Raw genomic sequence first — 46,785 nt, 5'->3', positions numbered from 1 at the left:
TTTATTGTGATAAATATAAGTTATTTAATTAAAAAGTATCCAATCACTTGTTTATACTTAAATATCTCTCATGTCAATCCAAGCTGTATGACTATAAACTTGATAAACGAATAAGCTCAGAAATTTATCTGTAAGAGCCTGATTCACTGATAAAGCATCTTTACCTCTGAGTTTCAGGATAATAGTATAACGCGATTTTCGGTCCACAAGTGTAGCTATATGAGAGTTTTTTGTGCCCGATACTAAATCGCCTTCCCAATGTCCCAGGGAGCGTCTGTTATCGATATGCCGAGAGCGTTCATGGATTGGCGTTCCGTTCACTATATTGATAGTGCCTCTTTCACCTTTGCGGGTATGCCGTCTGCCATGACGGAGGCTGTGTGATCGGCGTAAATGCTGTACATTCAGGTGGTATAATGCTTCACGACTACGAAAGTACAGTGTCTTATAAATTGTCTCAGGTGATATTCGCAGTGTTTTCTGACGTGGTTTGGTTCTCCTTAGCCATCCGGATATTTGCTCCGGAGACCACTTCATCTCTAGCTTTTCCAGAACAATATTTTGCAACGGTATATTCTGATCCAGTAAGCACGATTTTGGCCTTTTAGCCATCCTGTTAGCCCGGTTATTAGCATCAACGGCTTTGTAATAGCGCCTGCCACGATTACGCTGAATTTCACGTGATATCGTCGAAGGGCTACGGTTCAGTGCAGTAGCGATCGCACGAATGCTCATTTTGGCAGGCAGACCGGCCCGTATTTCCTCTCGTTCAGGCAGTGTCAGGTGAGCAACAGCCGGCTTGCGCTCATTAGGTTTTATGCCGCCAGTATCTCTTAACATTGTGAAGATAGTTCCTGGTTTTGAACCCAGAATATTAGCTATCTCACTGAAGCCTTTATCGTTCTTCCATAATTCAAAAACAGATGCTTTTTCCTCAGCCGTAAATGTCCGTCTCATTCAATAATCCTCCGCAACTACATGTTTTCACATAACTGTTGCATTGACCAATTGAATCTACAGTAGCCTTTTTTAGAATTTCGTTTTCCATTTCAAGGCGTTGTATTTTTTTATTCATCTCACGAAGTTCAATCTGCTCGGGTGTAAGCGGAAGTCCCGTCGGTGTTTTACCTTGTCGCTCTAATCGCAGTTTTTAAACCCATCGATTAAGTGCGGTAAGACTAACGCCCATTGCCTGTACGGCTTTAGCCATTGAGTAATGATGGTCAACTACCATTTTAGTGGCTTCGAGTTTAAACTCTGCTGAATATTGCTTAGCCATGTGCTCACCTGGATGTTATTGAGGTAAGAATATCACCTCTAGTCAGGTGGCCAAATTAACTATGCCACTTCATACAGTCCATGCCTTCTATTGTTAATAAGAGATAAAAAAAGCTACTAGCCAATATGGCTAGCTCTTAAGTTTAAGGCAATAGATAATCAGCCCATGCTTGCATCATAGGGCGTCGCAGATCTAATAAGTCTGTTCGGTGATAAGCTGCTTCCACTTTATTTTTCACTGTATGAGCGAGTGCTCTTTCAGCTAAATCCCGAGAATAGCCATGCTCAGAGCACCAATCCCGGAAAGTTGAACGAAAGCCGTGTGCTGTTGCAACGCGATTAGGATTATCGCTAGGTGCTTTCGTACGCCGTAAGAATGCAGTGAGTACCATGTCAGAAAGGACAACTTGTTTTCTGGGGGAAGGAAAAACCAATTCATCATGTAGCCCTTTTAAGCTATGGAGTAGCGATATAGCTTGATCCGATAAGGGAACTCGATGTTGTATACCGGCTTTCATTCTTTCGGCTGGAACAGTCCAAATACGTTGTTTAAAATCAATTTCTCCCCATCGCATGGCTCTAGCTTCTCCAGAACGTGAGGCTGTGAGTATTACAAATAAGAGTAAGGTTCGAGTGATATTGTATCGTTCATCAGTGGATACACAGGTTGCAATATAAAGAGGTAGCGATTTCCATGGCATTGCAGGTTGATGCTCTGTACGGACATTAATGCTGATTTGTTGTGGTAATAAATGAGCGACCACATCGACAGGGTTAGCAGAACAATAACTATGTGCCCATGCCCATTGCATAACCGCATGGATACGTTGTTTGACGCGAGAGGCGGTTTCGGAGCGAGTTAACCAGATAGGACGTAATGTGTCCGCTATATCAGCGGGTGCAATGGTATCTAATGTCATTGAGCCGATAAATGGAAATACATATTGTTCAAGTGTAGTAATCCATTGTTTACCGTGTTTTTCATTTTTCCAGCCAGGAAGTAATTCAGTATGAAGTTTACGAGCAGCATCTTCAAAAGAAGGGATTGATGGCTTCTCAGAAATTGATTTTTTGAACTCAAGGGGATCAATACCTTTGATTATTTGCTCTCTCATTGTTGAAGCAATATTTGATGCTTCTGAAATTGTGATTTCAGGGTAACTACCTAAACCCGCATTTCGACGTTTTTGTGTTACTGGGCTCATATAGCGAAGTACCCACTTTCCTCTTCCTTTTGTTGATGATGGATGTAGAGTGAGGCCCGTGATACCGCCATGAGGTAATGGTTTATCCCCAGGTTGTATATTCTTAGCTTTGGTATTGGTTAATAAAGCCATGGTGAATTTGTCCTAAAGTTTGGGTATGCCATCTGGTATGCCATTTTTGTTAGGCTTTGTATGGAATTCATTATACGGATTTGGATTTGTATTTAAATAATCTATTGATATAAAGACACTAATTGAATAACCTTGGATGGGGTTGGATTTATGTTTAGCGGACTCCTCCTCCGCCATCTTCACTTCCAATCAAGTCTACTAAAGTCTCCTAACCTCAGTTAAACCAAGCATTCCAGCAAAATCTCACTCTACCAAAGTCTACTAACATCTTTCTAAATCTCTACAATTTGTTGTATAGTTTTTTGTATAGAAATTCCCTCTACAATTTTCCTATACAATATTGGTGATTTATGAAGCTAACAGACATGGCAATCAAGCGTGCCAAGCCAAAAGAAAAATCATACACGCTGGCGGACGGTAACGGGCTATCTTTGTTAGTTGAAACTAACGGTTCCAAAGGCTGGAGTTATCGCTATCAATTCGCTGGTAAAACCAAAATGATACACGATGGGAAAAGGGGCAGTCTGGGAACCCATCAGGCAGGCTAAGTAAAGGCGCTGAGATAAGGCGTAATCTAATGGAAATGACCCCGCAAGCAATTAAATCAATTCTTGCCGGCATTGAAATCGGTGATGCTGCTTGTCTAAAGATATGGGCTGACCGTTGCTACCCAGTTTCTAAATCCACTATTCAACCTATCGAATTCCTTTGTGACACCACAGACCTATCAAGCGCAGCGTTGAGCGTTGTATCGGCTATCAGTCAAGGGCTGGTGCCGCCAGATGTAGGAACCGTGATTTTAAAAGGTATTTGCTGATGCTTCTAAGATTATCGAGGTTGAGAGCTTGCAGCGTGAAGTTGAGGCACTGAAAGAAGTTATGGAAGAGATTAAAAATGGCCATGCGTAATTCGATTAGAAAGCTAAAACGGCAGATTGAAACGGCAGCACCGAAGATTCGCAATATTATGGAGCCAATACCGTCAGATAGCAGGAAAGAACAGGAGAGCTAACTGATTGATTTTATCGATGCCGTCACTTTGGCTTATTACTAGTAATGCTGTAATAGCGGCATATCAAAGTTGTTCAAAATAGCTAAAAGCTTCCATTAACTCACTTTCATTTTTCGGCTCATTCAAGTCTATACCTGTCGCTTCCATTGTAATTTTAAATAATTCCTCTCGTGTTATACCAAGTCTAGCCGAAACATGATTAGCGCAGCTTCTAGCATGGGATGCTCTTTGGTTTAATGGTAGTTCAGAGTTAAGGGCTTTTGACCTTGAGCTATTGTGTGACATAAATTAACCCTAATAAATTCAACATTAGTTATTGTAGCATTAAGAGGCTCTGAAATCGGAGGTTCGTCACTGGCTGGCTAAATTTAAAAGAAAGAACGAATAAAAATGAAAACTAACAAAAAAATAATTGAATTAGGTGAAAAGCTCAAAGATAGGTTGCCACTAGAAAGGGTAAAGTTCGCAGTTGAATATATTAATTACAATGAAAGTCCTTTAGCTTTAGAAACATTGCGTGATTACATCGAGGAGTATGACGTGACAATTACACATGATGAACATGACCAACTCATTGAAATAGCAAAAGAGCTAAACATTCAGTTAGATACAAAAGACATAATTGTAAAATAAACGCGTTGTATAAAGTCTTTATAAGGCGCCTATAGATACGGGTTATCTCGTAGGTAGTTTTCGCATTGTAAGGTCATTTAATGATGGGGGTAGAGGCATAAAAAACCCCGAGAAGAATCGGGGGAGGAAATAGAGCCCAGAACAAACTTTTGCTATTATGTTATATCATTACGTATAGTTCAATGCATAAATGAATTATAAGGGAGAATTAACTTGTTATATTTTGGTGGCAATTTAGAATTATTTTCTAATAGAATTTATCATGAATAGTATGAAATTCTAATGAATGGGTATGCGTTGATGATATGAAGATGAATAAGCCAGAAGTGAGAAAAGAAAAATCAATCAGGATCACTACATCAGGAACGGTAATAAAAGCTCCTGAGCGAGTTAAAACAGCTACAGGTAAAGTTATGGTCACAATGACTATTCAGGCTGAGAGTGACAAGCGTAGCCCGTACCCATTAAAGGTAGTGGCATTCGATATTAACGCGCTGGAGTTTATGACCTGCCAGAAAGGAAACAAAGTAACTGCTACAGGTCGTTATGAATGGTTTAATGGTTATCAGCTAACAGGGGCGCAGATTATACCAACTTAGTAGGTTAAACAATCACAGTCATTTTATACTGCCTTAGTATAATCCCATGCAAAGAAACCAGCTTCCTGAAATGCAGAATCTTTCATCGATTGCTTTCTGGTTTTCATATAATTTGGAGGTGGGCAGAGTACATTTTTCATCCAATAGCCAATTTCGTATTCTTTGAAAATTTCAAATAATTTACTATTTTCTGTATTAATTAGTTCGGGTATCGAGTAATAAATGAATTCACCGATTGAATTTTCAATCCAACCTTCTACGGACTGGTTATCTTCCAAGGGAGAGCAATGCAAAGAGCTTTTGGCATTATTAACAAATTCATGAGTCTGAAGCATAGACCAACCACAAAACTCCAAATCCGCTTTTAAATAATAAATATCTGTCATGGCATTAATTGCTTCTTGAGGAATGTTTAAGGCGACATCAGGGAAATAATGTTCAAATCTTTCAAGTGCTAAAAATAAATATCCTGCAGCGAGCGATGGTAAATTATGAAGGACTAGTGCTGGATGCTCCCCTGAGCCACCACCAAGGACTAAGGTATCCGGAGCGCATGAAAAATCTGGCTCCCTCCATCCTTCAGCACTAACAATATCTAACGGGTGATAAATTGGTAACCCATTAAAATATCCAAGTAACTCGTGACGAAATGTATCGATGTAACTCATGAATCCCTAATCCCTCTTAGCTTAATGATCAAGTTTTATATCAATATAGGTGCTACATTGACTCAAAAGTTGTAAGCATAACATTGTTGGGTTTTCCAGCATTGTTATTATATTTTAACTAACCCTCTTAAAGATGACCAGTTCAACTAACCCGAAAATATCGGGGTAGCTCGAATAAGTTCACCAGCCTAACCATCCTATTTTGTTCAACTCATTCTTCTATTGGGAAACATTCTTTTACACACTCCATGAAAACCTTCATGGCTGGGCTTATTACTTTTTTTGAGTGATGAGCACATAATGCCGTTATTCTTAAAAATGGGTCGTTAAAGGGCAATTCTTTTAGTTCACCAGAGCGCAACTCGTTTTCAACAGTGAAATATGGCAAATATGAGATACCTAGATTACTAGATACGCAACGTTTAATACTCTCAATACTCCATAATTCTATAGTGTTTTCAAGGGTAATGTTACGCTGTCGCATTGTGGTTTCAAACAATTGTCGAAAAATACACTGGGGTTCATTGATAACAAAGCTAACAGGTAAATGCTGGTTAGGAGATATAAAATCCATTTCACCAAGATTGGGAGAAGCGACAAGAACTAAGCGGTGAGAGCCTAAATCTTCCATAGTTAAAGCGCTATCATTTCCGACACGGTAAAAAATACCCAAATCAGCCTCATCAGCCAACAAAGCATCACGGATAACATAGCAATTTAATGATTGTAAGGATAAGCGAACTTTCGGGGCTTGTTGTTTAAAGCGCTCTAAAATAACAGGCATTTTATATGCTAATAATGTTTCCCCTGTTACAACCCGTAAATCACCATTTGGCTCAGCATTATGTTGTGCTGTTTGGCGAATACAATCCATTACACGAATAAGTTCATACACATGAGGTAGTATATTTTTGCCTTCAGTGGTTAAGGTTACTTGTCGCCCAATTTTTTCAAACAGCTTGGTTGATAATTCTTGTTCAAGCTGTTGAATATGAAATGTAATAGTTGATTGAGTGCAAAAAAGTTTACGTGAGGCTCGAATAAAAGAACCTTCCTCAACGATAGTTTTAAATGTAATGAGTCGACGCAAGTCCATATCACCAGCCTAATATCAATCGAAAATATCGAATTCATAGTATCAAAACATTCAATTTTTTAAAGTTAATAAATGCGCTAGAGTCATTTTTTAGGAGAAAGTTGATGATAGCAATGCTTATAAGTTCATTTTTAACATACACATTAATAACAGCGTTTACACCAGGACCTAACAATATCCTTGCAATGAGTTCGGTTACTCAATATGGATTTCGTCGAAGTATTAGTGTTTTATCGGGAATGAGTTTGGGTTTTTTTGTAATTATGGTTTTATGCGCAGTTTTTACATTATCTTTAGTAACAGTTCTGCCAATCTTTATGGGGTGGCTAAAGTGGATTGGCGCTGCCTATATTTTATGGCTGGCATGGAAAATCGCTAAAAGCCAAACGTCAACATCTAAAGCAGAGGTTAAGCCTATCAGTTTTTGGATGAGTTTTTGGCTACAGTTTGTCAATGTGAAAATTATTTTGTATGGAATAACAGCAATTTCAACATTCGCATTACCATATTCTAATAATATATTGGTTATTTTTGGCATGAGTATTATTTTGTCTGTGATTGGCATCGCTGGAAATCTAGCATGGGCACTTGCAGGACATTACTTGCAAATTGTTTTTTCCAAGCATGGCAAAGTGATTAATTACATACTTAGTGTCTTGCTTGTTTATTGTGCAATTAAGATTGTAATTTAAAGGATAGTTTTTTATCGAATAAAAAATTTACAGGGATGTAGATTTTGAATTTTTCATTATTTGCAATAAGATCATCAATTGATGATATTTATGCAATTGAAATATTTCATTGAGCCAAGAAAAAAACAGGCATCAAAAACAGCCTAGCAATGATCTTAGTTGTATAGAAATTTGTATAGAATGAAAGTTGAAATTTAAATAATCATTTAATATCAATGTAGTGAATGCCATGTATGGTTCTCTCCCCCCTGTATCAATTCTGAACGTTGTTCAATTATAAGTAAATCTAAACTCAAAAAAATCAAAACCTAATCGATTTAGATAGTGTTAAGTTAAGGCTAGGCATGTGTTGATTTTATTGCCTATTATCTAGCTTTACTATCTTGCTTATAACAGCTGTAGTGACATTATTGGCATATTCTATTGTGCTGAGGTAGATAATATTATTTTTATCAAACCCTGTTTCATTAAATTGGTACTTTAGACCAGGGACACAAACGAGAAGATCTGCATTTTGGGAAATCAGTTTTTCTATATCTGACTCTGTGTCATCACAGTAAGCTTTCCAATCCAAATTTTTTACATCTATCTCTTTTTGTAACGCTGATAAATAGTTATCAACTGTATTACCTGAGAGATATCTGGCTACAATACTCGAGCCGTTTACCCATGGATACGTTACTCGTCCAAGAGTAGGACTTGGGTTATGAATTAGAAATATTTTTTTTCCCATTAAAGATCCTTAATGATTTTAGTTGTATATGTTAAAACGTAAAAATTTTTTTATTATCAATCAGATAGTGCTGTATTATGGCTTTAATTAAGATTAATTATTTTAATTATATCTCTTATAGTTTTTTAATCCCCAAAATATCGAAAAATAATGGGGGGTTAAAATAAAATGCTAATCTATCTTAATTTTTTGCCATCTATTTTTGTTTGAATAAATTTCTGATTTTTAGAAGAAAATTACTCGTATTTGTAATAAGCTAATACGATGATTATTAAAATAAATCACAGTATATGAGTTGTTTTGAGGTATGAAATTAAATGGGTAATCAATATTTATTGCCAATTATACAATTAACTATTTTTTTTATATCTTTTGAATCTTTGGCATTTCAAAAGCAAGAGTATAATCCTGTTGTCTTTAATATGGCACAACTATATGATTTTAATCCAGTTAAAGGGAATGTTAAAGAAGTTAAAGCTGTTGTTTATAATGAAGATAATTCGATTAACTATGAGTCATTATTAACTATTGGGCGTGATGGCTGTGTAGAGAGCTTTACCTTAAATCAAAAACAAGATGAGTATCTTAGTCGATTGAATAATCATCTTGTTGTTAAAAGAGTCAAGAATAAACTAGTTGGTACCGATACCTCTGGTCCTATCGAAATGACTATAGGTAATAACTGTATGATATTATCCAGAAAAGATATTAATGGTGAGTTGATTTATCAATATAATAAAGATGGGATTATCATTGGTTCAGTGCTTGCTGATACCAAGGAAAAGTTTAGCGAAAACAATTACAACGAGTTTAAACTGCCAACAACGATAAAATATTATAAAGATAATAAAGTCATTTCTGAAACCATAATGACTTATGGGAAAGATATGCAAAAACCATTTGATTTCTTTATGGAAATATTGGTTCTAGGGCAGGTTATTCTGCAAGTGGATTCTAAATGTAGCTATGATAATCAGAATATTGCGTATAAATGTAATTTTGTTTTAACCTTGAACTCAGAAGGTAAGAACATCAAATTGTTAAAAAATAGCACCACAGAAGCATTGTTTTATTAATAACATTGTTTCATTAATAATAAATACTGTTTTGAATTGATTATTGTTTATCTTAATGCATTGTAAAATAATGTTTTTTATTGATTTAGTAATCGAAGTCGTACGGTTTTGGTTACAGGATTATAGCCAAAACCATACTGATAAAGGTTTAAAATCATTTTTTATTTGAGGCGTGTCTAATGCGATTAGAAATGCCTAATGGGACACACTTGGAGTATGGATAACGCTTTCTTCCGGAGTCCCAATGAATAGTGGTTGGGAATCTGATTGCAAAGCAAGACAAGCTTGCTGCAAACTATTATCACAAGCTAATTGAAAATAATAGCGTATAGCATGTGGCGATGCATTTTTGATTTCACCTTTTAGCATTAACCAGCCAAGGTTATATTGTGCATAAGGATTACCTTGCTCCGCTGAAAGCATAAACCATTTTTGTGCTTGTTCTATTGAAATGGGGACATCATCACCTTGATAATAGATTAACCCAAGATTAAGTTGGGCATCGCTATCACCTAATTCAGCTGCTCGAATAAAGTAATTAAGTGCTTTTTCTTTATCTATTTTACCTGCCTTACCTTGCCAATAAAACCAACCTAAATTATTAAGTGCGTAAGCATTGTCTTGATCTGCCGAGGCTTGATACCATTTTAATGCTTCATTAAGTTCAGGTTGCCCGCTCGCTCCATTTTCATATAACCAACCAAGCATATTTTGTGCTGATGCATGGCCTTGTTCGGCTGCCATTTTAAACCATTTTATGGCAGATAGTTGCGAAGCTTGGTTGCTGTCACTTTCCTCCATATATAACCAACCTAACTGATGTTGGGCATCGGGCTCACCTTGTTCAGCAGCAAGACTGAGCCAGTGTAATGCTTGACTACGCGATTTTTCAACACCTTGGCCTTTTTCATAAATTAAGCCTAATTGGTACTGTGCAGGTAAATTTCCTCGCATTGCAGCTTTTTTGAACCAATAAATGGCTTTTTGCCATGATTGATTAACACCTAATCCTGATTCATATAATGCGGCTAAATAAAGTTGGGCTTCCATATTGTCTTGCTCTGCCGCTTTCTGAAAATATTCGGCCGCTTGTACATAATTAGGCGGATTTGCATTGTAATAGGATAATCCTGCGTCAAACTCTGTGGTGGCATTAATTGAGTTTGAAACTGTATTGGTTGTATGTGGTTTATTGTCATCTGAATTGTCGCCACAACTCGTGGTCATCAATATACTGACTATCGTTATGACTAATAGGGAAATTCTCATTATTGTTTCCTAATATTAAAGAGCAGGTGCTGGTTTTATATCTGCAATACGTAATGTGTACATAATTGATGCTCCTGGTGGTACTTTGGGTGGGTAGCCCTCATCGCCATAGGCTAATTCAGGCGGAACGATAAAGGTGATTTCGCCATGATTTTGCAAATGACTAATGGCAGATTGGAAAAGGGGAGGATAGTTATCTAATGGCAGTGTGAGCGATTTATCTTGTAAATCCATATCATTGACGATAGTTCCATCTAATAGTGATTCTTTAACGACAATACTGACCATATCGGTAGCTTGAATTTTTCCCTGCCCGGTATAGTTCACTTTGTAGGAATAGCCTAATGGATCTGACTCCACACCTTTTTGTTTCGACCAATTCGCCATAAATGCTTTTGTAATTGGTGCTTGTTGATCTTTTTTGGCATTACGATTTTTTGTTATAGCAGAATCAGCTGCAATTAATGCTGTATGCAATTCGGTGGGTGAAAGTAATGTACGGCCTTCAATTGCATCGGTGATACCGGCTAAATAGGCTTTTTTGTCCATATCTTGTCCAAAAGATTGATTCTCTTTGTGGATAGTCATTGCATCTTGTCCTATAGCGATACCTGCCGCATAAGCTTGTTTTAGGGCTTCATCACTTTTTAGTTGCTCAAGAGGCACTAACTGCTGCGTGGCTACAGCTTGTTCCAATGCTAATTTTTGTGCCTTCTCAGCATTTTCAATTCGTTGACTTAATAATTTGATATTGTTATTCAAATTAAGATTTTCATTTTTTGATTTATTTAATGATTCTTCTATTTGTGATTTTAAAGATTCTTGTTCTTTTAATTTTAATTGTACGCTTTGCTTGTTTAATAAAACTAATAAGTTGTCATTAACTCGATTTATTTTAGCTTGTAGAATTTCTTTTTCTTGTTGTTGGAAACGAGCCTTATACATTTTTTCATTGATAGTGAGTGCTTGAATTTGTTTATTTAGCATTTTCAATTTTACTTGTGGCAGTTGAATTCCACTTTGTTCTTCATTGTAAGGCTGATTTTTTTCTATTCCTTGCTTTAGTTTTTTTTGTTCATATTCATTAGCAAATTCTAATAATCCTGGAAGTTGATTCTCATTAGTAAATGATAATGATGGGAAGAGTAGTGTTGAAAATAATATTGAAGTATAAATTGAAGCTCTAATATTAGGGTGGTTAATTTTAGTCATAATGGAATCTCGAAAATTCGTTAGTGTTATTCATTTAATGATGTATTTTATTGAACAGTAGTTTAATGACGATAATGTTAGTAGTTAAAATATAACTGTATCAGGATATAAACTAAAAAATAAATATTCAATAAAAATAAAAATCTCATCTTATTTTATTCAAAATAATAACGGGGATTACAATAATATTAGAGTTATTACAAAATATTATATCTAAATATGAAGTAATGATTTGTTTGGAATTAATTATAACATAATGATTTTATTATGATTAATTGATTTTGAGTATGCGTTGTTGTTATGAATTTAATACGTACTATTACTTAATGTATTAAAAAGTATTAATTTAAGTATAAAATATCAACTTAGAGGTCATTTTATGATGTTATTGGGTTTTAATTCTAGTCATATTTGTATGTTCATAATGGGAGTCTTGAGGCTCCTGAATTAAAGTGATTTAATTTCATTAATTACTCGTGTTAAGGGTATTTTATTTTGATTAATAACTGCTTGATAGCTATTGCCTTGCTTGATTTTAATTAGAAGCTAACGTAAATTTCTTCCCAACAGAGCAATGCATAAAACATTTTCTTGCAGGCAGCCTTTAATGAAGAAGTTGGTTGTATCTGAAGTAAGGAGCCTAATATGATAGTAGAACAAGAAGTATCGAAAAGTATTTTTATGATAGCCGTAGGGAAAGAGATTTTCCGCTTAAGGAAGAAGCGCGGATTAAGTGGTAAACAATTAGCTGAAAGATTAAATATATCTCAACAACAAGTGTCTAGATATGAAAGAGGTGTCTGTAATATAAATGTAGATACACTCTTTGTTATATTACATGAGTTGGATTGTAGTTTGAGTGGTTTTTTTAGTTCAGTCTACCTTAATGTTAATAATGTAGAGAAAGAGATTGGTACTCATTGTATTAATTTATTCTTACCTCCAGTTCCGTATTATCATGGTGAGAATGCTTTTTCAGTAAAGATGAGTAAGTTAGTCGGTTGATTTTCTATTAATAGCTATTAATTTGTTTTAATTTTTTAACTGAGAATAAAGAAAATACTTTCTTTTCTCAGAAGGTATTCTATTTATTTTTATTTATTAAAAATAAATATTCATTAATTATTTAACCAAGTGGATTAATTAAAATCCACCCTATTTTAACGTTCATCGTAAGGCGTAACCAATATGAAAAAGATTATTTTAGCAACTTTGATTTCTGGCGCAATGAGTGCATCTGCTTTAGCTGCTGACGCAGGTACAGGTACAGTCACTTTTAACGGTTCAATCATTGAAGCTCCATGTTCAATCGCTCCAGGTGAAGAGAACCAAACTGTTGAATTAGGTCAAGTTTCTAACGTGACTTTAGAAAAAGGTGGCGAGTCTTCAGCTCAACCTTTCTCTATCCAATTAGAAGGCTGCAACCTAGAAAATAATAATCAAGTGACTATTACTTTTGCTGGTACTGAAGCAACTGATGGCCAAGCAGCAAAAACTGGCTTACTGCAAATCACAGGTGATGCATCTGGCGCAGCAGTGAAAATCATGAACTCTTCTAGCGCACAAATTGAAGTTAACGCTGGTAGCACTCAAAACTACGTTCAAGGTAGCAATGAACTGAAATTCCAAGCGGCACTTAAAGGTCTAGCGGGAGCTACAGTTGTTCCAGGTAACTTCTCAGCAGTCACTAACTTTACCTTAGCATACAACTAATTTTTAGATATTAGCGTATGTGTGTCATGAAGTGCTTAGGCACTTCATGACTGATTCAGTAATGGAGGTGACTGTGAAGCGAATTGGACAATTAAAGCTAGCATTATTATCAATCAGTGCACTGTGGCTAATGCCTGCACAAGCTGCTCCTGGCGAAATTTGGGGCAAAGTGAGTATGCAAGGAAGCATCGTTGATACCGCTTGTGCTATCGATACTGGTTCTTATGAGCAATCTATTGATATGGGTATTTTGCCAATTGGTTTGTTACGCCAAGTTGGACATGGACCAGTTCAACCTTTTTCGATCGCCTTAATTGGTTGCAAACTCACCCCACATGATGGCGACAATTGGCAAACCTTTTCGGTGACTTTTGATGGCCCAGCAAATGGCGAATGGTTCACCGTTTCTGGCGCGGCAAAAGGCGTCGCATTGTCATTACAAGATGCATCAGGACAAACAGTACAACCTGGATTGGCCACATCAAAACAAGATATCAAACCCGGAGACCATGTTCTTAATTATGGGTTAAGACTCGTTTCAGATGAAACCCCACTACGTCCAGGGGAATACCAAACAGCAATTCGTTTCAAGCTGGATTATTACTAATAAAAATGCTGATTTTTTCCTGATACTGACCTTTAGGGATGTTACTTATGTCTTTGTTTAATGCTTACTCACCAAAACCACGTTTACTCAGTGTGGTCATTGCGCTCACCTTTCATGGTGTAGCACTGCCTGTTTTTGCGGCAGAAGCAATTCAATTTAATACCGATGTATTAGATTTAGAAGACAAAAGTAACATTGATTTAAATCAGTTTGCGCGTGCAGGTCACATTATGCCGGGTACTTATTCATTAACGCTGAAAGTTAATGATGAGCAGCTACCTGAAATTAAGGTTCCTTTTTATGCTCCAGAAAATGATCCAGAAGGGAGCGCAGCTTGTTTATCGCCTGAATATATGAACCAGTTAGCGCTGACTTCATCCTCACTGAAAGATTTAACTTGGTGGCATGACGGGGAGTGTTTAAATCCTGAAAGCTTACCGGGGATGCAGATCCGTGGTGATTTAGCGACTTCATCTTTGTACGTCAGTATTCCACAAGCTTATATGGAATATACCGCACCTAACTGGGATCCACCGTCGCGTTGGGATGATGGTGTTCCAGCAATTCTGGCTGACTATAACATTAACGGAAATGTGAATAATTCATACCGTAAAGGTGGGAATGATAGCTACCAAGCGAATGGTAACGGTGTTGTGGGTGTGAACGCCGGAGCATGGCGCTTACGTGCTGATTGGCAAGGGCGTTTAAGTCACATGAATGGCATCAACGCGTCAACACAAAAAGATTTCCAGTGGAACCGTTTTTATGCTTACCGTGCGGTGCCAACATTGCGTGCCAAGTTAACGCTGGGTGAAGATTACCTCGAATCAAATATGTTCGACAGTTTCCGTTTTACGGGAGCAAGCTTGCGTTCGGATAATAATATGATGCCGCCAAGTTTACGAGGCTATGCGCCTGAAGTAACAGGTATTGCTAAAACGAATGCAACGGTAACTGTTAGCCAGCAAGGGCGCGTTCTGTATGAAACCCAAGTTGCTCCGGGACCATTTAGAATTCAAGACTTAAGTGATGCGATTAGCGGCAAGTTAGATGTGGTTGTTAAAGAAGAAGATGGTTCGGTTCAAGAGTTCCAAGTAGACACGGCTAACCTACCTTATCTAACGCGCCCGGGCCAAATTCAATATAAATTGGCATTAGGTCAACCTACTGATTATGAACGCCATAGCCAAGGGGATAACTTCTTAACTGGCGAATTTTCTTGGGGTATTAATAACGGTTGGTCACTGTTTGGCGGAAGCTTAAATAGCCAAGACTATAATGCGCTTTCTATGGGTATCGGTCGTGACTTGCTCGCCTTTGGTGCTATTTCATTCGATGCAACGCAATCTTTTGCGCGTTTGCCGGGTGAAAACAGAGTCAGTGGTGGTTCATACCGCGTTAACTACTCAAAACGTTTTGAGCAATACGATAGCCAAGTACAGTTCGCCGGTTATCGCTTCTCTGAGCGTGACTTTATGTCCATGTCAGATTACTTGAATGCGAAACAAACTGGGCAGCGTTATGGCGGTAGTAAAGAGCTATACACCATTTCACTGAATAAAAATTTCCGTGATGCCGGCATGTCATTGTATGTGAATTATAACCACCAAACTTATTGGGATCGCCCAAATAATGACTACTACAGTGTGATGCTGTCGAAGTACATGGATATTGGTTCGCTTAAAAACGTCAGCGTCAATTTATCGGCGAATCGCAGTGTATATAACGGTGTGAACGATGATAGCGCTTATTTATCGCTGTCATTCCCATGGGGTAATAGCGGAAGCATCGGTTATTCATTGAATGCGAGTCGCAATGATACCACTAACCGTGCCACTTATTATGACCGTATTGATGACCGTACAACATACCAAGTGAGTGCGGGAAGCAGCCGCTACGGTGCATCTTCCAGTGCCTTTATTAACCATCAAGCGGATATTGCTCGTGTCAGTGCGAACGCAAGTTATCAACATGGTCAATACAGTGCCTTTGGTTTATCGGCTTCGGGCGGTTTCACCATGACTGGCGAGGGCGGTGGATTCCACCGTGTTAATAGCATGGGCGGTACACGTATGGTTGTTGATACAGACGGTGTTGCAGGTGTACCAATCAAAGGCTTTGGTGCGCCAGTTGAGTCAAATATGTTTGGTAAAGCGGTTGTCGGTGATGTGAACAGCTATTACCGCAGTAAGGCGCAAATTGATTTGAATGCCTTGCCAGATAACGTCGATGCACAGCAGTCAGTGGTACAAGCCACCATGACAGAAGGTGCTGTAGGTTTCCGTCGTTTTGAAGTGGTTTCGGGGCAAAAAGCCATGACTGTATTGAGCTTAACGGATGGGACTCATCCACCATTTGGTGCTCAAGTGAAGAATATGAAAGATCAAAATACCGGGATCGTCGGTGATGCAGGTAATGCCTACATCAGTGGTATTAATCCGGGGGATGCAATGACCGTGACATGGGGTGAAAACAAGGCTTGTAAAGTGATGTTCCCGGCACAGTTAGGTTCTCTTGAACAAGCGTTATTACTACCGTGTATTCCTGTGATAAGTGTGAGCTCACAGCCACAACAGATTACTCAACGTTAAGCAATATTAACAAATTATTTTGAATATAAAGAGGTTGCTCGGTACTGCATCCGAGCAACCACAACAGGTTATTAAATAGGTCACTAAATAGGTTACGACAGCATGAAAAAGATAACTCAACGCAGTATTGTTGCAGGGCTAACTAGCCTAATTCTGTACTCTTATGCTGCACAAGCTGCAGTTTCTATGGACCGTACACGTGTCGTTTTTGAGGGTGGACAAAAATCCATCTCGCTTAATATTTCAAATAATAACAAGCAATTGCCTTATTTAGCTCAGGGTTGGATGGAAAACGCCGAAGGTGAAAAAATTAATTCACCCTTAGTTGTGTTGCCACCTGTTCAACGTTTAGAGCCGGGCAAATCAAGCCAAGTCAAAATTGAGGCATTACCAGCTGCCAACATGTTACCGAACGACCGTGAAAGTCTGTTCTACTTTAATTTGCGTGAAATTCCACCAAAAAGTGACAAGCCAAATACATTGCAGATTGCATTGCAAACGCGAGTGAAATTGTTTTATCGCCCAAAAGCCATTATTCCTGAAAAGAATACGGCTCCAGCACAAGATAAATTAACGCTGGAAAAGCAGGGTGAAACCGTGATGTTAAAAAACCCGACGCCATACTATGTCACCATTATTAATGCAGGTGCGACAGCAAAAGCGGACGCCAAAGAATTTAACCCAATCATGGTAGCGCCGTTTGCGAGTGAAAACTTGGGAGTGAGTGCGAGCAAGTTGGGTAATTCACCAGTAATCACTTATATCAATGATTATGGCGGTCGCCCAGAGCTGAATTTCCGTTGTCAGGCATCGAGCTGTCAGGTTGTTCCTGAAACCAAATAATACATTATCTTAGGCCTGTCGGCATGAATGGAAAGGAGAGAACCATGACTCAACAAAAACTGACCCAGCAGCTACGCAATAGCTTTTTAGTTTGTTTGCTTGCGGGTATGAGTAGCGCATCGGCATTTGCACAAGATGACAATCGTGCTTTGTACCGTCCTAGTGATAACTGGAATGTTGATGGCCAACACGGTGTGTTGAATGTATCGGGTTCATTAACTGAAAGTCCATGCCGATTGGCAATGACCTCTAGTTACCAATCGGTGCTATTGGGTAATACAGAAACAGCAGAGTTAAGCCGCACAGGCGGACAGGGACGTCCAATTCCGTTTCAAATTGAATTGTTAGATTGTTTAGAAACATCCACATCATTAGAGAATATTAGAACAGGACAAACCGCTTGGAGCTCGACACAGCCTGCGGTAAAAGTGCGCTTTTTAGCGCCAACAGTACCTTTCATGCCTAATTACGCAAAGGTTAATGGTGCCGCAGGAATTGGTTTGGCATTGAGTAATAGTAAAGGTCAGCCACTGCCACTCGGGGAAGATAGTAACCCAGTATTGTTAGCATCAGGACAAGATAAACTGACCTATTACGTGACTCCGGTAAGAACTTCTGGCCCATTGGAGCCGGGTGCTTATTCTGCACTCATCGCTTTTGAAATGATTTACGAGTAATAAGGGGCAGATGATGAAGTCGTTAATCAAACCAATTATAGCGAAAAGCCCAGCTCGGCGAATGGTTTCAACCCTGATTGCCAGTAGTTTATTACTGGCAAGTGGGCAAAGTTTTGCTGAGGTTTTTACTATTCAAGTCAAAGTGACAGTAGTGGAAAAAACCTGTGATATTTATGGCCCAGCGCCAGGCGCACCAGTTTCGGTTGTATTCCCTGATTTGATTATTAATCAAATCGATGGTGGCTCATACGGAGAAACCCCAATTAATTACAATATTAATTGTGAAGATGCGGCAGATAACCCAGCAATTAAAATTCAGTTTACGGGAGTAGATGCCATGTCTGTTCCTAATAGTACCTTTAAAGTAGCCGGTAAATTAAAAACGACTGATAACAATTTAGCCATTCAGATTAATGCGAATGGTCAGCAGTTAAAGCTTAATAATTGGTTTCCTTTTAGATATGCCAGTAAGCCTACATTAACGGCGGTTGCTGTACCGAGCGATGTCGGCGGGATACGCGGTGGTGAGTTTACTGCATCAGGCACTTTGAGTGTGGAGTATCAATAATGTCGATGACAAATAAATATAGAGGTTTGGCGCTAGGTCTTATCGGTAGCGCAGCATTATTGAGTTACAACCCATCAAAGGCGGTTGAGGTAAATTTTTCAGGCAACTTAATTGAAAACCCACCTTGTGATGTTGCTGGGCCTGATGGAGCTAATCAGCCAATTAAAGTGCAGTTTGGTGAAATTGGTATTACTAAAGTTGATGGTGTTAATTATCAACAAGATTTTACCTTAACGCTGAGTTGTGGCCCTGATTTAGGTAATGCGGTTGCCTTATATCTTCAGTATATGAGCCCATTTGTGGCCTCTTATGATGCAAAAGCACTGAGAACGAATATCAATGGATTAGGGATTCGTCTTTACCACAACGGTGTCGTTATCGGACCTAATACAGGGACAAAGATGACTATGTCGAGTAACGGAACGGCGACCTTACCTCTCTACGCCGTACCTATTCGTGATCCAAACCCTGCGACTATTTTGCGTGAAGGTGATTTTACGGTTACCGCGACAGTGCAAATGCTGTACCCCTAAGGAGATCATAATGAAAAAGCATTATTTAATGAGTGGCTTTATTTTAGCCTTAGTGGGGACATTACCTTCTATTAGCTGGGCTGATAGCAGTAATACGATTCAATATAGTGGTAAATTAATTGCATTGCCTTGCACGGTAAACCCGGGCTCTGAAAATGGATATGTGTATTTTGGTGAGAATATTAATTCTAAAGACCTCTATACAGGGCAACGTGGTGCTTATAGTGACCAAGAGTTTGAATTCTATTTAGATGATTGCGATACCTCTTTGGGGAATACCATTTCAGCTAAGTTTAGTGGAAATGCTACGGCAGATGGTCTATTGAAATTTAATCCTGACAGTGAAGCTTCTGGTGTGGTGATTGGTTTAGAAACCATGAGCGGGGCGGCATTACCCATTAACAATGCACAGGTTGAGCCGGTATATCCGATTAAAGATGGCGATATGGTGATTAAGCTACGTGCTTATTTGAAAGCGGATCAAAACGCGATGGAAAATAAAACCATTAAACCAGGTTGGTTTAGCGCTACGCTAACTTATACCTTGATGTATCAGTGAATTATGGGTGAAGTTTGGCGACGTAGCTTATCAGTGGTTGTGCATTGAGTCCACTAATAGGAGGTAGTTATTTATTTTCTATGGATGAGACACTAAGTGAATGTCGAGGCATTTTTTATGAAAGATATATGGATGATTTCTTATTATTATCGCCCACGCGCTGGCCCTTAAAACGTTCAATTGCAGTATTACAAGATTTTTTGGCGCGAGACGGCTTTATCTGTCATCCCGATAAGACTCAAATGGGTCGAGTTGAGAAAGGGTTTGATTGGTTAGGGCAATGGTTTACGTCAACAGAAATAACACGTTCACCACGTTCATTAGCACGTGCGAAAGAACGACAAATTGAAAAAGAAAAACGCTTGCGGCTTTATGGGCAGACTATCTATTACCCTTAATAAATACAGGAGTAAGGAAGTGCAAACGTAAAGTATTATTTATTATCTCATAATCTTGGTGACTTAGGGTTAATATGAAAAACATGACAATTGGTACGCTCCTGCTATCCCTTTATAGCCCTATCGTTCTTTGCTATGACGGTCTGTCGATTTCTGGCCTCCGTGATGGTACACGTTTGGATTCTGCAAACAAGCCATACCGGGTCGTGTATGAGTGGTACGGGGTCTCGTCGAACGGCCTTCCTCTCGTTGAAATGACTCCTTCTGTTGCTGAAAACGTCGCAAAACTCGGCGGGGTCAATCGTTGCACCGTCTCTTTCGCTCTATCTTCTAATGGTTCCTACTCATCTGCTGATCCTGTCCTCGTGTCAAAACCCGCCGGTATGACATCCCAATTCATTGACTATTTATCAGGTATAAGACGAACGAACTACTCGTTCGATCGTAACACCGATTGTATAACTGCTGTGAACCAACTTGGTGTTACTTATGGCTTTTTTAGTAGTGATGTGAAAAATGAAATGAATAACGGTGGAACCATCGGCGGGAATTCATGCATCGAAGTTGATAACCTGCTGGTCGAATCCGAAAAACAATGGGCTGAAACTCTGCGCGGATGCCTGAACGGTGCCCCTATAAAGCCTGTCTCCTGCACTATTGATAGCCCGATGGTTCTGGATTATGGTATAATACGAAATTCCGAGTTGAATGCATCGCGTCTGGATAAAACGATAAATATATCCTGTTTAGATGCGCAAAATACTGTACTGTTCGCTGTGAATCCAACCCCAGTTGAAATGAGTTCTAAATTATCTGTTAAACCTGAATTATGTATCGGTACATCTTGTGACACAATGAAAACCGTCACTTTCAAAGGTTCGACTTCCCTTAACCTGCGTACGACGCTTCACTCCGACGATAAAAATCCTCCTGAAGCGGGAGTATATCAAGCTTACATAATATTGTCTGCTCAATATTATTAATGTCATATGACAATTTTGACATCATTTATTATGATAGTTGAATGTCTAAATATGATATTCCTAACTGATATCTCAGATCAATCATGACACCTGTAATGTTTGATCTGAGCCCCCTATAATTATTCCCGAATTTAGAAACTCCTCTGTAGCTGACCTTGGCAACCATATATATTATGAAAATAGATATCAAGAAAACGTAAGGTTATGGTCTAATATAAGATAAGAGGCTTTGAGCATTAATAAAAACAAATCACCTAAAGCACAGATTATTTTTATTATTAATACCGCCATCTGAAGAGGTATAACCTAAACAACCTAAGAGACTGTCAAAAATTTCGTGATGAAAGAATGTGCGAGATTGACTATTGAGTTTAAGGTTGTCATATAAGTTCTTATTATTTGCAATATAGGTATCCGACATCCAGACAATCAGCGGTACTCTAAATTGCTCAATAGGGGCAATATTACGCGGCGTGCCGTGTAGCCCTTTATTTTCATCAATAGATTCACCATGATCAGACGTATAAAAAACAATGGCATTTTTATCTTTTAATCTAGCAATAAGATCAGAAATTACGGTATCCGTATATAAAATTGAATTATCATACGAATTAATTAACTGCTCTTTTGAACATTTGGCTGCATTGTCGATACATTCAGGCATGAACTTCTTAAATTCGGCAGGGTAACGTTTCGAATAAAGATAATGCGAACCTTTGGTATGGAGAATAATCAAATTCATACCACTGACTTTATCTTGAATGACATTATCAACCTCATCCAATAATAATTCATCATGAATTTCTTGACCTCGCGAGCTATTTTTTGATGTGATCATTTCACGAATAAGATAGTTATCGACATCAAGTTTATTATAAAACCATATTTCACTTTGCATCGAAAATAAATTGGATGAAAACCCAAGCTGCTTCATGACAGAAAAAATATTATTTTCAGTGACAGTCCGTTGTTCGTTATCTTTTACGCCACCTTCACGCACAAACATACATCTTAGTGATAATTTGGTTGAGGTATCACATGAGGTTCCTTTGAATGCCACTATATTTTTCTCACTCGCGAGCTTTGGGGTAGTTTCTCTTTGATAGCCTAATAACTGCATATGATCCCAGCGTGCGGTTTCACCGATTACAAATACCACATAAACATCTTTATTTTTTTCGTTTGCTGTATAAGTGAATTTTTCAAAAGGATCTAACAGATTCGTTTCATTGAAATTGTCATCATATTTGACAATCCCATATTGAACTAATGGGATCATCCAATTTGTCGGCAAATAAGAGTAGCCAATACCACCACCATAGCTTGATATATCAATGTTCTTTTCACGCTCACTTTCTTTTTGATAAGAATCGACGAGCTTGATATAGCTAAAAATAAGTAGCGGAATAAGGATAAAGGTAAATAACGTTAATAATCGGCTTCGTTTTTTGTTCAGTACTGTTTTTTGGGCAAACCAAATGAGTATGATGGGCGGAATAGCGAGTAAAATAGTCCAAATGAAGAAATTATTGTCAACGACTTCCTGAGACAAATCAATATCCGTTGTGAGGGTTGAGATTAAAATGCCATAACCAATCACAACATCATAAAATGTAATGTAATAACTGATAGCAATACTGATTAATATAATTAATGTGGATAAGACTTTAAAGCTAAATATTCCAAGTAGTGCAATCAGCCTAAACAGAAAAAATGAAAACAATATATTGACGATAATTTCAGCTATTAAGTATAGGTATCCATTGTTTTCATTGAGTAAAATCTGTGAATGAAATCTTGAAATATAAACAGAAAAATTTAAGAAAAAACCAAGATAAATTGCAAGGATTATCGAAACCGCAATATCACTCCTCACTACTTTTAATAACAGACCCTTATGCATTTAAACTCATCACTTATTCACTTTAATCGCAAAAGAAAATTAGAGTGCGACTTTAGTGTTAAGTTCAAGCTAATTCCTGATCAATTAGGTGAGCCATTTCAATTCCCTTAATTATTACGTTGTTATTTTTTGAATATTAAGTGCAATAATTAAATAAATGCTTATGTAATAAACACCTATTTAATAAACAATAGAAATTTTAATGTTAATGATATTCATTATCATATTGATAATTGTTATCAAAACGGTATATTGTTTGCTTGAATTATAAAGTATTCGTTATACCTAGAACATATCTCAAATTAGTTTAATTAAAAATAATAAATTGGAAATTCAACCACATTTAAATTGTGTGGTTATAACACGAAGAACTTAAATTTAATCTATTGGCAAATATTCAATTATACCAAATAAATGGTAATTGATTAATGAAAGGCATTACTTAAATGAGATTTAATACTAAACGAAATATAGTTGGTTTGGCTATTTTGTACACATCAGCTTCAGTATATGCAAATGAAAACACATCATCGTCAGTAAAAGATAAAATTACAGTGACGGCAAGTAAAATAAAATCTGACAGTAAACATATTAATACTGGGGATATTAGTACAATAAGAGGAACAACTAACTCTGATGTATTTGCAAATGAATCATCGTTACAAATAAATAACGCTCGAAATGAGGCTGGGGCGCTCGATATAGGAATAAGAGGGCTACAAGGTAATGGGCGAGTACCGATTGTTATCGATGGTAGCTTGCAATCAACCAATACATGGCGTGGTTACCAAGGAAGCTCAGACCGAACTTATATTGATATGGATTTAATCGATACTATTGATATAGAAAAGGGGGCTTCCATGAGTAAATTCTCAGGAGGCGCAATTGGTGGTACGGTTAAATTAAAAACACTCTCGGCCAATAGTATTATTCCTCAAGGCGACCAGTTCGGTTTCTTATTTAAAGGTAATATATATAATAATAATGTAAGACCAACAATCAGTTCAGATAACCGCCTTCAAGGCAACTATAGGCCTTCACAAAATCTGCAAAGTACTCATTTTAATAATGGTTCTTATACTGCGGGAGCTGCATTTAGAAATGAAAAATTTGATTTTTTAATTGCTTATAGCGATAGAACTCAGGGTAATTTCTTTGCAGGTAAACACGGTTATTCAAAATATAAAAATACCAATGCCCCTATATTACCAGGGCAAGAGGTCGTTAATACCAGTTATGAAAGTAAATCGACTTTATTAAAAACAAATATCTATTTTAATCCAGACGCTAGTTTGGAACTGAATTATCGTCGACATGAACAAAAAGCCGGAGAGGTTTTAGCCGCTTATTGGTACCAAAGTGATGGAAGAATGCCCCAATGGTCGCTTGGAAGCGCGGAAGTTGATACGGCGTCTATGAACTATTCATATAAGCCAGACTCAATTTTGGTGGATATGAATTTAGGTTTATGGTGGACGAAAGGAACATTCAATCAGCGAAATGGCTTAACTGAGGATGTGACCGCTCATTATGGCGACCAATACCAACACAGATATTCAGATGAAAGAATAGGATTTAATCTAGAGAATACCTCTCAGGTTGCTAACTATCCGATTGATATTACTTATGGTGTGGAATACATGGTTCAAAAGTCTAAACCACTAAGTAAGCGATATCAGCCAATTTGGACACCTAATGGGATTTTACAAGGTGAAGAGCTACCATCCGTCACGCGAGATGCGAAAGGAACAAATACGTCGGCATTTACGAATATCGAATACAGAAATGATTGGTTCACAACACTTGCCGGTTGGCGAATACATTCATTTGAAGTTGATGACCATATTGAAGGGAAAAGTCGCAGCTACGGACCTAAGAATGATTTAATGGGTGAAGTTCGTTTTCATATAACCAATGAGCTTGATGTCTATACTAAATATTCAGATAGTTATCGAGAGCCAAGTTTATTTGAAAGCACAGTTTCAGGGCAAACATACTCTTATAGCCCGAATGTGCCATTAAGACCTGAGCACGCTAAATCATTTGAGTTGGGTATTAATGTAGAGAAAAAAAATATTATTTTGGATGAAGATACCACGTCATTACGTGTCGCGTATTTCGATAATAATATAAAGGATTATTTATCTCAGGGGGTGAATCCTAAATTAGATGATTGGTCCTCACCTTATGTAGTGACTAAAAATTATGACAGTTTCAAACTCTCTGGTTATGAAGTCGAGCTGAAATATGATTCTAATTATGCTTTCGGTTCATTAGATGCAACATTTTATAATAACTCTGAGCTATGTTCGGCAGATGAAATGGAACTTGGCAGATTACCATCAGCGTGTAATTCAGTGGGTTTTTCTTGGGGATTATCGCCGTCTAGAATACCACCGAAAAAGATTGTTTCGGGAATTGTTGGTGTCAAATTGTTCGATCAAAAATTACAAACAGGCTTAAGAGTGCGTTATAACTCAGGAAAAGATTATCCTCAAAAATGGTTAGCGGGCACGGCAGCAGCACCAGTTGAAAAACTTTATTCATCAACAACTATGGATGTTTTCGGTAAATACTATCTTCAAAAAAATATTAACTTAAATTTCAATATTGATAATTTGACTAACCGATATGCCTTCGACCCAGGTACGGTAATTTATATGCCAATTCCAGGAAGAACGTTTAGATTTGGTATAGAAGCTAATTTCTAATTATGGTTGATGAAATCACCTTAAGTATTTAAATGCTTAAGGTGATCTAGTGGCATATATTTTACTTTTATTAACAATTTATCTTAGATTGATTTTCATTTTTGGATGAAAGTTTAGCTTATGGGTGGTATCTTTAATGCTAAATCAAATTAGCTAGTATAGTTAACTGTTAAATAAGCTATTGAATAAATTAGGGAATATATGAAAAGAATAGGGATGTTATTGGTTTCAACGCTTCTGCTGTCTGGTTGTAATCTTATTCGTTCAGAACGTGCTTTTGATTGTTCTATTGATCAATCGTTTAATGAGATATCTCGGGAGAGAAATGGCTTATTTACTTTCCCTACTGCTGCGACGACAGCAAGAGTTTATTTAATTGATAATACACTACATATCATGAAATTTGATGGTGGTGATTATACTGGCTATACGATGACGAAAAATGAACAGCAAAGGCAGGTTGAAAGTATTAAAGATTTTAAGGTAATGATTAGTAAAGGCGATCTTTATTATGATGATGGGCGTGCCATTGAGGTATTTTCACCTGAGCAAAATACAGTAGGTTTTTATTATGTTGATCCGGCAACGGGAAAAGCAGACTCAATACAGTATTTAACTGAATGTCAAAGACGTGAAACCGAATTAGAACTGCATAGTCATAAAGATCATAATCACGATGACGATGACCACAATCCTTAAGTTTAAATGACAAGAGATTAACTGATATTATCGGTTGATATTGCAAATAGTAATTTGACGCCTAAGAGAAAAGCCACTTTACATACAAGTAAAGTGGCTTAAAAAGGTAATAGAATTAATGACCAGAAGTTTTTGCTTCGCGACAAGCTTCGAATAAGAACCAAACACGGCGCTCGGTTTCATCAATCCAGTTTTCAATTAAGCTAGTAGTTGAATAATCACCATACTGTGAACAGACCTCATGGGCTTCTCTAAATTCAGCAGCAAGCAGTTTATTATCTTCACATAGCTCAGCTAACATATCCAAAGGTTCAACATATTCAGCGTTGTTATCGCTTATTCTTTGCATTTTAGATATCTGGCTTATGGAGTGTAGCGTCACGCCACCAATTTTACGTACACGTTCAGCAATAGGATCTGTCATTGCGTACAATTGTTCTCCCTGCTCATCCAATAGGAGATGATAATCACGGAAATGCGGTCCACTCATGTGCCAATGGAAATTTTTGGTTTTAAGATAAATAGCAAAAATATCAGCCAATATCGCATTCATAGCGGCACTAATATCTTTAGTCGCTTCAGGTGAGAGGTCAGTTGGTGTTTTGAGTGGGCGGATTTGCAATTCTTTAGCTTTGCTCATTATTCACTCCTAAATATGTTTGGATTAGTTTGTGATGCTCGTTTATCTATCTAATATTAAGTATAGCTAATATTAAGTATAGATAAGTTTTACACAATCACCGGACAAAATAGTATAGCTACCTACTTAGCCCTAACTGATATTTATTATGTACCTTTTAAATTAAATTTGAGAAGAAATTGTTTTTTTATTGATGTATATCAATTATTCAATTTAAAAATAAAATTGGAGGAATAGTGAATAATTTATCTGAATCCCACTATTTAGAAGGTTGAGCTATTGATGTTTGAAGGGAGCGCTTCATTGATTGTTTTGCCGTATATAAATGATTGCGTAGCTCGTTCATAGCTTGTAAGTCATTGTGACTGACGATGGCACTTAAAATTGTCATATGTTCTTCAATGGCTAAAGCGTTACGTTCACGTAGATCGCTATCGTCCCATTGATAATGAAAATGGAATATAATGGTAACCATATTTAATGATTGGTCAAAAAATGGATTTTCCGCAGCAGAGAGAAGCAAGGTGTGGAATTTACGGTCTAAATCAGAAAAAGCACGATAATTATCAACAATAGTTTCTCTTAATTCTCTATGTTGAAATAATAATTCTTTAGCTTGTACCCAACGTTTATCATTAGCGGGTAAATTCATAAAACGCGTGAGTGCATAGGTTTCGAGTAGTTCACGTAATTCAAATAATTTTTCTGCGTGATCCTGTTCAAAAGTTTTAAGGCTCCAGAGCCCACGACGCAAGTTTTCAATGAGATTATATTGAGAAAATTGCAGTAAAAATTCCCTGACAACGACAGGGCTAACGTTGGCTCGATGAGCAAGTTGCAATTCAGTAAAGTTATCTCCAGGCTTAAGTTCTTTTTGTTGGATTAACTTGTAAAAAAAGGATTCAAATTCATTGAGTTGTATATCTGGTAGATCAACAATGGTATCAAGTAGATCTTCATCGTTAGGTTTTCTAATAATGACGTAATCATTGCCAATATTTTCTAATATTTTTTGCCGAGTGAGATAGGTTAATACATGGCGAACTGTCGTGCGACTCACATTATACATTTCTGCAAGTACTGATTGGGAAGGTAGCGGCGAACAAATATACTGATGACGAATTGCATCAATAAATTGATTAATGACTTTATGTCGTAAATTTTGCGTTCTTGCCATGACAATATTTAAAATTCCAGTTTGCGAGCGAGTAATTTTATATTTTCTTATTGCTAAATCATAAAGATCTATAGTAACAAAAGATATCTACACGCTATTTAAGTTACAGTTAAAGTCGCGTGTAGAATAGGTGATTATTTTAATGATTTGATTGATTTTCTCATGCCTTGTTGCAAAATAGCATCAAGGTGTAGGGCAACTTTATCAACCAGTTTGTCATTTTTACTTAAATTTTGTTCCCAATGATTTTCATCAGAAAGAATAATACGAACAAATTCTTTTGAATCAAGTGTATTACCAACACGTGGCCATAACTCAGTAAAACGTGTTAACCATATATCATCATCTTGTAAGGGATAAAACTCCTCAAAACGCTGTCCTCGATAAAAGACCAGTAGTGCTGCAAGAGCAAAACTTAAACGTTCTGAAATATAACCTTTATTCATACCCGAAATAAGCTGAGGTAATATACGAGTTCGGAATTTTGTCATACTATTTAATGCAATAGAAAGGAGCTGGTGTTGAATATACGGATTTTGAAAACGACTTGTAACCGCTTCAGCAAAAGCGCGTAATTGGTTTTCAGGTAAATCTAAAACAGGAATAATATCTTCACTTAATAACTTCTCAATAAATTCCCTAACATCATCATCTTGCATGGCCTCGCCAACCGTATTTAACCCACATAGCCAAGCAATAGGTACCATTGCGGTATGAGCACCATTTAGAATGGCTACTTTTCGTTCTTTATAAGGTTTGATGTCATCAACTATTTGAATATTCATTGGGTATTTATCAAGGTGTAATTCTTGTTCTAACCATTCAGGACCTTGGATAACAAATAGATAAAAGTATTCGGCGGTATCTAAAAAAGCATCATGATAACCCAGCTCTTGTTCTAATTGTTGAGCCTCATCTTTTGGATAACCGGTGACAATGCGGTCAACGAGTGTAGAACAAAAGGTATTTGCAGTGTTTATCCATTCAATAAATTCGGCGGGTAGCTGCCATTCTTGCGCATAACGTAAAATTAATGCTTTTAAGGCATCCCCATTATAATCAATTAACTCACAAGGTATGATAACCCAGCCTTTATCTGCTGCACCGTTAAAATGATTAAATCGCTCTAACAGAAGTCTGGTAAGTTTAGCTGGAAAACTGACTGGTGGTTTATCATTCACTTTATCATTTTCATGATAACTAATACCGGCTTCCGTCGTATTTGAAAAGACAAAACGGATATTTTTATCTTGAGCGAGAGCTAAGTGTTCATCATAATTTTTATAAGGATTTATTTCATTATTGACAGAACGGATCAGCCTAGACTGACTTATTTTATCACCATTTTCATTTAAACCACGAATAATGGTAGTGTAAAGACCATCTTGGGTATTTAATGATGGTGGAAAATCCGTATTAATAGGGCGAATAACAGTAATGCCTGCATCAAGGTTAGTTTTTTCATTTAAAATATCAATACTCCAACCTATAAAGGCACGTAAAAAATTGCCTTCACCAAATTGAATAATACGAGTTGGATAATTCTTCCCTAAAAAATCTTGACGATTTAATGTTTTCATTCTCATGCTCCAAATATTAAAAATGGATAACGCCTTTAATTAACTCTCTATTATTAATAACTTCTTGTTCGTATATTTCAGCTAGAGAGGTAAATTGATAGTGGTGCGTTAACATCATTTCGGCATTTAATTGGTTATTAGCCATTAAGCGACCTACTTTTTCAAAGTCTTCTGGCGTTGCATTACGGCTTCCCATCATTGTTGTTTCTTTTTTATGAAAATCAGGATCGGAAATTTGTAAATTACCTTTAAATAATCCTACAAACACAATGGTTCCGCCGTGTCGGATCAGGTTAACTGTATTATTCATGGCATGTTGATTACCCGTTGCATCAATAACTTTTAAAGGTAAAGCTCCTGCAAATAATTGTTTTAATTGCTCTTCAAAATTATCAGCAGAAGGGTCAACTGTTGGCAGTGATAAATATTTATCCACATGATTGCGTCTTGCTTCACTAGTGTCTGCTACAACAACCTGAGCACCGTCAGCATGAGCAATGGCGGCAACACCTAAACCAATAGGTCCTGCACCAACAACTAATATTGCTTCATTTGCCTGTACAGCAGCGCGGCGAACTGCATGCGCGCTAATAGCAAAAGGTTCTATTAATGCTGCGGCTTCTGGTGCAATTCCTTCAGCAGGTAATAAATTTGTAACAGGAACATTTAAGTAGTCTGCAAACCCGCCATCTTGGTGGACACCGATAACAGAAATATTTTCACAGCAGTTTGTGCGACCACTTAAACAAGAAGGACATTTTTGGCATGCAACGTAGGGAATAACGGCAACTTGTTGTCCAACATTAAACGCTGATTTGTTGGAACCTAGCTGAACAATTTCGCCACAAATTTCATGCCCTAATACACGAGGGTAGCTAAAAAAAGGTTGATTCCCTCCCCAAGCGTGAATATCGGTTCCACATATTCCCACTGTTTTAATTTTAATTTTAGCTTCATTTGAATTAGGTTCTGAAATAGAACGTTTTTCCCAAATTAATTTTTTAGGTTCTTGGCAAACTAATGTATTTATTATTGACATAATGCTCTCCTTATTTTGTATTCCTGCTAATTTCAGCTAAAAAGGAGAAAATAATAATAATACCCATTTGATTTGTGATGTAATACGCACAAAACAGTATTAAATATGTTTTTAATTAATAAAAATCAGGGAAATAAATTAATTTAATAATTAAGTACCGATAAAAAGCAGTAAATTACTATCAAGTGCACGAATTTATGAAATTATAAATTATAAATATGTCTTCCCACATATTCTCAGGTTGAACAAAATCATGAAAATGACGTCTAGATCTAAAATAAAGTAAAAAATAAATAACAATCAATTAATTAGGATTTTAGTTAACTAATCTGAATATAATTCTGGGAAGATAGGGAGTTAATGTGGATAAAACAGATAGCATTATCAATCATCAAAATAATTTAAGTGATGATAAGAAAACTAAAGATTTGAATACTACAATTCCAATACCTGAAAAAAGTAAACGTTTGAAGCGGATACAAATGACAGCAATGATCCTTTTATTTTTAGCTGCCATTATAAACTATCTTGATAGAAGTTCGCTTTCTGTAGCAAATTTAACCATTAGAGAAGAGCTAGGTCTAAGTGCAACTGAAATAGGCATATTATTGTCAGTTTTTTCATTGGCTTATGGTATTGCACAATTACCTTGTGGCCCACTGCTTGATAGAAAAGGGCCTCGGTTAATGCTTGGCATTGGCATGTTTTTTTGGTCATTATTTCAAGCCCTGTCAGGGCTAGTTCATTCATTTACCCAATTTGTATTAGCTCGGATCGGAATGGGAATTGGTGAAGCGCCAATGAACCCATGTGGAGTAAAAGTAATTAATGACTGGTTCAATATTAAAGAACGTGGTCGCCCTATGGGATATTTTAATGCGGCTTCGACAATTGCGATGGCAATAAGCCCACCATTACTAGCTGCAATGATGCTAGTTATCGGTTGGCGGGGTATGTTTATCACCATTGGTGTACTGGGAATGTTTCTCGCTATAGGCTGGTATATGTTATATCGCAATAGAGAGGAAGTTGTCTTAAATAGTGATGAACAAGACTATTTAAATGCGGGAAGTGTTAATGTTAAACGCGATCCATTAAGTTTTTCTGAATGGAGAGGCTTATTTCGTAACCGTACAATGTGGGGAATGATGTTGGGCTTTAGCGGTATCAATTATACGGCTTGGCTCTATTTAGCTTGGTTACCAGGCTATTTACAGACTGCATATAATTTGGATTTAAAAAGCACAGGGATGATGGCTGCAATTCCATTTTTATTTGGCGCAGCAGGAATGTTACTAAATGGATATGCGACAGATTGGTTGGTAAAAAAAGGAATGGCTCCTTTAAAAAGTCGTAAAATAAGCATTGTTATTGGTATGGTTTGTTCTGCAATATTTACTTTTATTGTGCCACAGGCTACGACATCAATGTCTGCAGTTTTACTGATTGGTATGGCGCTATTTTGTATTCACTTTGCGGGTACTTCTGCATGGGGGCTTATTCATGTTTCAGTGGCTTCAAGGATGACTGCTTCTGTTGGCAGTATTCAGAATTTTGCGAGTTTTATCTGTGCATCTTTTGCTCCGATAGTGACAGGGTTTATTTTAGATAAAACTAATTCATTCAATTTAGCGTTAATTATTTGTAGTTGTGTAACGTTGTTAGGCGCATTTGCTTATATTTTTTTAGTACGTCAACCTATTACAGATACCCGTAGCCATTAGGTATCAAATAAGGCCACATGACTATTTATTGTGGCCTTATTATGTATCAGATAAATGTTCAGTATTACAATGTAATAAATAAATTATGTTAGTTACTTTAATCAAACCCTATTAAAGGTCAGCGATAAATTAAGGTGAAACCTGCCGTTGTTTGTAACTTTCCTTCATGAATTTTAGGATCAATTTGGAAATAACGACCACTAAGCGCAAAATTATATACACCAGTAAGAGCTTGATTTCCAGCGATGACATCCCACTGAGTGCCATCATTAACATAATCTTGTGTGTCAGATCCTAATGGTTTGATATCATTATTAATTAATAATTGAACGCCAATACCTTTTGCTGCATTGGGACCAGTTAGATTATTTAGCAATACACCCTGACGACGCAAAGCTTGATCCGCTTCATTTCCTGAAATTCCTTCAAAAATAGAAGCACGAATATGACGAATTGAGTTTGTCCCTGAACAATTAACTAATATATCAATTTTTTGTTGGCCATTTTCACCATAAGCCGTACTGCCAGGACCTGTAAATTGCTGGCTACTGACTTTGCCTAAATTTAATATTTGTTCACTATTTGAGAATTGGTAGCGACATGATTCTTTAATATAGTTAATTGAAGCATTACTGGCATTTTTTAAAGGAATTGTCCATGTGCCACTAAGAACTAGATTACCCGAACTATCAAATAGTTGGACTGTTCTTGGATACAACGGAGTAACATTAACAGGGATAAATACTTTAGAAGCGTTATCATTGAGTAACTCATTAGTGCGAACTAAAGTTACCTTGATAGCCATTGCAAATTGAGCGGTAGATTGGCAATACATTTCAATATCATTAGCGCCTGTTGCACTGACTTTGCTGTAGCGGGAAACTACTGGATCTATATAAGTTCCTGAAATTGCACCACCAATATCTAATCGATAACCTATACCTGGTATATTTGATTGAAGAATGGCATAGCCATCCTTTTCTCCAAGAACAACACCTATACTATCGGCGGTAATAGCTGCTCGATAATATTGACCTTTATTACAGTTAAATCTAGGCTTTGCATATGACATATGAAAGTGAGTCACATACAATAATTCGATAGGCTTATTTTTAATATCTATAATAATGTCACCAAAATTATAGGTGCCAGATAATACCGTACCCAAAGTAGCTTTAATATTGGAGCCTCGCCATCTCGGTGGGACATGTCCTGAAGTATCATCAATTATGCTGTAGGTAAGCCCAGTTGTACTGACCATAAATGTACTAACTAGTAATATGATTTTGGCTATCAGTGGTATTTTCATTATTGCTCTTTTGTACAAGTCAAATTAAGGGTTGTGATTTTTTCATTATGAAGGTTCTTTGCAATGATATCCTCTAGATCAACCTTGCAAATATCTTGTTCGCCTGCATTAGTATGGATATAAATATGATGTAACTGTGCGTTTAAATTTAAAAATATTTTTCCGCCTTGTCCTACAAAAGTCAGCGATTGGTCTTGATCATCATAAACTGTAGCCCCTAATGGTAATGGGTTATTATTTTTATCGGTAATTCTTAAGACAATAGGTGCGCCAATTTTTGTTTTTAAATCAACGAATACTGCGCTACCCGAGCGTGGAATAACCATTTGTTTAGATTCTTCAATGGTGTATTGTTGGCTTAAGTCTTTAGTATCAATACCAACTAAATTTTTACGATAAGGAACTAAGTTCGGCTGTATGGCATATCCCCAACGGTTTGTTGTTGTATCAGCACCTAATACATGGGCATTTTCTACTCCTTCAGCTTTGATAATAGCAAAGGAGTTACCTAGTGTGTTCGAAAATAAAACTCCGCCGGAGTGCCCGACGATTGCGCCATTTGCACTTAGATTAAGCGTTTTTGCATCTTGATATTGACTATAGTCTGTTGATAAATTAGCAAATGAAGATTTATAATTTACGCTGGCTGAACCATAATGACTTTGTTCGTTATCATATTTATCTTGTCCGACGTTTACGAAATAATCAACAGATTCTCCTATTGCACCATTCACACCGACACCAAGATTTTGAGTTTTATTCGCGGATAAATAGCTGCTAGTTAGGTTCATCGTATTCTCATTAGAGTAGAGTGGAATACTGACTGACATAGAAAATAAAGTATCATTATTAAATTGATTATTAATTTTCTGTAAAGAGGTAGTGAGTCCAATATCACGAATATTTGTATTATAAGATACAGTGTATTGTTTATTTTGACTGCTACCATTCCAATAGTCGGCAAGCGATCCGCTGAGGTTCAAATTACCTAACTGATAAGGAAGGCGTTGGCTCATTGATAAGGTATACTGTGTTTTTAATTTATATCTATTATTTTGTTGTTGATTATTATAGTCGGAATCATTTTGGTTCATCTGCATTGCAGTATAGGCATTAGTATAGTTTTTCGAATCGTACTGAATTGAAGATAAATTAATATAGGTTTTAGTTTCAGCAAAAGATTTACTGTAGCTTAGTTTATAGGCATTACCTTCTAAATTTTTATTACTATTTTTTAGTTTAGCTTTTGAATGGAGCATTTCAGCATTGAAAGCACCTAGATTGGTATTAACAGTAACACCTAATGCATTAGATAAATAATCTTGGCTAGCAATTGTCCCTAGAGAAGTTGAAAGATAGTTATTCACACCGTAACGCATTGATGCATCAAAAATGGGGTCACCAAAGACACTATCTTTATAACGTAATTTACCGGCGCCTATATCAAAATCTATTTTACCTGGTCGTGTAAAAGATAAGCCACTTTGGATAGGGATTAACATTTTTTGAATTTCCCCATTAGATTCTATGATTTCAACAAGTAAGTCACCAGAGTAGTAAATGGGTAATAAATCATTAATTTCAAATGGTCCAGCAGGAACTACGGTACTATAAATTTCTGTATTTGAGTTCGGTAAGTAAACTTTAATTTGTGCTTGCGATTTTGCTATACCCTGAATAGAGGGCGCGAAGCCAGTTTCCCTATTTGATAACATACTATTATCATTACGCAAGCGAATACCTCGTAATGAGCTCCCATTGGAAAAAATAGAACCTGAATAAAAATCACCAAAGGTAAGTTTACTTTTAATTAGGTCTACATCTCTTTCTAGGTAAGTATTTATAGCGGTGTACTGATCATCATAAATTTGACTATCATGACGTAATCGCCATTTAAAAAGGTTAATACCTGAGTTTAAACTGAGTGAATTCGTTGTTTTGGAGTAGCCTTCTGCTCGGGTAGTATAGCGGTTGAAAGAATAATTACTAAAGATTACAGCATTACCTTCATCCCAATTAGCAGGATTATTTTCAGGAGCGATATTTTTTATCAAATCTCTTTGTGGAATAGTAATTGAAAGTTGTTGTTTGCTAAAGTTAAAATTAAAAGAAGATTCAGGAATCAATGCCGAAAGAAATACACAGGTGTCATTACCATTACTTTCGATTTTTTTATTATAACTTTCCATTAGTGAATCGATGATGCCAAGGGAATTTATAAGTTTTTCAGTTAAGCAAATTTGCAATATATCATCTGATTTTTCAAGCTTAACGAGTAATCTATCTACAAATTGCTCGTTTACATCAATATCTAAGCTATATAGGCCCGGAGTATCATCATTGTTACTGATGAAGTTGTCGAGAGAGGCGTCACTACTTACGGCATAGTTTTTAATAAATGCAGGGTTAAATTCCATATCATCATCATCAACTGCAGCATGGACGCTGATGATAGACATAGAAAATAATACCAGTAATAATAATGGCTGTGATATATAGCTTCTCATAGACTAAACCAAATAAGGTTAATTAATTATTTTTGTTAAATCTGAGCTTCCACCTGAGTCATTGATATAGCTGAATTTTATTTCTATAGGCTGATTAGGAAGCGAGGATAGTTTGTTTATTTTTGTTTTTGTTGTTCCACCAAATGGTGCCATCATATTGAAGTCAGATTGAGTTTCATACTCGGTTTTATTAATAATAACCTTTGCTTTATTAAGGGTAATATAAAAACCACTACTATTATTGGCTGTGAGGTAAATACCATCTGCTTGCTTGATTATTTTCCATTCTAGATTATCGATAGATGAATCATATTCACTGGCTATTTGTACTGGTCGATAGAATAACTTGAATTTTGATAGAACAGAAATCTGAAGACTATTTGCAATTTCTTTATTTTTAGGCGGAATATCTAAAACATTCAATGTAAAAATAGTTTCTCTATCCGTTGCTAATGGCTCTCCGGTATAAAGGATACGGACAGTTTGTGCATTATTTGGTTTAAGTTTAAATAAAGGCGGTAAAATAACAAAAGGTGCATCATCAATATCAGCTTTAGTCGTTTGCTTATCTGTTCTTTTCTCTGAAAATCCATTAGTAAGCCAAACTTGGCTTAATGCTACTTTATTGCCTGTATTTTCAATATTAACTGATATCTCTTTTTCATCTGAGGAGTATACAAATCGAGTGCCTGTAACCACAATACTTGAATAAGCGGGAATGGTTATTAAAGACAGGAGGATTAGGAGCGTTTTTTTGATCATAGTAAATTTAGATGCTCTTTAGTAAGGAATACAAATAGGAATAAGTTGATTAGAGCAAACTAAGCAACTTATTTCCAATTAGTTTTTTAATAGAGAGTTATTTATAAATAATTTCGAAATCAACAGTTGTTTCTACTAAGCCTGGTTCGACTATTCCTGTAGAGTAATATTTAGCAAAGTAATTTAACTGTGCTTTATCATTACTGATTTTAGTATAGCTAGTATTTTGAGTTGTTGTATCGCCACCTAGCATAATTTTAGAGTCATCTTGATTATATAGTGCAATATTAATGTTTTTAGCTGTTGTTGCACCAACACCGTCTGTTTTTAGCGTATTTGTCTCTAAGTCAATATTTGGACCAACAAAGCTTAATCCAACATCTTTAATTGTATCGGATGAATCGCAATGAGTTAATCCAATGGAAAATGGTGTTGTACCTGTAGTGTCGCCCGGGTGTGTTAATGATACAGAACTTATTTTTGGTAACGTAACTGTTTTACTTTGATCTGCCGCTTCAACAACGCAGCTTTGTGTGACAACTTCACCTTTAAAAGTAATTTTACCATCTGCGGCTATAACACCTGTAGAAATTACGGTTAATACTAATGCAGTAATTAAATTAATGTTTTTCATGGAGTGCTCTCTTTAATCTAAATCAATATTTATGAATTTATAAAATCTATTTCTTTAACTTGGATACACTTTAACATATTCACTTACACTGATTGAATTGATCTAGATCATTATTCTAATTCATAAAATAATATGCTAGTTAGTGTGCATTTAATTGGAATTAAATTTTATTTATAGTGTTGTTTTCTGGTGTATTAATCTATTTTTATTGCTTTTTGTGGGTATAAAGGGTGTTTTATCAATAGTTGTTTATATGATAATGAGAACAAGATCACACCATGAATTAATCTATTGATAAATATGTATTAATTTATTATTAATATATTAATTAAGGCTTTTTTTCATATTATTTATAATGTTTTTAGGAACTATAATAAATAATTTCATGTACTCATAAGCTAGTGCTTTAGTTATTAAATGGTCATTTTAGTAAAAATAAAAGTATATTTAATAAAATTAAATTAGATTTTAAATTAATAAAAAAAAGACTAAACAAAAATTAATTTAATCTATTGCCTATTTTTTGTGTTTTACTTTGTGTTGTAACAGTATGAGTTTATTGAAAGAGCTAGAGAAAACCTGATTAACTTAAACTAGATGTGAAAGTTAAACAGGTATTGAATTATTGATATAAATTGAAATTTAGGTACTGCAAGCGTATCTATTACTTTGTAATCGTAATGCCTTCTAGTCCCCAATGATGTGTTATTTCTCTGATGATCAGTAAAAATGCACTAAATGACTTATCTAATGGCAAGGTTGTTGAGTTTGATGGGCCACCATTAATGACATTCACTAATTCATTAAATGCTCTTTCTATTTGTGAGGTCGATATAAATTGCTTTAGGTCAATAGTATCTATAGGTATTTGTTTTAATTCTTCATTGGTGCACGAAAGGCTAATTTTTCCGGTAGGAAATAGTTTTCTAGCAGGAATAATAGTGTCTTCAATATGCTCAATAGCCATTTCAGCTTCATAAGGCGTTATTGGCGAGTGTTGTAAACGATATCCATTTATATTTGTCAGTCCAATAGGCAGTGTTATGTCATCTGATTGATACGTTAGAACGCTGAGATCGTTTTTGATGGTGAGTTGAATATAGGTTGTCATACAGACTCCTGAGTACCAAGTGGGATGATTTTTATTATTTTATTAATTGCTCATAATGATTAATTTTTTGTTTTAAGCTGACTAAATGTTCACTAAGTACGGTTAACTGTGCCTCTAGATTATCATTATGTTCAATGAGCAGTGTCATTCTCTGTTGTACCGTAGTGTTGCCTTCTTCTCTGAGCTGGGCATATTTTTTTATATTTCTTAATGGCATGCCAGTTTCTTTTAAACGAGCAATAAATTTAATCCACTCAACATCTCTATCTGAATAAAAACGGTGATTATTGTTTTGTCTCGCAGGCTTTAGTATCTGTTCCTTTTCATAATAGCGCAGCGTATAGGTGCTAAATCCCGTTAAATTTGCAAATTCACTAATTGAGTAATTCATCTATTTTCCTAAATGCCTTGACTTAGAGTTAGCTCTATCTTTTACCCTTTAGTCCATGTTGTCAAAGGAGGCGTTATGAAAAATAAGAAATATGTTGTTATTACAGGTGCAAGTTCGGGTATTGGGCGCTCAATGGCAAAAGCATTCGCGGGTAGAGGATTTAATGTTGTGGTTGTTGCTAGGCGAGTGAGTTTATTACAGCAACTAAAAGATGAAATTATGGAGGTAAATTCAAAAATTGACGTGATTATAAAATCAGCTGATCTATCTGTACCTGAAAATGCCATTTTACTTTATAACTCACTGGCAGAAATTGATATTCAAGTTTGGATAAACAACGCAGGCATTGGCTATTATGGGGAGGTATCAGAACAACCTATTGATGAGCTTAATCACTTGTTAAATTTAAATATAAATTCTTTAACGATCCTCTCCTCATTATTCGTGAGAGATTATCATCATATTGATAATAGCCAATTAATTAATATTAGCTCGGCTGGTGGGTATACTATTGTGCCAACAGCTATTACTTATTGCGCATCCAAATTTTTTGTTAATGTATTTACCGAAGGATTAGCTAAGGAACTACTCGCTTCCGATGCTAAATTGAGTGCTAAGGTATTAGCACCCGCAGCGACAAAAACAGAGTTTGGCCAAGTTGCTAATCGAATTGAACACTATGATTATGATGCATCTTTTGGCACTTATCATACGAGTGATGAATTAGCTGAATTTGCATTAAAGTTATTTGATTCAGATAATATTGTGGGTTTTGTTGACCGAGAAAGTTTTAGTTTTGAGCAATGCGACGGAAAAATCCCTTACGCAAATAATAATAAATTTAATCAAAAGGTACCTTGATTTAAAAATGCCGCTAGAGCAATAAGTTTTAGCGGCATGAATAATGATTATAATCCATGCTTAAGGTTATTAATAAGCATATTTATAGCACTACGGTAACGAGTTAATTCAGGGTTATCTTCGATTGAATTAGGCGTGCTTATCGTTGGTTGTTTAGTGACTGAAAGAGATTCTCCATGGGTATAATCCACTAATATATGTGTCCATTGCAATGCTTCTGTAGAATGGAGTCCTCGTTGTTCTAATAAGAAAACTAGTTTCTCTGTTATTTTTTTAGCTTGTTCAGGAAATGCATTGGGGAGATTAAATATCGCCAGAGTGAGTGCAGGGTAACGTGTAACTTGTGTTCTATAGGCCAATAAAATAGCCTCAATTTGTTCACTATTCGTCCCTTTTAAAGTAGGAATAATATTAGCGTATAGAGAGTTTGCGATAGCTTTTATTAAGCCACTACGGTCTTGAAAATGATGATAAATCGTCATTGGATTGATATTCATTTCCTTCGCAAGCGCACGCATGGTTAAGTTATCAAAGCCATCACGGTCGATAATCAATAATGCATGAGTAATAATATCCTCTGGAGAAATTTGGGGTTCACTTGCTTTAGGTCTACCGCGGCTGCGTTGAGTCATATTGATATCTCAATTCTTGTTTTGTTATGTTTATTTTTAGTGTATTTATCGTTTTATAATATATTTTGATTGCACAAATCCTGATGGGAATGTTTTTGTTTTTTGATGTTGTAGAAATATATCATTAGGAATATCGCCAAATAATCGACGACCATTGCCAAGTAAAAGAGGAATTTGAGTAATGATCAGGTCAGTGATTAGGGCATCATAAATGAAAGATTGAACGACACGCCCTCCGTCGACGTAAACGCGCCGACATCCTTCGTTTTCGAGTAAAGCCATTGCTTCTTTTGGTGTTTTATTCACAAAACGCACTTTACCGATAAGATCAGTAGGAGTTGATTGGTCTGCCAGTGTTTTAGAAAGCACAAGCACAGGGATATCATAAACCCAAGGCCTAATAGCACTGAGTGTTTCAAACGTTCCTCGTCCCATAATAATGGCATCAATATTCTGCATAAATTGCACATAGCCATGATCTTCATTTTTGGTATCTATTTCATGTAACCAATCAATATTTCCATTCTCACGAGCAATAAAACCATCTACGCTTGTTGCTATAAATACATGTCCTGTGATCATTTTCAGCCTATAATATTAATAATTATACGGCGTATAATAAATGAAAGATGATGAATTTCAAGAGGTGAAATTTTTGTTCTTACTCGATTGGATTTAGGGGTTTTGAATACTAATGTATATTAAGATTAACGCGATGAAATATATTGTTTAGCTTAGGTTGACAAAATTAATACAAATTATAGAATGTACGTTATTGGTCTTAAAGACTCGTAAGCGTTTACGTAAATCAACGCATATAACTTTGTTGTACTAACAGTTATGTGCTGTTGTGTACCGTTTAATTTGGAGTCTTTATGTCATTTCAAGACAAAAATTATGTTTTAGGTTTCCCTAAACTTCCTGCTAGAGCAATGATTTTCCTCGTACCTTTTTTCTTATCTTTAGTAATGAGCGGCATTGTTTCGCTTATTAGTGTCATCAGAGCACTAGGCTTTACCTCTGAAATCTTATCACCTTGGATAACTTCTTGGGGGCTATCATGGATGATTGCTTTTCCTACTGTGTTATTTGTACTGCCAATAGCAAGGCGATTCTCTCTATTGTTAGTTAAATCAACATAAATTTTATGCCATCTATTTAACATGGATGGCACTAGTTTTTGCATTAGCTTAATTATTTAATTTAATAATTAAGCTTTTACCTGTTGATAAATTAATTGATGACTCAAATAGTATTTAAATTTTTGTCTATGGTAGTGTAATATGAATAAATAAAATATTTATAATCAATATATTAGAAGAGATTTTATGCCCTTTAAAATGATAGTTTTATTCTTTATCACTGCGCTTGCTGAAATTGCGGGATGTTACTTTCCCTATTTGTGGATGAAAAAGCAAGGTGGTCCATGGTTGTTACTACCAGCCGCTTTAAGTTTAATGTTGTTTGTATGGTTATTAACCTTACACCCTGAAGCGAGTGGTAGAATTTATGCAACTTATGGGGGAATATATATTGTCACTGCATTGATATGGTTGCGTGTGGTCGATGGGGTGCAGTTGACAACCACAGATTGGGTAGGTGCTTTAGTCGTACTATTGGGAGCTGGTATTATTATTAGTGGTTGGAAATAGTTTGTTTAAATATATCGGCGCAGGATTTTTATTTTGCGCTTTAAATTATTAATTAAGTTTTCTGTGAGATGATTAATTAATATATGAGCTTTTATAAATAATTAAACGATATTTTATTTTAGTTTTATCTCATGTTTTAAATACCCGAAATTAAACTTATCTTAAATTTCACTATTTTAGTGTGCTAATGTTTAACTATTTTTCAAAATGTAACACTTGATCCAAATCAATTTAACAAAAAATACTCTATTAGTAGTAAATTTAATTGTTGGTTAACTACTCAGTTAATATTAATTAAACATTTATTTTCACATTAATTGATTTTAGGCAATAACTCATCATATTAGGCTGCTATTCTCTCATCGTTTTATACAAAAAAGATAAAGAGGTTAGTAATGAACGTTAGTCGCAGAAAGTTTTTTAAAATCTGCGCTGGCGGGATGGCAGGTACAACTGTAGCTGCGTTAGGTTTTATGCCTGGAATGGCAATAGCTAATGTACGTGAAAATAAATTACTTCGGTCGAAAGAGACTCGTAATACTTGTACCTACTGTTCTGTCGGTTGTGGGTTATTAATGTATAGCATGGGCGATGGCGCCATGAATGCTAAATCCGCTATATTTCATGTTGAGGGTGATTCTGACCACCCTGTAAACCGTGGTGCACTTTGTCCGAAAGGGGCAGGACTACTGGATTATATTCACAGCGAAAATCGTTTACGTTACCCTGAATATCGAGCGCCAGGCTCAGATAAATGGGAGCGCATTAGTTGGGATGATGCATTCACGCGTATTGCGCGTTTGATGAAAGATGACCGCGATGCCAATTTTGTTGAGAAAAATGCGGCAGGCACAACAGTAAATCGTTGGTTATCAACTGGAATGCTGTGTGCATCGGCGGCAAGTAACGAAACTGGAATGCTAACCCAAAAATTTGCACGATCGCTCGGTATGCTCGCGGTCGATAACCAAGCGCGTGTCTGACACGGACCAACGGTAGCAAGTCTTGCTCCAACATTTGGTCGCGGTGCGATGACCAACCACTGGGTTGATATCAAAAATGCCAACGTTATTGTTGTCATGGGCGGCAATGCTGCGGAAGCACATCCTGTCGGGTTCCGCTGGGCAATGGAAGCGAAAAATAATAATGATGCAACACTGATTGTTGTCGATCCGCGTTTTACGCGTACCGCATCAGTGGCAGATCACTATGTGCCTATTCGCTCAGGTACGGATATTACATTTTTATCAGGTGTTTTACTTTACCTGATTGAAAATAATAAAATTAATGCTGAATACGTTCAAAATTATACTAATGCGGCTTTACTTGTTAGGGATGATTTTGAATTTAACGATGGCTTATTTAGCGGTTATGACGCAGAAAAACGCAGTTATGACAAGACAAGCTGGAACTATAAATTTGACGAAAATGGTCATGCATTACGCGATGACTCGTTACAAGACCCACGTTGCGTCTGGAATCAACTTCGTCAACACGTCTCTCGTTATACGCCAGATGTTGTTGAAAATATTTGTGGTACGCCAAAAGCTGACTTCTTAAAAGTATGTGAAATTTTGGCCACAACGAGTGCTGCGGATAAAGCCGGAACATTCCTTTATGCATTAGGTTGGACTCAACACACTGTTGGCGCTCAAAATATTCGTACAATGGCAATGATCCAATTGCTACTTGGTAATATGGGTATGGCGGGTGGTGGAGTCAACGCTTTACGCGGTCACTCAAATATCCAAGGCCTGACAGACTTAGGTTTGTTATCAACCAGTTTACCGGGTTATCTCACATTACCATCTGAAAAACATCTGACAGTTGAAAATTATTTGACGGCGAATACACCAAAAGCCACCTTACCTAACCAGGTGAATTATTGGAGTAATTACCCGAAATTTTTTGTCAGTTTAATGAAGTCTTTCTATGGTGATGCAGCGCAACAAGAGAACCAATGGGGCTTTGATTGGCTGCCGAAATGGGACCAAGCTTATGATGTTATGAAATATTTTGACATGATGAGCAAAGATCAAGTGACAGGTTACATTTGCCAAGGCTTTAACCCTGTTGCCTCGTTCCCAGATAAAAACAAAGTTGTTAGCTGCTTAAGTAAGCTTAAATACTTAATTATTGTTGACCCTCTTGTGACCGAAACCGCGAATTTCTGGCAAAACCACGGTGAAATGAATGATGTCGATTCCGCGTCGATTCAAACGGAGGTATTCCGTTTACCTTCAACTTGTTTTGCTGAAGAAGATGGTTCAATTGCTAACTCAGGCCGCTGGTTACAATGGCACTGGAAAGCCGCGGATGCCCCAGGTGAAGCACGTAATGATGGGCAAATCCTAACCGGTATTTTATATAAAATCCGTGAACTATATGCACAAGAGGGTGGTAATGGTGTTGATCCTCTGATGCAAATGCGTTGGGATTATAAACGTCAATTCCATCCTGAGTCAGAAGAAGTGGCAAAAGAGAACAATGGTGTTGCACTGGTGGATCTCTTTGATGCAGATGGCAATCTACAAGCGAAAAAAGGTGAATTACTAAGCTCTTTTGCACTGCTACGTAGTGATGGTTCAACAGCATCATCTTGTTGGATTTATACGGGTAGCTGGACGCAAAAAGGTAATCAAATGGCGAACCGTGATAACAGTGACCCATCTGGAATCGGTAATACATTAGGTTGGGCTTGGGCATGGCCGCTTAACCGACGTGTTATTTATAACCGTGCATCTTGTGATACCAAAGGTAAGCCATGGAATAAAGATTGTGTGCTTATTGAATGGGATGGCAAAAAATGGGTCGGTAATGACGTGCCTGATTTTAATGGTTCAGCACCTGAAGTGGGTACGGGTCCTTTTATTATGCAGCCTGAAGGTTTAGGTCGTTTATTTGCGATTGATAAAATGGCAGAAGGACCTTTCCCTGAGCATTATGAACCATTTGAAACGCCATTAGGAACTAACCCATTACATCCAAATGTTATTTCTAATCCTGCGGCTCGAATTTTTGACGAAGATAAGAAACGACTTGGCGACCATAAAGAATTCCCTTATGTGGGAACCACTTATCGTTTAACTGAGCATTTCCATACTTGGACTAAGCATGCACGTTTAAACGCAATTGCTCAGCCTGAACAGTTTGTTGAAATCAGCGAAACCTTAGCGAAAGCCAAAGGTATTGCGTTAGGCGATCAAGTCAAAGTCAGCAGTAAGCGTGGTTTTATTAAGGCTGTTGCTGTGGTAACACCGCGACTGCAAACGTTGATGGTTGATGGAAAACCGATTGAAACTGTTGGGATACCAATTCACTGGGGCTTTGAAGGTGTAACGCAAAAAGGCTTTATTTCTAACACGTTAACGCCATCCGTGGGCGATGCTAACTCTCAGACACCTGAGTATAAAGCATTTTTAGTTAACATTGAGAAGGCGTAAGGGAGGGAACTATGTCCATGCAATCTCAAGACATCATTAAACGTTCCGCGACCAATAGTATTACGCCTCCACCCCATGCGCGCGACGATAAGTTTGAAGTCTGTAAGTTAATTGATGTGACCTCCTGTATAGGCTGTAAAGCCTGTCAGGTGGCCTGTTCTGAGTGGAATGATATCCGTGACGAAGTTGGTCATTGTGTTGGGGTTTATGATAACCCAACCGATTTAAGTGCAAAATCTTGGACGGTAATGCGTTTTAGCGAAACTAGCGAAAGCGGCAAGTTAGAGTGGTTGATCCGAAAAGATGGCTGTATGCATTGTACTGACCCTGGCTGCTTAAAAGCCTGTCCATCAGCGGGTGCAATTATTCAGTACGCTAATGGTATTGTGGATTTCCAATCAGAGCAGTGTATTGGTTGTGGCTACTGTATCGCGGGTTGCCCTTTCAACATTCCACGATTAAATCCAAAAGATAATCGTGTGTACAAATGTACTTTATGTGTTGATAGAGTCAGCGTAGGTCAAGAACCGGCTTGTGTGAAAACGTGTCCAACTGGTGCTATTCGTTTTGGTACGAAAAAAGAAATGTTGGAATATGGCGCTGAGCGTGTTTCTAAGTTGCAAAAACGCGGGTTTGCAGAGGCTGGGATTTACGATCCTGAGGGCGTAGGCGGTACACACGTCGTGTATGTACTTCATCATGCGGATAAACCGCAGTTGTATCATGGACTACCGAAAGACCCGCAAATTGATACACCAATCAATCTGTGGCAGGGCGTCTTGAAACCACTGTCTGTTGTGGGCTTTATAGCCACCTTTGCCGGACTGATTTTCCACTATGTGGGAATTGGGCCGAATAAAGAAGTGGATGATGAAGAGGAGAAAGATGACCATGAGTAAAAAGAGCAAAATGATTGTTCGGACAAAATTTGTTG

The 46,785-nt window shown here is 36.8% G+C and carries 46 protein-coding genes and 2 pseudogenes (1 of these 48 cut by a window edge); 26 read left to right on the top strand and 22 right to left on the bottom strand.

Going from position 1 to position 46,785, the window contains the following annotated elements; translation table 11 throughout:
* Positions 1-111: 111 nt before the first annotated feature.
* The 3 genes and pseudogenes from ACTH6U_RS12545 to ACTH6U_RS12535 all read right to left on the bottom strand — a co-directional run.
* A pseudogene (locus ACTH6U_RS12545) lies at positions 112-957 on the bottom strand (IS30 family transposase); the annotation flags it as partial.
* 193 nt (positions 958-1,150) lie between these two features.
* On the bottom strand, positions 1,151-1,279 hold the full coding sequence (locus ACTH6U_RS12540) for a transposase (protein ID WP_441832320.1): 129 nt from the start codon (positions 1,277-1,279) through the stop codon (positions 1,151-1,153).
* 142 nt (positions 1,280-1,421) lie between these two features.
* The gene (locus ACTH6U_RS12535; RefSeq protein WP_441832319.1) at positions 1,422-2,615 is read right to left on the bottom strand and encodes a tyrosine-type recombinase/integrase; all 1,194 of its coding nucleotides are present in this window, start codon (positions 2,613-2,615) and stop codon (positions 1,422-1,424) included.
* Positions 2,616-2,965: 350 nt separating this feature from the next.
* On the opposite strand from ACTH6U_RS12535, the pseudogene ACTH6U_RS12530 reads away from it, so the two are divergent.
* Together ACTH6U_RS12530 and ACTH6U_RS12525 are read left to right on the top strand one after the other, a co-directional pair.
* Positions 2,966-3,151: pseudogene (locus ACTH6U_RS12530) on the top strand (Arm DNA-binding domain-containing protein); the annotation flags it as partial.
* Between the two features lie 41 nt (positions 3,152-3,192).
* Positions 3,193-3,432, top strand: coding sequence for a hypothetical protein (locus tag ACTH6U_RS12525; protein WP_441832318.1), 240 nt, complete (start codon positions 3,193-3,195; stop codon positions 3,430-3,432).
* Between the two features lie 257 nt (positions 3,433-3,689).
* Here the strand turns inward: ACTH6U_RS12525 and ACTH6U_RS12520 are convergent, their stop codons facing one another.
* Positions 3,690-3,911, bottom strand: coding sequence for a hypothetical protein (locus ACTH6U_RS12520; protein WP_441832317.1), 222 nt, complete (start codon positions 3,909-3,911; stop codon positions 3,690-3,692).
* A gap of 105 nt (positions 3,912-4,016) precedes the next feature.
* Between ACTH6U_RS12520 and ACTH6U_RS12515 the strand changes: the two genes are divergently transcribed.
* Positions 4,017-4,259, top strand: coding sequence for a MafI family immunity protein (locus ACTH6U_RS12515; RefSeq protein ID WP_441832316.1), 243 nt, complete (start codon positions 4,017-4,019; stop codon positions 4,257-4,259).
* Between the two features lie 311 nt (positions 4,260-4,570).
* Positions 4,571-4,858: a hypothetical protein gene (locus ACTH6U_RS12510; RefSeq protein ID WP_441832315.1), complete on the top strand. Its 288-nt coding sequence runs from the start codon at positions 4,571-4,573 to the stop codon at positions 4,856-4,858.
* Positions 4,859-4,881: 23 nt separating this feature from the next.
* Here ACTH6U_RS12510 and ACTH6U_RS12505 read toward each other — a convergent pair whose 3' ends face one another.
* On the bottom strand, positions 4,882-5,526 hold the full coding sequence (locus tag ACTH6U_RS12505; RefSeq protein WP_441832314.1) for a hypothetical protein: 645 nt from the start codon (positions 5,524-5,526) through the stop codon (positions 4,882-4,884).
* A gap of 211 nt (positions 5,527-5,737) precedes the next feature.
* Positions 5,738-6,622 carry a LysR family transcriptional regulator gene (locus ACTH6U_RS12500; RefSeq protein WP_441832313.1) on the bottom strand — a complete coding sequence of 295 codons (885 nt, stop codon included), beginning with the start codon at positions 6,620-6,622 and terminating at the stop codon, positions 5,738-5,740.
* 104 nt (positions 6,623-6,726) lie between these two features.
* Here ACTH6U_RS12500 and eamB point away from each other — a divergent pair, with 104 nt between their 5' ends.
* A complete protein-coding gene (gene eamB / locus ACTH6U_RS12495) occupies positions 6,727-7,314 on the top strand; it encodes a cysteine/O-acetylserine transporter (protein WP_441832312.1) in 588 nt (195 codons plus the stop codon).
* Positions 7,315-7,669: 355 nt separating this feature from the next.
* On the opposite strand, the gene ACTH6U_RS12490 is transcribed toward eamB, so the two are convergent.
* Positions 7,670-8,047 carry a nitrogen fixation protein NifS gene (locus ACTH6U_RS12490; RefSeq protein ID WP_441832311.1) on the bottom strand — a complete coding sequence of 126 codons (378 nt, stop codon included), beginning with the start codon at positions 8,045-8,047 and terminating at the stop codon, positions 7,670-7,672.
* Between the two features lie 317 nt (positions 8,048-8,364).
* Between ACTH6U_RS12490 and ACTH6U_RS12485 the strand changes: the two genes are divergently transcribed.
* Entirely contained in the window at positions 8,365-9,123 is a 759-nt protein-coding gene (locus ACTH6U_RS12485) for a YnfC family lipoprotein (protein ID WP_441832310.1), read from the top strand.
* Between the two features lie 195 nt (positions 9,124-9,318).
* On the opposite strand, the gene ACTH6U_RS12480 is transcribed toward ACTH6U_RS12485, so the two are convergent.
* Entirely contained in the window at positions 9,319-10,392 is a 1,074-nt protein-coding gene (locus tag ACTH6U_RS12480; RefSeq protein ID WP_441832309.1) for a tetratricopeptide repeat protein, read from the bottom strand.
* Between the two features lie 15 nt (positions 10,393-10,407).
* Positions 10,408-11,604: an FKBP-type peptidyl-prolyl cis-trans isomerase N-terminal domain-containing protein gene (locus ACTH6U_RS12475; protein WP_294107282.1), complete on the bottom strand. Its 1,197-nt coding sequence runs from the start codon at positions 11,602-11,604 to the stop codon at positions 10,408-10,410.
* A 645-nt stretch (positions 11,605-12,249) separates the two neighbouring features.
* On the opposite strand from ACTH6U_RS12475, the gene ACTH6U_RS12470 reads away from it, so the two are divergent.
* The 11 genes from ACTH6U_RS12470 to ACTH6U_RS12420 all read left to right on the top strand — a co-directional run bounded on the left by ACTH6U_RS12470 (position 12,250) and on the right by ACTH6U_RS12420 (position 21,076).
* Complete coding sequence (locus ACTH6U_RS12470) at positions 12,250-12,609, top strand: helix-turn-helix domain-containing protein (protein ID WP_441832308.1); 360 nt, start codon at positions 12,250-12,252, stop codon at positions 12,607-12,609.
* Positions 12,610-12,792: 183 nt separating this feature from the next.
* The gene (locus tag ACTH6U_RS12465; protein ID WP_441832307.1) at positions 12,793-13,317 is read left to right on the top strand and encodes a fimbrial protein; all 525 of its coding nucleotides are present in this window, start codon (positions 12,793-12,795) and stop codon (positions 13,315-13,317) included.
* A 46-nt stretch (positions 13,318-13,363) separates the two neighbouring features.
* A complete protein-coding gene (locus ACTH6U_RS12460) occupies positions 13,364-13,924 on the top strand; it encodes a fimbrial protein (protein ID WP_441828962.1) in 561 nt (186 codons plus the stop codon).
* A 38-nt stretch (positions 13,925-13,962) separates the two neighbouring features.
* The gene (locus ACTH6U_RS12455) at positions 13,963-16,515 is read left to right on the top strand and encodes an outer membrane usher protein (protein ID WP_441832306.1); all 2,553 of its coding nucleotides are present in this window, start codon (positions 13,963-13,965) and stop codon (positions 16,513-16,515) included.
* A 102-nt stretch (positions 16,516-16,617) separates the two neighbouring features.
* Positions 16,618-17,358 (top strand): fimbria/pilus periplasmic chaperone, encoded by a 741-nt coding sequence (locus ACTH6U_RS12450; protein WP_294107277.1) that lies wholly within the window; start codon positions 16,618-16,620, stop codon positions 17,356-17,358.
* Between the two features lie 44 nt (positions 17,359-17,402).
* Positions 17,403-18,035: a fimbrial protein gene (locus ACTH6U_RS12445; protein ID WP_441828960.1), complete on the top strand. Its 633-nt coding sequence runs from the start codon at positions 17,403-17,405 to the stop codon at positions 18,033-18,035.
* Positions 18,036-18,045: 10 nt separating this feature from the next.
* Positions 18,046-18,603: a fimbrial protein gene (locus tag ACTH6U_RS12440; protein WP_294349702.1), complete on the top strand. Its 558-nt coding sequence runs from the start codon at positions 18,046-18,048 to the stop codon at positions 18,601-18,603.
* Positions 18,603-19,136, top strand: a complete 534-nt coding sequence (locus tag ACTH6U_RS12435) for a fimbrial protein (RefSeq protein WP_441832305.1) — start codon at positions 18,603-18,605, stop codon at positions 19,134-19,136. Before ACTH6U_RS12440 ends, ACTH6U_RS12435 begins: the two co-directional genes overlap by 1 nt.
* Positions 19,137-19,146: 10 nt before the next feature.
* Complete coding sequence (locus ACTH6U_RS12430; protein ID WP_441832304.1) at positions 19,147-19,695, top strand: fimbrial protein; 549 nt, start codon at positions 19,147-19,149, stop codon at positions 19,693-19,695.
* A 44-nt stretch (positions 19,696-19,739) separates the two neighbouring features.
* A complete protein-coding gene (locus ACTH6U_RS12425; RefSeq protein ID WP_441832303.1) occupies positions 19,740-20,093 on the top strand; it encodes a reverse transcriptase domain-containing protein in 354 nt (117 codons plus the stop codon).
* Positions 20,094-20,167: 74 nt separating this feature from the next.
* Positions 20,168-21,076: a hypothetical protein gene (locus ACTH6U_RS12420; protein ID WP_441832302.1), complete on the top strand. Its 909-nt coding sequence runs from the start codon at positions 20,168-20,170 to the stop codon at positions 21,074-21,076.
* A 250-nt stretch (positions 21,077-21,326) separates the two neighbouring features.
* Here the strand turns inward: ACTH6U_RS12420 and eptB are convergent, their stop codons facing one another.
* Positions 21,327-22,979: a kdo(2)-lipid A phosphoethanolamine 7''-transferase gene (gene eptB / locus ACTH6U_RS12415; RefSeq protein ID WP_441832301.1), complete on the bottom strand. Its 1,653-nt coding sequence runs from the start codon at positions 22,977-22,979 to the stop codon at positions 21,327-21,329.
* A 446-nt stretch (positions 22,980-23,425) separates the two neighbouring features.
* Here eptB and ACTH6U_RS12410 point away from each other — a divergent pair, with 446 nt between their 5' ends.
* Both ACTH6U_RS12410 and ACTH6U_RS12405 read left to right on the top strand, forming a co-directional pair.
* Entirely contained in the window at positions 23,426-25,690 is a 2,265-nt protein-coding gene (locus ACTH6U_RS12410; protein WP_441832300.1) for a TonB-dependent receptor domain-containing protein, read from the top strand.
* Positions 25,691-25,891: 201 nt separating this feature from the next.
* Positions 25,892-26,389, top strand: coding sequence for a hypothetical protein (locus tag ACTH6U_RS12405; RefSeq protein WP_434718616.1), 498 nt, complete (start codon positions 25,892-25,894; stop codon positions 26,387-26,389).
* A gap of 115 nt (positions 26,390-26,504) precedes the next feature.
* On the opposite strand, the gene ACTH6U_RS12400 is transcribed toward ACTH6U_RS12405, so the two are convergent.
* The 4 genes from ACTH6U_RS12400 to ACTH6U_RS12385 all read right to left on the bottom strand — a co-directional run bounded on the left by ACTH6U_RS12400 (position 26,505) and on the right by ACTH6U_RS12385 (position 30,825).
* Positions 26,505-27,029, bottom strand: coding sequence for a Dps family protein (locus ACTH6U_RS12400; RefSeq protein ID WP_294107268.1), 525 nt, complete (start codon positions 27,027-27,029; stop codon positions 26,505-26,507).
* 259 nt (positions 27,030-27,288) lie between these two features.
* On the bottom strand, positions 27,289-28,206 hold the full coding sequence (locus ACTH6U_RS12395; RefSeq protein WP_294107267.1) for a GntR family transcriptional regulator: 918 nt from the start codon (positions 28,204-28,206) through the stop codon (positions 27,289-27,291).
* Positions 28,207-28,340: 134 nt separating this feature from the next.
* Positions 28,341-29,786 (bottom strand): tagaturonate reductase, encoded by a 1,446-nt coding sequence (locus ACTH6U_RS12390; RefSeq protein WP_441832299.1) that lies wholly within the window; start codon positions 29,784-29,786, stop codon positions 28,341-28,343.
* A gap of 16 nt (positions 29,787-29,802) precedes the next feature.
* Positions 29,803-30,825, bottom strand: a complete 1,023-nt coding sequence (locus tag ACTH6U_RS12385) for a zinc-binding alcohol dehydrogenase family protein (protein WP_441832298.1) — start codon at positions 30,823-30,825, stop codon at positions 29,803-29,805.
* A gap of 428 nt (positions 30,826-31,253) precedes the next feature.
* Between ACTH6U_RS12385 and ACTH6U_RS12380 the strand changes: the two genes are divergently transcribed.
* Entirely contained in the window at positions 31,254-32,549 is a 1,296-nt protein-coding gene (locus ACTH6U_RS12380) for an MFS transporter (protein WP_441832322.1), read from the top strand.
* Positions 32,550-32,667: 118 nt separating this feature from the next.
* On the opposite strand, the gene ACTH6U_RS12375 is transcribed toward ACTH6U_RS12380, so the two are convergent.
* The 6 genes from ACTH6U_RS12375 to ACTH6U_RS12350 all read right to left on the bottom strand — a co-directional run bounded on the left by ACTH6U_RS12375 (position 32,668) and on the right by ACTH6U_RS12350 (position 39,263).
* Positions 32,668-33,858 carry a fimbrial protein gene (locus tag ACTH6U_RS12375; protein WP_336430802.1) on the bottom strand — a complete coding sequence of 397 codons (1,191 nt, stop codon included), beginning with the start codon at positions 33,856-33,858 and terminating at the stop codon, positions 32,668-32,670.
* A complete protein-coding gene (locus ACTH6U_RS12370; protein WP_441832297.1) occupies positions 33,858-36,365 on the bottom strand; it encodes a fimbria/pilus outer membrane usher protein in 2,508 nt (835 codons plus the stop codon). Before ACTH6U_RS12370 ends, ACTH6U_RS12375 begins: the two co-directional genes overlap by 1 nt.
* Positions 36,366-36,383: 18 nt before the next feature.
* The gene (locus ACTH6U_RS12365) at positions 36,384-37,127 is read right to left on the bottom strand and encodes a fimbrial biogenesis chaperone (protein WP_434718621.1); all 744 of its coding nucleotides are present in this window, start codon (positions 37,125-37,127) and stop codon (positions 36,384-36,386) included.
* Between the two features lie 97 nt (positions 37,128-37,224).
* Complete coding sequence (locus ACTH6U_RS12360) at positions 37,225-37,761, bottom strand: fimbrial protein (RefSeq protein WP_294107261.1); 537 nt, start codon at positions 37,759-37,761, stop codon at positions 37,225-37,227.
* Between the two features lie 664 nt (positions 37,762-38,425).
* On the bottom strand, positions 38,426-38,872 hold the full coding sequence (locus ACTH6U_RS12355; RefSeq protein WP_294107260.1) for a hypothetical protein: 447 nt from the start codon (positions 38,870-38,872) through the stop codon (positions 38,426-38,428).
* 34 nt (positions 38,873-38,906) lie between these two features.
* Positions 38,907-39,263, bottom strand: a complete 357-nt coding sequence (locus ACTH6U_RS12350) for a MerR family transcriptional regulator (protein ID WP_294107259.1) — start codon at positions 39,261-39,263, stop codon at positions 38,907-38,909.
* Between the two features lie 75 nt (positions 39,264-39,338).
* On the opposite strand from ACTH6U_RS12350, the gene ACTH6U_RS12345 reads away from it, so the two are divergent.
* A complete protein-coding gene (locus ACTH6U_RS12345; RefSeq protein WP_336430801.1) occupies positions 39,339-40,124 on the top strand; it encodes an SDR family NAD(P)-dependent oxidoreductase in 786 nt (261 codons plus the stop codon).
* 47 nt (positions 40,125-40,171) lie between these two features.
* Here ACTH6U_RS12345 and ACTH6U_RS12340 read toward each other — a convergent pair whose 3' ends face one another.
* Together ACTH6U_RS12340 and ACTH6U_RS12335 are read right to left on the bottom strand one after the other, a co-directional pair.
* Positions 40,172-40,756, bottom strand: a complete 585-nt coding sequence (locus ACTH6U_RS12340) for a TetR/AcrR family transcriptional regulator (RefSeq protein ID WP_294107257.1) — start codon at positions 40,754-40,756, stop codon at positions 40,172-40,174.
* A 45-nt stretch (positions 40,757-40,801) separates the two neighbouring features.
* Positions 40,802-41,338: a dihydrofolate reductase family protein gene (locus tag ACTH6U_RS12335; protein WP_441832296.1), complete on the bottom strand. Its 537-nt coding sequence runs from the start codon at positions 41,336-41,338 to the stop codon at positions 40,802-40,804.
* Between the two features lie 293 nt (positions 41,339-41,631).
* Here ACTH6U_RS12335 and ACTH6U_RS12330 point away from each other — a divergent pair, with 293 nt between their 5' ends.
* The 5 genes from ACTH6U_RS12330 to fdnI form a co-directional block, all read left to right on the top strand.
* A complete protein-coding gene (locus ACTH6U_RS12330) occupies positions 41,632-41,898 on the top strand; it encodes a DUF2798 domain-containing protein (RefSeq protein ID WP_294107255.1) in 267 nt (88 codons plus the stop codon).
* A 186-nt stretch (positions 41,899-42,084) separates the two neighbouring features.
* A complete protein-coding gene (locus ACTH6U_RS12325) occupies positions 42,085-42,408 on the top strand; it encodes a YnfA family protein (RefSeq protein ID WP_441832295.1) in 324 nt (107 codons plus the stop codon).
* Positions 42,409-42,803: 395 nt separating this feature from the next.
* Positions 42,804-45,851, top strand: a complete 3,048-nt coding sequence (fdnG, locus tag ACTH6U_RS12320) for a formate dehydrogenase-N subunit alpha (RefSeq protein ID WP_336431495.1) — start codon at positions 42,804-42,806, stop codon at positions 45,849-45,851.
* Between the two features lie 11 nt (positions 45,852-45,862).
* Positions 45,863-46,750, top strand: a complete 888-nt coding sequence (gene fdxH, locus ACTH6U_RS12315; protein ID WP_294107251.1) for a formate dehydrogenase subunit beta — start codon at positions 45,863-45,865, stop codon at positions 46,748-46,750.
* Positions 46,743-46,785, top strand: partial view of a formate dehydrogenase-N subunit gamma gene (fdnI, locus tag ACTH6U_RS12310; RefSeq protein WP_294107250.1) — the beginning only. 629 nt of this gene lie beyond the right edge of the window; 43 of the gene's 672 nt are visible here — the first part of the coding sequence; it begins with the start codon at positions 46,743-46,745; the stop codon falls past the right edge of the window. The genes fdxH and fdnI overlap by 8 nt, the downstream gene beginning before the upstream one ends.

Source organism: Providencia sp., from assembly GCF_052096715.1.
GTDB lineage: Bacteria > Pseudomonadota > Gammaproteobacteria > Enterobacterales > Enterobacteriaceae > Providencia.
Note: the sequence above shows the minus strand (reverse complement) of the source record. Positions and strands in the feature narration are given on the sequence as shown.

What these genes read in the sequence shown, in the direction of transcription:
- ACTH6U_RS12405 (WP_434718616.1), top strand. Translation starts at nt 25,892, where the DNA reads ATGAAAAGAATAGGGATGTTATTGGTTTCAACGCTTCTGCTGTCTGGT.
- ACTH6U_RS12335 (WP_441832296.1), bottom strand. Translation starts at nt 41,338, where the DNA reads ATGATCACAGGACATGTATTTATAGCAACAAGCGTAGATGGTTTTATT.
- ACTH6U_RS12520 (WP_441832317.1), bottom strand. Translation starts at nt 3,911, where the DNA reads ATGTCACACAATAGCTCAAGGTCAAAAGCCCTTAACTCTGAACTACCA.
- eamB (WP_441832312.1), top strand. Translation starts at nt 6,727, where the DNA reads ATGATAGCAATGCTTATAAGTTCATTTTTAACATACACATTAATAACA.
- ACTH6U_RS12400 (WP_294107268.1), bottom strand. Translation starts at nt 27,029, where the DNA reads ATGAGCAAAGCTAAAGAATTGCAAATCCGCCCACTCAAAACACCAACT.
- ACTH6U_RS12485 (WP_441832310.1), top strand. Translation starts at nt 8,365, where the DNA reads ATGGGTAATCAATATTTATTGCCAATTATACAATTAACTATTTTTTTT.
- ACTH6U_RS12525 (WP_441832318.1), top strand. Translation starts at nt 3,193, where the DNA reads ATGGAAATGACCCCGCAAGCAATTAAATCAATTCTTGCCGGCATTGAA.
- ACTH6U_RS12420 (WP_441832302.1), top strand. Translation starts at nt 20,168, where the DNA reads ATGAAAAACATGACAATTGGTACGCTCCTGCTATCCCTTTATAGCCCT.
- ACTH6U_RS12365 (WP_434718621.1), bottom strand. Translation starts at nt 37,127, where the DNA reads ATGATCAAAAAAACGCTCCTAATCCTCCTGTCTTTAATAACCATTCCC.
- ACTH6U_RS12355 (WP_294107260.1), bottom strand. Translation starts at nt 38,872, where the DNA reads ATGACAACCTATATTCAACTCACCATCAAAAACGATCTCAGCGTTCTA.
- ACTH6U_RS12510 (WP_441832315.1), top strand. Translation starts at nt 4,571, where the DNA reads ATGAATAAGCCAGAAGTGAGAAAAGAAAAATCAATCAGGATCACTACA.
- ACTH6U_RS12360 (WP_294107261.1), bottom strand. Translation starts at nt 37,761, where the DNA reads ATGAAAAACATTAATTTAATTACTGCATTAGTATTAACCGTAATTTCT.
- ACTH6U_RS12475 (WP_294107282.1), bottom strand. Translation starts at nt 11,604, where the DNA reads ATGACTAAAATTAACCACCCTAATATTAGAGCTTCAATTTATACTTCA.
- ACTH6U_RS12350 (WP_294107259.1), bottom strand. Translation starts at nt 39,263, where the DNA reads ATGAATTACTCAATTAGTGAATTTGCAAATTTAACGGGATTTAGCACC.
- ACTH6U_RS12445 (WP_441828960.1), top strand. Translation starts at nt 17,403, where the DNA reads ATGACTCAACAAAAACTGACCCAGCAGCTACGCAATAGCTTTTTAGTT.
- ACTH6U_RS12435 (WP_441832305.1), top strand. Translation starts at nt 18,603, where the DNA reads ATGTCGATGACAAATAAATATAGAGGTTTGGCGCTAGGTCTTATCGGT.
- ACTH6U_RS12470 (WP_441832308.1), top strand. Translation starts at nt 12,250, where the DNA reads ATGATAGTAGAACAAGAAGTATCGAAAAGTATTTTTATGATAGCCGTA.
- fdxH (WP_294107251.1), top strand. Translation starts at nt 45,863, where the DNA reads ATGTCCATGCAATCTCAAGACATCATTAAACGTTCCGCGACCAATAGT.
- ACTH6U_RS12385 (WP_441832298.1), bottom strand. Translation starts at nt 30,825, where the DNA reads ATGTCAATAATAAATACATTAGTTTGCCAAGAACCTAAAAAATTAATT.
- ACTH6U_RS12535 (WP_441832319.1), bottom strand. Translation starts at nt 2,615, where the DNA reads ATGGCTTTATTAACCAATACCAAAGCTAAGAATATACAACCTGGGGAT.
- ACTH6U_RS12465 (WP_441832307.1), top strand. Translation starts at nt 12,793, where the DNA reads ATGAAAAAGATTATTTTAGCAACTTTGATTTCTGGCGCAATGAGTGCA.
- ACTH6U_RS12430 (WP_441832304.1), top strand. Translation starts at nt 19,147, where the DNA reads ATGAAAAAGCATTATTTAATGAGTGGCTTTATTTTAGCCTTAGTGGGG.
- ACTH6U_RS12505 (WP_441832314.1), bottom strand. Translation starts at nt 5,526, where the DNA reads ATGAGTTACATCGATACATTTCGTCACGAGTTACTTGGATATTTTAAT.
- ACTH6U_RS12375 (WP_336430802.1), bottom strand. Translation starts at nt 33,858, where the DNA reads ATGAAAATACCACTGATAGCCAAAATCATATTACTAGTTAGTACATTT.
- ACTH6U_RS12515 (WP_441832316.1), top strand. Translation starts at nt 4,017, where the DNA reads ATGAAAACTAACAAAAAAATAATTGAATTAGGTGAAAAGCTCAAAGAT.
- ACTH6U_RS12490 (WP_441832311.1), bottom strand. Translation starts at nt 8,047, where the DNA reads ATGGGAAAAAAAATATTTCTAATTCATAACCCAAGTCCTACTCTTGGA.
- ACTH6U_RS12345 (WP_336430801.1), top strand. Translation starts at nt 39,339, where the DNA reads ATGAAAAATAAGAAATATGTTGTTATTACAGGTGCAAGTTCGGGTATT.
- ACTH6U_RS12500 (WP_441832313.1), bottom strand. Translation starts at nt 6,622, where the DNA reads ATGGACTTGCGTCGACTCATTACATTTAAAACTATCGTTGAGGAAGGT.
- ACTH6U_RS12440 (WP_294349702.1), top strand. Translation starts at nt 18,046, where the DNA reads ATGATGAAGTCGTTAATCAAACCAATTATAGCGAAAAGCCCAGCTCGG.
- ACTH6U_RS12450 (WP_294107277.1), top strand. Translation starts at nt 16,618, where the DNA reads ATGAAAAAGATAACTCAACGCAGTATTGTTGCAGGGCTAACTAGCCTA.
- ACTH6U_RS12325 (WP_441832295.1), top strand. Translation starts at nt 42,085, where the DNA reads ATGCCCTTTAAAATGATAGTTTTATTCTTTATCACTGCGCTTGCTGAA.
- ACTH6U_RS12540 (WP_441832320.1), bottom strand. Translation starts at nt 1,279, where the DNA reads ATGGCTAAGCAATATTCAGCAGAGTTTAAACTCGAAGCCACTAAAATG.
- ACTH6U_RS12330 (WP_294107255.1), top strand. Translation starts at nt 41,632, where the DNA reads ATGTCATTTCAAGACAAAAATTATGTTTTAGGTTTCCCTAAACTTCCT.
- ACTH6U_RS12410 (WP_441832300.1), top strand. Translation starts at nt 23,426, where the DNA reads ATGAGATTTAATACTAAACGAAATATAGTTGGTTTGGCTATTTTGTAC.
- ACTH6U_RS12480 (WP_441832309.1), bottom strand. Translation starts at nt 10,392, where the DNA reads ATGAGAATTTCCCTATTAGTCATAACGATAGTCAGTATATTGATGACC.
- ACTH6U_RS12460 (WP_441828962.1), top strand. Translation starts at nt 13,364, where the DNA reads ATGACTGATTCAGTAATGGAGGTGACTGTGAAGCGAATTGGACAATTA.
- eptB (WP_441832301.1), bottom strand. Translation starts at nt 22,979, where the DNA reads ATGCATAAGGGTCTGTTATTAAAAGTAGTGAGGAGTGATATTGCGGTT.
- ACTH6U_RS12395 (WP_294107267.1), bottom strand. Translation starts at nt 28,206, where the DNA reads ATGGCAAGAACGCAAAATTTACGACATAAAGTCATTAATCAATTTATT.
- ACTH6U_RS12340 (WP_294107257.1), bottom strand. Translation starts at nt 40,756, where the DNA reads ATGACTCAACGCAGCCGCGGTAGACCTAAAGCAAGTGAACCCCAAATT.
- ACTH6U_RS12390 (WP_441832299.1), bottom strand. Translation starts at nt 29,786, where the DNA reads ATGAAAACATTAAATCGTCAAGATTTTTTAGGGAAGAATTATCCAACT.
- ACTH6U_RS12455 (WP_441832306.1), top strand. Translation starts at nt 13,963, where the DNA reads ATGTTACTTATGTCTTTGTTTAATGCTTACTCACCAAAACCACGTTTA.
- ACTH6U_RS12370 (WP_441832297.1), bottom strand. Translation starts at nt 36,365, where the DNA reads ATGAGAAGCTATATATCACAGCCATTATTATTACTGGTATTATTTTCT.